46 protein-coding genes and 1 pseudogene are annotated in these 57,671 nt (G+C 36.9%); 29 read left to right on the top strand and 18 right to left on the bottom strand.

Annotated features, from left to right (window positions below; all coding sequences use genetic code 11):
- Positions 1 to 121: 121 nt before the first annotated feature.
- Positions 122 to 1,405, bottom strand: a complete 1,284-nt coding sequence (gene mobB, locus AC07UV_RS20625) for a conjugal transfer protein MobB (protein ID WP_495185109.1) — start codon at positions 1,403 to 1,405, stop codon at positions 122 to 124.
- The gene (mobA, locus tag AC07UV_RS20630) at positions 1,402 to 1,842 is read right to left on the bottom strand and encodes a conjugal transfer protein MobA (protein ID WP_495185110.1); all 441 of its coding nucleotides are present in this window, start codon (positions 1,840 to 1,842) and stop codon (positions 1,402 to 1,404) included. Before mobA ends, mobB begins: the two co-directional genes overlap by 4 nt.
- Positions 1,843 to 2,517: 675 nt before the next feature.
- Here mobA and AC07UV_RS20635 point away from each other — a divergent pair.
- The 19 genes and pseudogenes from AC07UV_RS20635 to AC07UV_RS20725 all read left to right on the top strand — a co-directional run bounded on the left by AC07UV_RS20635 (position 2,518) and on the right by AC07UV_RS20725 (position 18,079).
- On the top strand, positions 2,518 to 3,285 hold the full coding sequence (locus AC07UV_RS20635) for a ParA family protein (protein WP_495185111.1): 768 nt from the start codon (positions 2,518 to 2,520) through the stop codon (positions 3,283 to 3,285).
- Between the two features lies 1 nt (position 3,286).
- Positions 3,287 to 3,694 (top strand): DUF3408 domain-containing protein, encoded by a 408-nt coding sequence (locus AC07UV_RS20640; RefSeq protein WP_495185112.1) that lies wholly within the window; start codon positions 3,287 to 3,289, stop codon positions 3,692 to 3,694.
- Position 3,695: 1 nt separating this feature from the next.
- Positions 3,696 to 3,992 (top strand): DUF3408 domain-containing protein, encoded by a 297-nt coding sequence (locus tag AC07UV_RS20645; RefSeq protein ID WP_495185113.1) that lies wholly within the window; start codon positions 3,696 to 3,698, stop codon positions 3,990 to 3,992.
- A 4-nt stretch (positions 3,993 to 3,996) separates the two neighbouring features.
- Entirely contained in the window at positions 3,997 to 4,602 is a 606-nt protein-coding gene (locus tag AC07UV_RS20650) for a hypothetical protein (RefSeq protein ID WP_495185114.1), read from the top strand.
- Positions 4,603 to 4,663: 61 nt separating this feature from the next.
- Positions 4,664 to 5,065, top strand: coding sequence for a hypothetical protein (locus AC07UV_RS20655; protein WP_495185115.1), 402 nt, complete (start codon positions 4,664 to 4,666; stop codon positions 5,063 to 5,065).
- A gap of 441 nt (positions 5,066 to 5,506) precedes the next feature.
- Positions 5,507 to 5,815, top strand: a complete 309-nt coding sequence (locus AC07UV_RS20660) for a DUF4134 domain-containing protein (protein ID WP_495185116.1) — start codon at positions 5,507 to 5,509, stop codon at positions 5,813 to 5,815.
- A 138-nt stretch (positions 5,816 to 5,953) separates the two neighbouring features.
- Positions 5,954 to 6,310 (top strand): DUF4133 domain-containing protein, encoded by a 357-nt coding sequence (locus tag AC07UV_RS20665; protein ID WP_495185117.1) that lies wholly within the window; start codon positions 5,954 to 5,956, stop codon positions 6,308 to 6,310.
- An 8-nt stretch (positions 6,311 to 6,318) separates the two neighbouring features.
- Positions 6,319 to 8,887 (top strand): annotated as a pseudogene (locus AC07UV_RS20670) (TraG family conjugative transposon ATPase).
- 31 nt (positions 8,888 to 8,918) lie between these two features.
- Positions 8,919 to 9,551, top strand: a complete 633-nt coding sequence (locus tag AC07UV_RS20675; protein WP_495185118.1) for a DUF4141 domain-containing protein — start codon at positions 8,919 to 8,921, stop codon at positions 9,549 to 9,551.
- Positions 9,552 to 9,566: 15 nt separating this feature from the next.
- Entirely contained in the window at positions 9,567 to 10,586 is a 1,020-nt protein-coding gene (gene traJ / locus AC07UV_RS20680; RefSeq protein ID WP_495185119.1) for a conjugative transposon protein TraJ, read from the top strand.
- Positions 10,587 to 10,588: 2 nt separating this feature from the next.
- Positions 10,589 to 11,212: a conjugative transposon protein TraK gene (traK, locus tag AC07UV_RS20685; RefSeq protein ID WP_495185120.1), complete on the top strand. Its 624-nt coding sequence runs from the start codon at positions 10,589 to 10,591 to the stop codon at positions 11,210 to 11,212.
- 272 nt (positions 11,213 to 11,484) lie between these two features.
- Positions 11,485 to 11,766: a nitrogen regulatory IIA protein gene (locus AC07UV_RS20690; RefSeq protein ID WP_495185121.1), complete on the top strand. Its 282-nt coding sequence runs from the start codon at positions 11,485 to 11,487 to the stop codon at positions 11,764 to 11,766.
- Positions 11,747 to 13,081: a conjugative transposon protein TraM gene (gene traM / locus AC07UV_RS20695; protein WP_495185122.1), complete on the top strand. Its 1,335-nt coding sequence runs from the start codon at positions 11,747 to 11,749 to the stop codon at positions 13,079 to 13,081. The genes AC07UV_RS20690 and traM overlap by 20 nt, the downstream gene beginning before the upstream one ends.
- Positions 13,082 to 13,128: 47 nt before the next feature.
- Positions 13,129 to 13,989 carry a conjugative transposon protein TraN gene (gene traN / locus AC07UV_RS20700; protein ID WP_495185123.1) on the top strand — a complete coding sequence of 287 codons (861 nt, stop codon included), beginning with the start codon at positions 13,129 to 13,131 and terminating at the stop codon, positions 13,987 to 13,989.
- Positions 13,990 to 14,000: 11 nt separating this feature from the next.
- Positions 14,001 to 14,558, top strand: a complete 558-nt coding sequence (locus AC07UV_RS20705) for a conjugal transfer protein TraO (protein WP_495185124.1) — start codon at positions 14,001 to 14,003, stop codon at positions 14,556 to 14,558.
- Positions 14,559 to 14,573: 15 nt separating this feature from the next.
- The gene (locus tag AC07UV_RS20710) at positions 14,574 to 15,050 is read left to right on the top strand and encodes a DUF3872 domain-containing protein (protein WP_495185125.1); all 477 of its coding nucleotides are present in this window, start codon (positions 14,574 to 14,576) and stop codon (positions 15,048 to 15,050) included.
- 287 nt (positions 15,051 to 15,337) lie between these two features.
- Complete coding sequence (locus AC07UV_RS20715; protein ID WP_495185126.1) at positions 15,338 to 16,096, top strand: helix-turn-helix domain-containing protein; 759 nt, start codon at positions 15,338 to 15,340, stop codon at positions 16,094 to 16,096.
- Between the two features lie 135 nt (positions 16,097 to 16,231).
- On the top strand, positions 16,232 to 17,710 hold the full coding sequence (locus AC07UV_RS20720) for a DoxX family protein (RefSeq protein WP_495185127.1): 1,479 nt from the start codon (positions 16,232 to 16,234) through the stop codon (positions 17,708 to 17,710).
- Positions 17,711 to 17,821: 111 nt separating this feature from the next.
- Positions 17,822 to 18,079, top strand: coding sequence for a DUF6520 family protein (locus tag AC07UV_RS20725; RefSeq protein ID WP_495185128.1), 258 nt, complete (start codon positions 17,822 to 17,824; stop codon positions 18,077 to 18,079).
- A 16-nt stretch (positions 18,080 to 18,095) separates the two neighbouring features.
- Here AC07UV_RS20725 and AC07UV_RS20730 read toward each other — a convergent pair whose 3' ends face one another.
- The 6 genes from AC07UV_RS20730 to AC07UV_RS20755 all read right to left on the bottom strand — a co-directional run bounded on the left by AC07UV_RS20730 (position 18,096) and on the right by AC07UV_RS20755 (position 27,466).
- The gene (locus AC07UV_RS20730; RefSeq protein WP_495185129.1) at positions 18,096 to 20,597 is read right to left on the bottom strand and encodes an alpha/beta hydrolase family protein; all 2,502 of its coding nucleotides are present in this window, start codon (positions 20,595 to 20,597) and stop codon (positions 18,096 to 18,098) included.
- Entirely contained in the window at positions 20,597 to 21,958 is a 1,362-nt protein-coding gene (locus AC07UV_RS20735; protein WP_495185130.1) for a RagB/SusD family nutrient uptake outer membrane protein, read from the bottom strand. Before AC07UV_RS20735 ends, AC07UV_RS20730 begins: the two co-directional genes overlap by 1 nt.
- Positions 21,959 to 21,968: 10 nt before the next feature.
- Positions 21,969 to 25,052, bottom strand: coding sequence for a SusC/RagA family TonB-linked outer membrane protein (locus tag AC07UV_RS20740; RefSeq protein WP_495185131.1), 3,084 nt, complete (start codon positions 25,050 to 25,052; stop codon positions 21,969 to 21,971).
- Between the two features lie 145 nt (positions 25,053 to 25,197).
- Positions 25,198 to 26,094 carry a FecR family protein gene (locus tag AC07UV_RS20745; protein WP_495185132.1) on the bottom strand — a complete coding sequence of 299 codons (897 nt, stop codon included), beginning with the start codon at positions 26,092 to 26,094 and terminating at the stop codon, positions 25,198 to 25,200.
- A 94-nt stretch (positions 26,095 to 26,188) separates the two neighbouring features.
- On the bottom strand, positions 26,189 to 26,674 hold the full coding sequence (locus tag AC07UV_RS20750; RefSeq protein ID WP_495185133.1) for an RNA polymerase sigma factor: 486 nt from the start codon (positions 26,672 to 26,674) through the stop codon (positions 26,189 to 26,191).
- A 411-nt stretch (positions 26,675 to 27,085) separates the two neighbouring features.
- On the bottom strand, positions 27,086 to 27,466 hold the full coding sequence (locus AC07UV_RS20755) for a helix-turn-helix domain-containing protein (RefSeq protein ID WP_495185134.1): 381 nt from the start codon (positions 27,464 to 27,466) through the stop codon (positions 27,086 to 27,088).
- A 717-nt stretch (positions 27,467 to 28,183) separates the two neighbouring features.
- Here AC07UV_RS20755 and AC07UV_RS20760 point away from each other — a divergent pair.
- The 4 genes from AC07UV_RS20760 (at position 28,184) to AC07UV_RS20775 (ending at position 37,582) form a co-directional block, all read left to right on the top strand.
- Positions 28,184 to 28,720, top strand: coding sequence for a T9SS type A sorting domain-containing protein (locus AC07UV_RS20760; protein ID WP_495185135.1), 537 nt, complete (start codon positions 28,184 to 28,186; stop codon positions 28,718 to 28,720).
- 5 nt (positions 28,721 to 28,725) lie between these two features.
- Complete coding sequence (locus AC07UV_RS20765) at positions 28,726 to 35,334, top strand: RHS repeat-associated core domain-containing protein (protein WP_495185136.1); 6,609 nt, start codon at positions 28,726 to 28,728, stop codon at positions 35,332 to 35,334.
- Between the two features lie 26 nt (positions 35,335 to 35,360).
- Positions 35,361 to 36,341 (top strand): hypothetical protein, encoded by a 981-nt coding sequence (locus AC07UV_RS20770; protein WP_495185137.1) that lies wholly within the window; start codon positions 35,361 to 35,363, stop codon positions 36,339 to 36,341.
- A 323-nt stretch (positions 36,342 to 36,664) separates the two neighbouring features.
- Positions 36,665 to 37,582, top strand: coding sequence for a hypothetical protein (locus tag AC07UV_RS20775; protein ID WP_495185138.1), 918 nt, complete (start codon positions 36,665 to 36,667; stop codon positions 37,580 to 37,582).
- A 50-nt stretch (positions 37,583 to 37,632) separates the two neighbouring features.
- On the opposite strand, the gene AC07UV_RS20780 is transcribed toward AC07UV_RS20775, so the two are convergent.
- From AC07UV_RS20780 to AC07UV_RS20805, 6 genes are all read right to left on the bottom strand, one after another.
- Positions 37,633 to 41,217 (bottom strand): NACHT domain-containing protein, encoded by a 3,585-nt coding sequence (locus AC07UV_RS20780; RefSeq protein ID WP_495185139.1) that lies wholly within the window; start codon positions 41,215 to 41,217, stop codon positions 37,633 to 37,635.
- A complete protein-coding gene (locus AC07UV_RS20785) occupies positions 41,214 to 42,299 on the bottom strand; it encodes a metallophosphoesterase (protein WP_495185140.1) in 1,086 nt (361 codons plus the stop codon). The genes AC07UV_RS20780 and AC07UV_RS20785 overlap by 4 nt, the downstream gene beginning before the upstream one ends.
- 381 nt (positions 42,300 to 42,680) lie before the next feature.
- Positions 42,681 to 43,034: a hypothetical protein gene (locus tag AC07UV_RS20790; protein WP_495185141.1), complete on the bottom strand. Its 354-nt coding sequence runs from the start codon at positions 43,032 to 43,034 to the stop codon at positions 42,681 to 42,683.
- Between the two features lie 188 nt (positions 43,035 to 43,222).
- Positions 43,223 to 43,603: a hypothetical protein gene (locus AC07UV_RS20795; protein ID WP_495185142.1), complete on the bottom strand. Its 381-nt coding sequence runs from the start codon at positions 43,601 to 43,603 to the stop codon at positions 43,223 to 43,225.
- Positions 43,604 to 43,652: 49 nt separating this feature from the next.
- Entirely contained in the window at positions 43,653 to 44,051 is a 399-nt protein-coding gene (locus AC07UV_RS20800; RefSeq protein ID WP_495185143.1) for a hypothetical protein, read from the bottom strand.
- An 11-nt stretch (positions 44,052 to 44,062) separates the two neighbouring features.
- Positions 44,063 to 45,379: a hypothetical protein gene (locus AC07UV_RS20805; RefSeq protein ID WP_495185144.1), complete on the bottom strand. Its 1,317-nt coding sequence runs from the start codon at positions 45,377 to 45,379 to the stop codon at positions 44,063 to 44,065.
- Between the two features lie 201 nt (positions 45,380 to 45,580).
- On the opposite strand from AC07UV_RS20805, the gene AC07UV_RS20810 reads away from it, so the two are divergent.
- The 5 genes from AC07UV_RS20810 (at position 45,581) to AC07UV_RS20830 (ending at position 53,883) form a co-directional block, all read left to right on the top strand.
- Positions 45,581 to 46,162 (top strand): RNA polymerase sigma factor, encoded by a 582-nt coding sequence (locus AC07UV_RS20810; RefSeq protein WP_495185145.1) that lies wholly within the window; start codon positions 45,581 to 45,583, stop codon positions 46,160 to 46,162.
- 61 nt (positions 46,163 to 46,223) lie between these two features.
- On the top strand, positions 46,224 to 47,384 hold the full coding sequence (locus AC07UV_RS20815) for a FecR family protein (protein WP_495185146.1): 1,161 nt from the start codon (positions 46,224 to 46,226) through the stop codon (positions 47,382 to 47,384).
- Between the two features lie 117 nt (positions 47,385 to 47,501).
- The gene (locus AC07UV_RS20820) at positions 47,502 to 51,047 is read left to right on the top strand and encodes a SusC/RagA family TonB-linked outer membrane protein (protein WP_495185147.1); all 3,546 of its coding nucleotides are present in this window, start codon (positions 47,502 to 47,504) and stop codon (positions 51,045 to 51,047) included.
- Between the two features lie 9 nt (positions 51,048 to 51,056).
- The gene (locus AC07UV_RS20825) at positions 51,057 to 52,415 is read left to right on the top strand and encodes a RagB/SusD family nutrient uptake outer membrane protein (protein WP_495185148.1); all 1,359 of its coding nucleotides are present in this window, start codon (positions 51,057 to 51,059) and stop codon (positions 52,413 to 52,415) included.
- Positions 52,416 to 52,434: 19 nt separating this feature from the next.
- On the top strand, positions 52,435 to 53,883 hold the full coding sequence (locus tag AC07UV_RS20830; RefSeq protein ID WP_495185149.1) for a TlpA family protein disulfide reductase: 1,449 nt from the start codon (positions 52,435 to 52,437) through the stop codon (positions 53,881 to 53,883).
- Between the two features lie 59 nt (positions 53,884 to 53,942).
- On the opposite strand, the gene AC07UV_RS20835 is transcribed toward AC07UV_RS20830, so the two are convergent.
- The 4 genes from AC07UV_RS20835 to AC07UV_RS20850 all read right to left on the bottom strand — a co-directional run bounded on the left by AC07UV_RS20835 (position 53,943) and on the right by AC07UV_RS20850 (position 55,349).
- On the bottom strand, positions 53,943 to 54,197 hold the full coding sequence (locus AC07UV_RS20835; protein ID WP_495185150.1) for a hypothetical protein: 255 nt from the start codon (positions 54,195 to 54,197) through the stop codon (positions 53,943 to 53,945).
- A gap of 56 nt (positions 54,198 to 54,253) precedes the next feature.
- The gene (locus AC07UV_RS20840; RefSeq protein WP_495185151.1) at positions 54,254 to 54,517 is read right to left on the bottom strand and encodes a hypothetical protein; all 264 of its coding nucleotides are present in this window, start codon (positions 54,515 to 54,517) and stop codon (positions 54,254 to 54,256) included.
- A 93-nt stretch (positions 54,518 to 54,610) separates the two neighbouring features.
- Positions 54,611 to 55,057, bottom strand: coding sequence for a MauE/DoxX family redox-associated membrane protein (locus tag AC07UV_RS20845; RefSeq protein ID WP_495185152.1), 447 nt, complete (start codon positions 55,055 to 55,057; stop codon positions 54,611 to 54,613).
- A 52-nt stretch (positions 55,058 to 55,109) separates the two neighbouring features.
- Positions 55,110 to 55,349 carry a hypothetical protein gene (locus AC07UV_RS20850; RefSeq protein ID WP_495185153.1) on the bottom strand — a complete coding sequence of 80 codons (240 nt, stop codon included), beginning with the start codon at positions 55,347 to 55,349 and terminating at the stop codon, positions 55,110 to 55,112.
- A gap of 251 nt (positions 55,350 to 55,600) precedes the next feature.
- Between AC07UV_RS20850 and AC07UV_RS20855 the strand changes: the two genes are divergently transcribed.
- Entirely contained in the window at positions 55,601 to 57,337 is a 1,737-nt protein-coding gene (locus AC07UV_RS20855; protein WP_495185154.1) for a helix-turn-helix domain-containing protein, read from the top strand.
- Positions 57,338 to 57,671 lie beyond the last annotated feature (334 nt).

Here is a 57,671-nt window from a genome sequence, read left to right on the forward strand (position 1 = left end):
AAAAGTTTAAATAAAGTTCGTTGTTGTTTATATACATACTATTTAATCTAAAAAAATGTCTTGATTTACAAGCTGTTCACACTCTTTTTTATAGGATAAATACTAACTTCTGGAAGTAAAACTATCTTTTTGTTCTTCTCTTCTTTTTCTTCATGTTAAATTCGAAGATTTGCTCTTCAGGATCTTCCGACAATGTGTCAAGTAATAGCGTATCAAAAAATCCAAATCCTCCCAGTAACTGTCCGGTATCAATCATAAAATCAAAAATGGGATGAATTTCATCTGTAAGTCTGTTGGGCATTGTTTTGATAGAATTCCCAACAGAAATAGGAGTCTTGTTTTCAATGACTTCTTTGAAATCCTGTTTGTTATGAGAGAACCATTCCTGAAAAGTGTTTGCAGAGAATTGCTTTCCGAGCTGGGAACCATTAAACACATTTCTTGTATTATGGTCAATGAAGGTAATACCGTAGATTCTGTCTTGCTCATTTCTTCTTATCACAGAATTAATGCCCTGCTGGATCAAATAGTCTTTAAAGTCCTTTTCGTTGGAATTTAGTTGCATTGCCTGCTGAATAATTTCTGTTATCGGTAATTTAGCTGCTGCACTGGTCGCTTTACTTTTGTCGAAATGCGATTTAAGTTCTTTTAGTCCTGCATGCTTACCAAATAAGGAAGATTTAAATGGATTACTTATTTTCTGTCCATTTTCATCAATCGCAAAATAGACCAAACCTTCTTTAAGTTCTCCTCTATACTCTTTCTTGATATACTCGGAGGTAACATTAAAAAGTGACAACAGTGCGTTATAACTTCCCAAGGTCTGGAATTGATAGTATTGGGGAAGATATCGAACAATAGCAGCAATCTGACTTTTTATATCGCCTTTACTGTGATCTATCGGCAAAAAAGAAAGGTGCTCCTCATTACGAATTTTTTCATTTGCGGGAATTAATCCATATTTTTTTTCAAGTTCCCTGCAAATGTCCATTGATCTTTTCTTTTCAAATGAATCAGATATTTTTATGCCATTTTTATCAACAGAAGTTGATACAATATGAATGTGAGTTCTATCTATATCATTGTGCTTGAAAACGACATATGGCTGCTCGCCATAACCCATTTTTGTCATATATTCATGAGCAATTTTAATAAAGTCTTCATCTGAAACATTGTCATGAGGATCTGGATTAAGTGAAATATGGATTGCGGTTTTTTCTGTTTTCTTGTTAGCTACGAGGTTGGGTAGAAATGAAAATAAGAGTTGTCGGGTTGTGTAATTTCCATCCGGACTTTCCAGCATGTTATTAAGGTGCAAAATTTGACTGGTATTCCGTAGGACTTTTGTATGATTATAGACTAAAGCACCATAAATTTTTGATCCACGTCCGATTTTTGCAATCATATCGTCTCTTTTTTTATCAAATATTCTGTCTCAAATTTTTTGCTGAGAATTAGAATCTCGCGACAGATCTCAGCCAGTTCTATCGTATTTTTTTCAAGTTTTCCAATGTAAAATACTGTTTTTTTATCTCCGAAATTCGTATGCAATATTTTTACGACCTGATTATAGTTTACGCCAATGGCCCTAAACTGCCCAAAAAACTGTGATAACTTTGTACAGTAATCAACAGCTCCCTTGTCAACAACAATTGAATTTATCTTTCTTTCAAATAGTAGAGATACGATAAATTTAGCCCTATTATCGAGTCCGGATTGTTCAAATAATGATAGAAATCTGGCATTTTCTGTGTCTGTAAGACGAAATACATAACGGTGTATAGCCTTATCTATTTTTGGATTTCTTCCTCCTCTACGAATTGCAGTCATAACTTTTTTCAAAATCTAAAATAATTTCGAGAGCAGATGAGTGGATTAGCCATTAAAAACCTGGTTTTTCCTAAAGATTCATATATCATCAATAAAATAGCATAAAGGTAAATCCGACTTCGGAGGATTACCTAGCTCTCCGCAGGAGCAAGTCGTTTTGGGGCACAAAACGAGTTTTGAGGCACTCAAAACACAACTTGCTCTGTTCTTGGGAACAGAATAGTAAGTTCTTTATAAGAAAGAGGAATTCAGAATGAATTCACTAGGATTTTCGGAAACGATAGGAAAAAGAAGGAAAGAATGGAAACGTTCACAAAAAAAGTTTGAAAGGTACTTTCCTTTGTAGGAAGAATGTGGGTAGGAGTTATTGGCTATTTACCCGCTATCAAATCTGGTATTTACAAAAGCATAAAAATTTTAGGTTTTAAAAATGTAAAAGAATAAAACTATAAAAGCATAAAAGCTTAAAAAAGGTAAAGTATATGGGCAAAAATATGAAAAGTTTATTTACCACTGTGTTAAACGGCAGGAAATATTAATGATTTACTAAGAATATGTCAGCCTTGGAGTACTGCTTTTTGCAAACCAGGAAAAGCTGTTAGGCGCACATTTTACAATATGTCTGTGAACTGAGTTAATTGCTCTTACATACATATTCAAAATTCAGAAAGTATAAAATAATATAATATGGAAGAAAAGAACAAAACTTTAAAGGTAAGTATCTATGCACAAAAAGGTGGAGTTGGTAAATCTACAATGACCATTCTTCTTGCCAGCGTATTACACTATCGTCTTGGATATAATGTCCTGGTACTTGACTGTGATTTTCCGCAGCATAGTTTGATCGGTATGCGTGAAAGAGATAAGGGAACCATTATGGAAAGCGATTTTCATAAACGACTGGCCGTTAAACAATTCCATACGATCAATAAGAAAGCTTATCCGATCATAAAGTGTAAGGCGGAGAACGCACTCGAAAAGGCCTTTGACTACTGTGAGAGTAGCTCCGTTGCGCCGGATATTATTTTTTTCGATCTCCCCGGGACCGCCAATACACAGGGAGTAATCGGTGCTTTAAAGGGTATGAACTACATTTTTTCGCCAATCACCGCAGACCGACTGGTTGTTGAGAGTACATTGGCGTTTAGTGAGGTTTTCATGAGACTTCCTGCACAGAACAAAAATGCCATTGAGCAATCTTTATACCTATTCTGGAATCAGGTTGATGGCAGGGAAAAGACAGGTCTTTACGAAGTTTATCAAAGTGTTATAGAGGAGCTGTCACTAAGTATCATGCAGACGCGGATCATGGACAGTAAACGGTTCCGTAAAGAAATTGATGACACAGGAAGCTATGTTTTCAAATCTACGCTGCTGCCTGCCGACTTACAGATTTTAAAAGCTACGCGTGTGGATCAGTTTGTTAAAGAGTTTTTAAAAATAATTCATATCTGAGATGGCAATAAAGAAAGATCGCAAAGAATTTGAGAAACCCATCATAGATGAGGAGTACCTGATGAACATCATGAGCGGCGATGAACCTTTGCCAGCGGCAAATCCAGAGCAAAGCGCCGATAAAGTTATAGATCCCACGGCTAAAGTTGAGAAATCCAGGGCAAGATCCGGTAAAAAAATGGATTACGAAGAGTTGTTTTTAGTAAACCGATTTCCGACGGGGCGGAGTGGAAAGGTTGTATATATAAGGTCTGAATATCACGAACGGCTCCTGCGCATAGTTCAGTTGACACGTGAGGACAAAGTAACACTGTATTCCTATTTAGACAATATACTAGAAAATCATTTCCGTGAATTTGGCGATGAGATTACAGCATATTTTAATAAAAAATTTAAACCCATTTTATAAGATGAAAAAGCAAAAAAATCAAGTTGAAGTTACCGTAAAACTGCATCGGCAGGTAACTTATGGAAATGTGAATTATGAATCGCTGTTCCTGTCAGATACCGTATTGGATAAGCGTGGTGACAAAAGTATCTATGTTAGCAACGAACATCATACTAGATTATCAAGAATTGCAAATGTAGTAGGTGAGGATAGAATACCCCTATACGCATTGCTGGACAATATATTGCGACATCATTTTACACTATTTGAAGAAATGCTGGTGAAAGAGTTCAACGAGAAATCAAGGCCCCTTTTTTAAGATTATGGACGGTTTAATACAGGTTGTAATATTGATCTGCCTCATCGTAGTGATTATACTATTGCTGGTTGATAAAATAAAAATTATAGGAGCTTATCATAAGTTAGAGGAGGTGAAAGAGAAGACTTTGCCCGATGTCATAGGAAAGGTTTCAGTTCCTCAAGAGGAAAATACACCTGTCTGGTTAGCCAACAGAAAAAAGTTTGTAGAACAATTGGTTGCCAATAATGCGGAACGAAAATCTATTGATTATATTGAGAATAATCGGAAGGAAGAATTAGAAGCTGAAGATGCTAGCATGCAACATGATGACAATGTCCCTCCTGATGATAATCGCTTTGGGCAGGCAGTTTCTTTAAATGAGTTGACAAAGGTTGGGAACTTATTGCAACAGGACGTTTTGGATATAGCTCAGGAAAAAGAAACCGCTGACATCATTCAAAAAATTGAAGGAACTGAATTTTTTAGTATGATGCAACAGTCTATCGAAGGGGCCTCACAGAAGATCGCAAGACTTATGGATAAATCATTATTGGAAAAGCATAATATCATTATAAAAGAGGACCAGAATAATGTCTTGGACAATTTCGATATCAGTGATTTTACCTAATTATGAATTTGTTCAATATTATCTTGATGTACTGATTATGGATAATTATTAAAAAAAAACTATGATATCAACGAATGATCCTGATTATATAATAGAAGAGTACAAAGGGCGGATTATAGCCAGTCATATAAATAATGTGACAGAAAAATCAATTGAAAATGTCATCATAGTTTATGATAAGTTGGATTTTCCTGATTATGGATTTTATATTGGACTTGATGATTCAAAAAGTTCAGGCTATAGGAGCATGGAACCTGTCAATATGGAAGATGCGAGAAGCTACATTGATTGGCTTTCGGAAGTAACGAAGGAAAAAAAATTACAGCATGATCATTCAAGTTCTATTCCAGTGACTATAAAAGAAGTGGTAAGAACGATCCTTTCTGCGGTCAAGTCTAAGAGGCTGGAAAATAAGGAGGTACAATTCCCAATAACAGCCAAGAAAAAGAGGAGAGGGATTTGAAAAGATTATAATATTAAAAAAACAGATCATGTAAGGAAAGTTACCTGGAATCAAAATATGTGAAACAGTATTTCAATTTGATATTGATAAATTAGTATTAATCGAAAAAAATGATCCTAATAATCTGCTCTTTTTTAATGATTTTGAAATAATAGTTGACCAGGAAATGCTTCGCCAAGGAATTGTCGGAGAATCCGTAGCATAAAATTGAGCAAAATATTAAGAAAAGGAAAAGACCAGAGATATAACATAATAATTAAGAAAAAAGCCAGACATAGAAAGTCTGGCTTTTTTTTGTGTCTTTTTCCAAACTGCAATTAGGACAATAACGGCAAACTTAGTACCTCTGATACAACACTCCCCAAAATCTATATCTATCTGCAACACCTTTGTTTCCAAGCCCGTAGCTACGGGTATTACGAATTTAAAATGTAATGAAACATGAAAAAATCAAAACAAAAATTTCTGCTAGGGTTGCTGTTGATTTCCTTTATCAGTAATGAGGCATTCGCGCAGGGTAATGGTGCTGCAGGTATTCAGGAAGCTACACAAATGGTCACAAGTTACTTTGATCCAGCAACCAAGCTGATCTATGCGATAGGTGCTGTGGTTGGGCTCATTGGAGGGGTAAAAGTGTACAACAAATTTAGTTCAGGTGATCCCGATACCTCAAAGACAGCCGCGAGCTGGTTTGGCGCTTGTATATTCCTAATCGTCGCTGCGACCATCTTACGATCATTTTTCCTTTAGTCTAATCCTATTAAATCTTTTCAATTATGGCAAAAAGTAAAATGGTTACTCCGCTCACATACAATGGTGGAAACCAACAGCTAGCCAAGATTGGCCTTGCTGTGATGCAGGGAACTCTAAACTTCAAATCCTACTGAAATGAAAACCTGGAACATAAATAAAGGTATCGGTTGTACGGTTGAATTTAAGGGCTTGAAAGCCCAATATCTTTTCGGATTTGCTGGAGGGTTATTAGTGGTGCTTATCCTGGTAATGGTTCTGTACATGGCTGATGTAAATATGTATATCTGCCTTTCGGTAGGCTGCATATCGGCATCTCTGATCGTATGGAAAACTTTCAGCCTGAACAACAAATACGGTGAACATGGCCTAATGAAATTAGGTGCAAAAAGAAAGCATCCGCGGTACATCATCACCCGTAAACCTGTCCAATCTTATCTTAATTATTCATCAGTGAGAGGCGGGAAAAGCCAAAATTTTAACTCCAAATCTTAGACGCTATTATGAGAAATATCTCTAAAACTACAACCTTAGAAAGCCGCTTTCCACTTCTTGCTATCGAGAACGATTGCATCATATCGAAAGAAGGGGACCTTACGGTGTGTTTTCGTGTGATGCTACCGGAAATTTTTACGGTAGGCACGGATGTGTACGAATCTATTCATTCTTCATGGTGTAAAGCGATCAAGACTTTACCCGATTATAGCATCGTGCATAAGCAGGACTGGTATTTAAAGGAGCAATACCAGCCGGATCTTGAAAGAAGTGAACATAGCTTCTTATCACGTTCTTTCCAGCTTCACTTTAATGAGCGACCGTTTTTGAACCACTACTGTTATGTTTTCCTGACGAAAACGACAAAGGCACGGATGCAGTCCCAAAGTAATTTTAGCAGCTTATGCAAGGGTAATCTTGTTCCCAAAGAAATAAAGGACAAGGAAGGAATGCGACGTTTTCTGGAATCGGTCAGCCAGTTCCAGCGGATCATCAACGACAGTGGTCATATAACTATGAATCAGCTTGACGAATCCGAAATATTGGGAAGCGAAAAGAATACCGGAATCCTTGAACAATATTTTACACTGTCCCGTGAGACCAATCCCGTTCTGCAGGATATGTCTCTGGGCGCAGAGGAACTTAGGATCGGGAGCAAAAGGATGGTACTTCATACCTTATCCAGTACAGATGATCTACCCGGGACTGTTTCTGACTGTGATCGCTACGACAGGCTTTCAACAGATCGCAGTGACTGCATGCTATCTTTTGCCAGTCCTGTGGGACTGATGCTCAGCTGTGACCATATTTATAACCAGTATCTGTTCATTGATAATAGTTCTGAAAACCTCAAAAAGTTTGAGAAGTCGGCCAGAAATATGCATTCGCTGGCACGTTATAGCCGGGCAAACCAGATCAATAAGGAATGGATCGAGCGTTATCTGAATGAAGCACACTCGCACGGTTCATCATCTATCAGGGCGCATTATAATGTCTTCGCATGGAGTGAAGACCGCCAGGAGCTACGCAACCTGAAAAATGATGTCGGAAGTGCGCTTGCCCTGATGGAATGTAAACCCCGTCATAATACAGTGGACGCCGCTACTTTATACTGGGCAGGAATTCCAGGCAATGCCGGAGATTTTCCTGCCGAAGAATCCTTTTACACTTTTATAGAACCGGCACTGTGTTTTTTTACACAGGAAACCAACTATCAGGATTCACTATCTCCGTTTGGGATCAAACTAGCCGATAGATTGACTGGGAAGCCTATACACTTAGATATTAGTGATCTTCCGATGAAAAAAGGGATCATAAGCAACAGAAACCGTTTCATATTAGGTCCTTCTGGGGGTTGGCGGGCTATTCTTAACTGAATGGCCCGCCAACCCACCCAAAATCAAAGGAAGTGGAAAATCATTTTTTACGAACCATATGGTCCGGCAATATTACGAGCAGGGTACCCATGTACTTCTGGTCGATACAGGTAACTCTTATCAGGGATTATGTGAACTGATAAAAGGAAAGACAAAAGGAAAAGATGGGGTTTATTTCACCTATACCGAGGAGAACCCGATATCATTTAATCCTTTCTACACTGACGATGGTGTCTTTGATATAGAGAAAAGGGAAAGCATTAAGACATTGATTCTCACTTTATGGAAGCGCGATGACGAAGCTCCAAAACGAAGTGAGGAAGTTGCATTGTCTAATGCGGTCGCCGGATACATCGAAAGGATTAAAAACAGTAATGAAACACCTTCCTTTAATGGATTTTATGAGTATGTCAAAGGAGATTATAAAAAGGTGCTACAGGATAAGGAAGTACGCGAAAAGGATTTTGATCTTGCCAATTTCTTAAATGTTCTGGAACCATATTATAAGGGTGGTGAATATGATTACCTATTGAACTCAGAGAAAGAGCTCGATTTGCTTAATAAGAGATTTATTGTTTTTGAAATTGATGCAATAAAGGATCACAAAATTCTTTTTCCTGTGGTTACAATCATCATCATGGAGGTCTTTATCAATAAGATGCGGCGGTTGAAAGGTATCCGTAAGATGATCCTCATAGAGGAGGCTTGGAAGGCCATTGCCAAGGAAGGAATGGCCGAATACATACGCTATTTATTTAAAACCGTCAGAAAATTCTTTGGCGAAGCAATTGTGGTAACGCAGGAAGTGGATGATATAATACAATCTCCCATAGTTAAAGAAACTATCATCAATAACAGTGACTGCAAGATCCTGCTGGACCAAAGAAAATATGCCAACAAATTTGACGATATCCAAAATATGTTGGGACTTACAGAGCGGGAGAAATCACAGATCCTTTCTATCAATCAGGACAATGATTCAAACCGTAGATATAAGGAGGTATGGATCGGTTTGGGAGGAACGCATTCAGCTGTTTACGCTACAGAAGTTAGTGAACAGGAGTATTTAGCCTACACCACTGAGGAATCCGAGAAAATGGAGGTGATGGAACTAGCTCGGGAGATGGGAGGAGATGTGGAAGGCGCCATCCGGAAAATATCACTAAAAAAGATTAAAGGGTTACCAGCCGGAGACCATTAAAATATTTAGACAATCTTAAAAATTTTGAAAAATGAAAAATCTATTAATGACTGTGTTCATGGTATTGTCGATTGCCATATCACAAAAAGCAAATGCGCAATGGGTAGTAACAGATCCTACCAACCTGGCTTCAGGGATTCTGAACTCTGCAAATGAGATTGTGCAGACTTCTTCAACCGTCAGCAATGTTGTGAAGAACTTTAACGAAGTTAAAAAAGTGTACGAGCAAGGAAAGGAGTATTACGATAAGTTGAAGGCCATTAATAATCTGGTCAAAGATGCAAGAAAGGTGCAGCAGACCGTATTGTTAGTCGGTGATGTAAGCAACCTGTATGTGAATAATTTCGGTAGGATGCTTAATGACAAGAATTTTTCTGCCGCAGAGCTTGTTGCCATTGGAAATGGTTACGCGGCACTTCTGAATGAGAGCACGGAACTCCTAAAGGAATTAAAGCAGATCGTTACATCTACCAGCTTGTCACTTAACGATAAAGAGCGAATGGAGATCATTGATCGAGTCTATAAAGAGGTGAAAGAATACCACAGTCTTGTACGGTATTATACCAATAAAAATATTTCGGTCAGTATCCTCCGTGCTAAAAAGCAGAATGACACCAAGCGTGTCATGGACCTTTATGGTTCAGCAAATCAAAAATATTGGTAACCAATTATCAAAGTTATGGAATTCAATAATTTACATGAGATCTTACGGGGTCTCTACGATGAAATGATGCCTTTGTCGGAAACAATGGCGGTGGTAGCCAAAGGAGTTGCGGGATTGGGAGCATTATTTTATGTCGCTTTAAAAGTTTGGCAAGCCTTAAGCCGTGCGGAGCCTATTGACGTTTTTCCTTTGCTACGTCCTTTTGCCATAGGCATGTGTATCATGTTCTTCCCGACCATTGTATTGGGGACGATCAATGGGGTATTGAGCCCAATCGTTAAAGGAACCCATTCGATGTTGGAAGGTCAGGTCTTGGATCTGAATACATTGCAGCAGCAAAAAGATGTTCTGGAAAAAGAGGCAATGCTGAGAAATCCCGCCACTGCCTATCTGGTATCAGACGACGAATTTGACAAAAAGCTCGATGATCTCGGCTGGTCATTTGAAGATATTGCCACAATGGTCAGTATGTACCGTGATCAGGCCGTTTACAATATCAAACAGGAAATAAAAAAAGAACTAAGGGAAATATTGGAACTTCTTTTTCAGGCTGCGGCGCTGGTCGTGGATACCATTCGGACATTCTTTTTGATTGTACTTTCCATATTGGGGCCTATTGCATTTGCGATATCCGTATGGGATGGGTTCCAGAGTACGCTCACCCAGTGGCTCAGCAGGTATATCAGTGTTTATCTGTGGCTTCCGGTGGCTGATCTGTTTAGCGCAATGCTTGCTAAAATCAATGCCATGAGTGTTCAGCGGGATATTGAACTTTTAAGTGATCCCTCATTTGTTCCTGATCCGGAAAACAGCGTTTATCTGATTTTTATGATTATTGGAATCGTGGGCTATTTTACGATTCCAACCGTAACAAGTTGGATTATTCAGGCCGGTGGAGCTGGAAACTTTACACGTAATGTGAGCCAGGCTGCGATGCGAACAGGAAATGTTGGCGCTGCTGCTGCTGGCGCGGCAGTGGGCAATATCGGTGGTGAACTTTTGGACAATAAAAGCGGTGGACAAAAAAGCAATTGATTATGGAATTCAAAACGTTAAGAAACATTGAAAATAGCTTCAAGCAGATCAGGCTATATGCAATTGTCTTTGCAATACTGTGTTTTGGGGTGGTGGCTTTTGCGGTGTGGAAATCCTATTCCTTTGCCACTCTACAACGGGAGAAGATCTATGTGTTGGATAACGGGAAATCACTTATGTTAGCTTTATCTCAAGATGCGCAAATTAATCGTCCTGTCGAAGCACGGGAGCATGTCAGGAGATTTCATGAGCTTTTTTTTACGCTTGCCCCCGATAAATCTGCCATCGAAAGCAATATGAAACGTGCATTTGACCTAGCTGACAAAAGTGCATTTGATTACTATCGGGATCTGTCGGAAAAAGGATATTACAATCGGATTATATCAGGAAATGTGCAACAGCGTGTTGAGGTTGACAGCGTTATCTGTGATTTTAATTCGTATCCATATTCTGTAACGACGTACGCTAAACAATTTATCATCAGATCGAGCAACCTTACCCGAAGAAGTCTTGTCACCTCGTGCAATCTACTTAACAGCGTGCGATCAGACACTAATCCACAGGGTTTTCAGATTTTGAAGTTCTCAGTTCTGTCCAATAAAGATGAGGAAATCGTTGAACGTTAAAATTATATAAAATGAAAGAAAGTTATGAGGTCGAAACCTTCAAAAATATTTTGATTGGTAAGTGATATGTGTGTGGATTATAACAATGGAAAATTTGATGTTCATCGCATAATTATTTATGAGGAGGGACGAAATAAGTCACTAAAACCAATTGTGATGGATGTTTCAATGGATACTCTTCCTACGGCAATGGAAGCTATAGCTATGGTGACCAATCCTGAATTAAAAGACATCCACATAAAGAAAGGAATTCGCTTTAAATAGGAAATATTATGAAAAATATTAGAACAAAAATTGATAAAGAGCTTGAGAAGCTCGATCTGCGCTGGCGGAATTTACCTGTTAGGACACAGATCACATACGTACTTTACCTCTTTGCGTTTTATCTGCTGATGGGTGTAGGAGTACTTGTGAAAGTCTTTTATGACCTGGGTAGAGGAGACAAGATGACCATAAGCCACATCGAGGTTCCTGCAGCTATACATAATGGGGTGTCAGTACAAGATTCTGTTACAAATCCTAAACATATCGAAAATGGAAGAGAAAGAGAATAAACGGATCAGCCTTATTGTGGATGATGACTCTGTAGAAAATACGGATAGTAGTTCCTTAAAAAAGGACAGGTTTAAGAAACCGGTTATTTTAAGCCTTATGGCAATAGTTTTTATCGCCTGTCTATATTTAATATTTAAACCTAAAAGTGGTGGCGAAGAAGATAAAGATAAGGGTTTGAAAAATGCCGTTCCCGAAGCAACGGATAAGGGATTGCAGGCGGACAAACAAAAAGCGTATGAGAAGGAAATGGTGGATGAAAAGGAGGCTGCTAATCAGAATTCGCTCATGTCACTGGCTGATTATTGGAGTAATAATGATACCTCGGTAAATGCTGAGCTTTCACCAAAAAAAGTTATAGTGCCTAGTTCCGGGGGTCTCCAAATGAACGGACAACAGAATAGTTCTTTGAGCAGTTATCAGAATGCGCAGCAAACTCTGGGTTCTTTTTATCGGGACGATGACCGGGAAAAACTGGCACTTCGTAAACAGGTTGACGAACTTAAAGATCGGCTTTCGGAAAAGGACGTGCCGCAGACACCATCAATTAATGACCAATTGGCACTAATGGAAAAATCCTATGAAATGGCTTCCAGATATCTGCCATCAGGAAATGCAGTACGGGAAGTAACACCTCTGAATGTTGGTCAGCCTAAGGATTCAACCGATGCAAAAGCAGCAGCTTCGCCAGGTAAGAACGCGAAAACTGAAAGTTTGAAAGGTGTCAAAAAGAGTATTGTATCAGCCTTGTACCGAGAAGAGGATGCCTCGGAGATTTTAAATGGGATCGGAGAGCGTAACATGGGCTTTATCACGTCCGGAGAAGTTGCCCAAGGCGATATTGTCAGGAACAGTATCCGTGCAATGGTGATGGAAACAAAAACATTATCCGGCGACGGGTCACTGAAGCTGAGGTTATCAGAAAATGCGACCATTGGCGGTTATCATGTTTCCAAAGGAACGGAACTGGTTGCCGATACCAAATTTCAGGGGAACAGGTTGCAACTAAAGATCAGCGCAGTTGAAGTATCAGGAAATATAGTTCCAGTTGAAATTCTAGTTTATGGCACGGACGGTCAGCTTGGGTTATTTGTCCCGCGTTCAGACGAGATCAATGCCGCAGGAGAAATAGCCGCTAACATGAGCCAAAGTTCAGGAATGAATATTTCGATGTCACGTTCTGCAGGACAACAGGTGGCAAGTGACCTGAGTAGGGGTTTGATACAGGGAGTTTCTGGCTTTTTTTCAAAGAAGTTGAGAGCCGTTAAGGTGACAGTGAGATCAGGGCATCCGGTACTGCTGCTGACAAAAAAATAAAATAATAACAATAATATCATGCTATGATTTCGATTAAAAATATACTTATGATCCTGCTTTTTGTGGGACTGTTTATCAAGACCTTTGGACAGCAGTCTCTTGAAGCTGGAAGGGTCGAACCATATAGGCTGGACGTTACCTATAATAAAACCTGCCACCTAATATTTCCGGTCGCTATCAGGTACACAGATCTGGGATCGAATTACCTGATTGCGGAGAAAGCTGAGGATGCACAAAACGTGCTGCGTATAAAAGCCGCTGTCAAGGATTTTACCGAGGAAACCAACTTTAGCGTAATTACAGAGGATGGGCAATTTTATAGCTTTAATGTTATTTATAATGCTGATCCATTTACCTTAAGCTACGATCTAAAGAAAATGAAAAATGATGTTGAGCGCGGGGATGGAAGAAACGTTCAGTTTGAAGAGCTTGGTTTTAATCCACCCTCTTTAACAGAAGTTGTTCTGAAAACCATCTATCAGCGGAATAAAAGATATGTGAGGCACATCGCTGCCAGATCTTATGGGATTCAGTCAATTCTAAAAGGAATTTATGTCCACAATGGAAAGTTTTATTTTCACTTTGAAGCAAAGAACAGATCGAATGTGCCATTTGTCGTTGACTTTTGTACATACAAAATCGTTGATAAGCAGATTGCGAAAAGAACGGCTTCTCAGGAAAAGCAATTGGTTCCGATAAGACAGTATCCCGGCCTTGAAGTAATCTCGGATAATTCAATGGCCGGCAACGTCATACTTCTGGATCAATTCACAATCACCGATGAACAGGTGCTCAGAATTGAAATTTTTGAAAGAAATGGAGCAAGAAACCAGGTTATGGAAATTGAAAATTCGGATCTGGTTGCCGCAAAGCCTGTATCTGAAATGAAGATTAAGGTTAATCAATAAAGCAGCGAATTATGAAAAAATATATCATCTTTTTGGTACTGGCCATTATGAGCCTCAAATTGCATGCTCAGAGAATGGTGTATAAACAGAAATCTTTGGAAATTAATACGGGATTTCTAAATACAGATAGGGTAGGCAAAAATTTCTATGTAAATCTATCACTGAACAGTTTTGCAAAACATGGCAACTACTGGATCTGGGGACTGGAATATCAGAGAAAGACCGTAGACTATAAAAATTGGGAAATCCCTTTAGAAGATTTCATCGGAGAGGTTGGTTATAGTGTTAAGCTTCTCTCTGATTCAAGGAAATTTATTACGCTGAACGGAGGTGTAACTGGAGTTGTGGGCTATGAATCTGTCAATAGGGGAGACAGCCTCCTTTTGGATGGGGGGCTACTAAAAAGCAATAATGGATTTGTTTTCGGGACTGGAGGCCGATTGTCGGTAGAAACATATCTTACAGACCGGATTGTTTTTATGCTGCAAGGTCGAATCAGGATGTTATGGGGAACCGACCTTGAGCGGTTTAGACCATCAACGGGCATAGGCTTGCGTTTTAACTTTTGAAAATCAGAAACTAATATGAAAAATACATTTAATAAATGGAAAATGTCGATAGGATCGATTTTTCTGGGCTTTTTTGCCATCCTGGGAATTATATTACTTTCCGGCTGTGATAAAGAGGTCCTGGATGTGCAGGAGATTTTTCCTTTTGAAGTTAAGGTGATGCCGGTACCGAAGGAAATTGGAATAGGTGAAACGGTTGAGATGCGATTTTCAATAATTTCAAAAGGTAATTATTCCGGTAATACTTATTCCATCCGTTACTTTCAAAATGATGGTCAGGGTAGCCTAAATTATTATGGCAATAAACCTTATTTACCGAATGACCTATATACCTTACCAGATAAAGAATTTCGTCTGTACTATACGTTGGAATCTTTAGTTTCACAACAATTTGATGTGTGGATCGTTGACAGTTTTGGTAATGAAAAGCAAATTGCCTTCCAGTTCAATAACAAAAAGAAAGTCCCCATTATTATCGGTCCGGTTAGATAATCTTTAGACTGAGATAGTTTTGTAGATTTATTGTATGACCTATCCTACACTACCAGAAAAGGCGTAAGGCCATTGAACAGCCGATTGGCTGTTCTTTTTTGTTACAATTAAAAGTTAGAAGCAATGTAATGAAGGTATTTAATGTAATTTATTGATTATTATTTCTTTATTAGGGTAAAAATGTTAGTTTTATATAAGCTATAGACCGAAAATTACACTATACAGAAACTATATTTTTTGCCACCCCTCAGATCGGTCTCATTTTGATAATTAATATTTGGATAGAAATGAACTTTTACATTGTTTCATTATTAGATGCTATGGCTGAGCAAAATATCGCTGTTTTTTGCAATTTGAACTTTGTAAAGTCAGCCGTTTTCTTTTCTGATTTTCAGGAGCTTTCAACCCGTTTAAAGAGAGTGACTGATTTTTATTACGGATTTTTAAATAAACTTGACTTTCTCCCTTATGGTTCCGTTAAGTATGACTACTATGATCATTATGATTTTATTGACTTATCTGGCAGTGAAAATGCTGTGAATAGGGCTTTAAACCAAATTAATGAGAAGAGGGTTTCTTACAATGAGATGATACCCGTTCATCTGCGCTACACCGATCCAAAGTATATGCATCTCGTAGTTGGCATAGCACGTGCCCAAGACAAGAGAAACGCGTATTTGCACGTGGTTGATTTATGTTTACCAAAGAACTTAATAAGGAATGTTCCTTCAAATGTAATGTATGTAAAAGATATATTGGATGCTTATCCATATGGAGGAAAACAAACGGTTAAAGAGTTCGTTGAAAGCCACGGATATAATTACAGTCATTTCCAGCGAGACTGCAAAATATGCTTTGGTGATGCATTCTATCGCTTTAGATTAAAAAAGAATATGATAAATGCCATTGGGGATATAATTTTTACTAATCTAAGTCTTAAGGAAGTAGCATTTAAGAATAATTTTCTTGACTATGCGAATATGTATAAAGCTTTTGTAAGGCACAAGTTAAGCCTTACGAATATTCCCCGTCTAGCTATTTATTAGAATTATTTGTAATATTTGGTATACCATTATTAATTATTGGTATACATTGGTTGAATATTGGAATATAATTGATGATATTGTCAATACTTTAATTTCCAGCAATTGCGAAATTTGTTATAATCAATGCCAGTGATTATGATAGGTTTTGTAAAAAAATACTTTGTAAAGACAGTCAGTATACTTCTTGCGTTGCTATTTATTTATGCGGCTGCCAGTAAGTTACTTGACTTTGAAGCATTCCAGGTTCAATTGGCGCAATCTCCATTACTGAGTGCTTATGCAGGTATTATTTCTTATTCAATTTTGATCATCGAGTTTGCTGTGGCTATATTGTTACTAATCCCCAACACAAATAAGTTAGGTCTGCATGCTTCCATTGGTCTTATGGCATCATTCACACTCTACATATATCTTATACTGAACTACAGTGATTTCGTCCCTTGCTCATGTGGAGGTATCCTGGAAAAACTAGGATGGGCAGAACATTTAATTTTTAATATTTTCTTCTTAGTGTTATCACTTATTGCGCTGTTTGTTTTGGTGAAAAAAAGGGGAAGGTCTGGACTTAAAGAACTTGGAGTTGGAGCACTAATTATTTTTATCAGCGGTCTTGTGGTCGTTGCACTTTTCCGAAGTTCAGAACATATCATTAAAAATGAAAATAACTTTACCAGGAGGTTCTTGCCGCATCCGTTACTTATTGAGAAAACCAAAGACTTAAAAGTGAACTCTTTCTATCTGGCAGGAATCGAAGAGGGGCTGATCTATCTTGGAAATATCAGTGCACCATTAATTGTTACGACAATTGACACATCATTCAATGTGTTTATGCAAAATCGTACAATAATCGATAGGAAGGATTTTAATTTTCGGAATGTCAAGCTTCAAATCCGAAAACCTTACTTCTATCTGTATGACGGAACAGTTCCTATAATTTACAGAGGGTCTCTTGGGGACTCAGTAGCACGGACATTAAGTTATAATGATGCTTTTTTTAATCAGATGGTTATTCTTGATTCCATGAGGTTTGCCATTAGAACTCAGCGCGGATCAGACCGTCGTTATTCTTTAGCGTTGTTAGATCTTAATCAAAGTCCGAAAGTAAAGCTAAAATCGGATGTACTTCAAGGGCAGATTGATGGAGTATTTGATGTCGATGGGTCACTAATTTCCAATGATGGTGCGACAAAGTTGGTGTACACCTACGTCTATCGAAATCAGTTTATTGTGATGGATAGTACAATGAAAATTGAGAACCGTTTTCAGACAATAGATACAACCACACATGCCAAAATAATAATTACAAAATTATCGGACGGGAGCAAAAAAATGGGGGCACCTCCATTTACTGTAAATAAAAGATCTGTTATTGCTGGTAAATTCTTGTTTAATGAGTCTAATTTGAAGGGGCAATATGAGACCTCCGAGTCTTGGCGAACTTCGTCTATTATTGACGTCTATAATATCGAGCGACAGCAATATATAGGTAGTTTTTATATTAACCATAAAAAAGATGAAGCGCTATCTTCCTGGTTAGTCAGTGGAAATTATCTGTATGCAATTGTTGGGAACGAGTTGCGCAGCTATAAAATTCGGAAAGACGCTTTTAAGTAGAATTATTTGAGAAATCGACAGTTCTGGGAACCATCGGTGGATAGGGATATATAGGGAATTAGCCGAAAACCCTGTAACAGAGTAGGCAATAACCAATTAAATTATGATAGCATGAAAAAATTACTTATTCCTGTTCTTACTGTAGCAGTAGGTATAGGGGCGGCTTTTGCGGGCAATCAGGTAAGCAAATCATCTAAAATTAATCCTACTTTCCGTATTGATGGAAATCAATGCGTAAAGGTAGAGCAAGACTGTGATAATGCAGGTACTTTTCTCTGTACTTTAGATGGATCAAGCTCGGTGCAGTTGTATCAATTCAAATTGAACGAAACCACCTGTTCTACTGAAATGCACAGAAGCCAGCAATAAAAAAATGAAAGGATGCCTAATCGGCATCCTTTTTCAATTTATTGATCCATTCTATATTTTTTTCATTTTTCAAATAATAATCCCACCATTGGATTATTCTTGTACTAAGATCCTGTTCAGCTGCTGTACCGTTGAAGAAAGCATGGCTCTGATTTGGATAAAATAAAGCGATGACATCTTTTTTATAGCGTTTTAAACCGATAAAAAATTCCATTACCTGATCCCATTGAATATTTTCATCTTTTTTGCCTGCCCACAAGAGTATTGGGGCATTCACTTTTTCTACATTTAAAATCGGACTGTTTTTCAGATATAAGGACTTGTCTTCTGCAACGGACTTACCTAATTCATATTGTTCATTCTCAAACTGCCAGTAAAAGGGACTGATAAAGTTGTAATTATAGGAATAGTAAGATCGAATAATATCACTGTTACCGGCTCCGGAAACATAGGTGGCGAATCGTTTTGAATGCGTGGCGATAAAATTTGTCTCATATCCACCGTGGGAATGGCCCCCGAGCCCAATTTTTGCCGCGTTAATATTGGGGTTTTGCAGCACGCGGTCTAAACCTCGCTCTACACATTCTAAAGCTGATAACCCGGTACCTGAATCATCGTACAAAATATCTGGCAAGAAGACAAAGTAACCTCTTTCAATTAATGTTCTTATCTGGAATCCAACTGGAAACTCATTATTGGGTGAAAGATATTCATTTGACTCCTGTCGTTGCCTTTGGTAGATATGAACAACCATTGGATATATCCGTGTGGGGTTAAAATTAGTCGGATAGTATAAAATGCCAGTTAGTTTTTGTCCGACGGCATCAAAAGAGATGATTTCCTGTTTGATCTTTTTAGCATTTTTATCACCTCCATCGCATTCCATGATTATTTTTGCTGTCTTTCCTTTCCCATAATGCCGTAAAAATGGTGGTTTATTGAAATTTTCCTCTATGGTATAGAAGTCCCTAAACTTTTGATCAAATACGATGTGGTTGATCCGGTTATCAGTGGAAGGAATAACTGTATTTGATTTTCCATTTTCGATAACGAAGTAGGAGGTCGTATTGTTCTGCAAACTGTAACCTTCTACCAATAGTGGTTCTTGGACTGATAGAGTGGGAGCACGGTTATCATTTTTATAGATGTTGTTTTTTATCCTAGTTATTTGACCATGTGCAATATTCATTGGGCTAAGCTGTTCTTTCTTGAGGTTATAAATCCAGAGGTCATCCGAACTTTCAAAAAAGATTGTTTCACCTTTTTCCGAAAAAACAGGAAGCTCTAATCCTTCCTTGTCTATTTCACTTTTTACTTTTCCTGAAACACTAAATAAAGTCCATTTAATTCCGTCAATGCTCGCAAGAAACTTGGTGCCATCAGGCGAAGATATAATTTGCTCGAAAATTGTTTTATGTACTTTTCTGCGGTTTAACCTTCTCACGGCCTTAAAACTGCCTATAGGGATGAAGGTATCTGAAAAACTATCATAAATCTGCGCATCATTGAGATCCTCTGGACTGAGGTTAGATGTCAGGTAATTGAAGTCTTTACGGGGAATATAGGTTAAGAAAAATCTTTCATTATTTAGCGCTTTAACTTCGAGTCCTTTGGGCAATGCTAGCTCTTTAACAATGGATTTAACCGGATTATAAAACCAGAATTTTTGTGATTTGGCTTTAAAATATTTCTTATCCTGTCCTAAATATGTATCATTAGCGTACCACATTTCTACATCTTTCTCTTGATTCTCGTCCAATTTAACCCTTGCCGCCAGTAGGAACGCCTTACCCTTCTGAATTTCTGTAAAATTTATTTCAGCCATTTTGGGAATTGGGATTTTAATATTAGTTCCAGTTGTTCCAACAATTACAAGCTGGTCATCTGGATCACCTTTAATCGCTTCGGTTATGAACAGTTTCTCTCCAGAAATACTAATATCAGTTTTCCTTATTTCATGAGGTGTACTATAGACGCAACGGATATGTTTTGTGGAAAGATCCCAGATTTCATGGCTGTTCTCAACTTGGCGTACTACATACAATCTATTTTGTTTATTGATTCCAAATCCCTCAATATTGTTTAATTGTTCCTGTTTGCCGGTCGTATCATATATTTCGATCGTCTTTGCCTTTGTCAGAAGAGCGTAGCGGTTTACAGCAGTTAAGACATAAACATTGCTGATATTTTCGTGTGAGGATCTATTTGCATTTTGAAGGTTGATAACTTCAACCCTATCCCTATTTTTTCCTATGACGATCTGGTCATTTAAAAAGGTGGCACTGCCCACTAGTTTGTAGATATTTTTTCCAGACCGGCTTTCAGTAATATAAGTAGTGTCTGTAGCATTCCTGGAAAATTTATTGATAGATATCCATTTACCTGCGGGAGAAAGTTTTGGTGCTCCTCCGAATTTGGTGAACTTCGTTTTCCAGGCCGTTATTGTGTCTGGGTAGCTTTGTCCTGAAACACAAATGCTGCCTACAAACAGCAGTATTATTTTTATTATAGTTAACATTAATATCCGGGGTTTTGAGGTTTTAGATTAGCATTTAAAAGAATTTCTTTTTGAGGTATGGGCCATAATTGATGGAAATCTTTCCAGTTTTGTTTTGTCGCTTGCAGTGTATTCAATTTTCCTGTTCTTTTTAAATCCAAAAATCGATGTCCCATTTCGACAAAAAATTCTCTCTTGTCTTCCAATAGGATCTCCTGCAGAAGTAGTTCCTTAGAGATTGGCATTGTAAGAGGAGCAAGTTGCGCGCGCAGTTTTATTGCATTGACGTAGGGCAGTGCCTCATCAACCTTATTCTCCTGAGCAAGTGTTTCTGCCAGTAGGAGATAGGCTTCTTCAAGTCTGAATACAATCGAATATTCGTTGGTATTGGTGTTATTACGGTTTTTATATTTTTCCACTCGATAGTAGGAAACACCACCAAAATCAACACGTCCTATCCAGTTCTGTTTACGGAGATCGTTATCCTGAAATGTGTTGATCAATGATTCCGAAATTGTGTAAATATTTGGTAATGAATTCGTGAAATAAAATAAGGTGGCCTGTTGTAAAGAAGCATTGTTGTTAGGTTTTAGTTGCCATAATACTTCTCTTCCAGATTTTGTGAAAACCTTTGTAATGTCAGGTTCGATCTGGTACATGGGGCTCTGTATAATTTCTTTTAATAAAATTTCAGCTTTACTCCAGTTCTGCCCAACGATGTATACTTTGGCCAGTAGCAGTTTGGCTACAAATCTGTTCGGGTATATCCTTTCGGGATCTTTATATTCATTTTGAAGAAGCGAAGACACTTCCAGAAGATCACGTTCCAAATTTGTCAGCACGGTGATTGATTTTGTTTTTTCAATGACATTATTGATTTTATAATCTGTGGATTGTGGATACGGAATATCTCCATAAAGCTGGTTTAAATAGAAGAACATAATACTTCTGGTCAAAAGTGCTTGCCCCCGGAACCAATTTTTATCAGTGGCTGAAATTCCATGTGAACCTGAAATTCCCTCTATAATAGCATTTGCAGTATAGATATGCTTGTATGCGGTTGCCCATGTGTTCAACATGATACTGTTTGTTTCTGTGTGCAGGTTTAAAAATAGATCTCTGCTATCAGAGGCAGTTGTCGTATAATTACGGAGTTCATCTGTATATGAGCTTAAATAAGTCTCAAGATCGCCACCAGCAATTGGGGAACTCTTCAGCAGGTCCGCATAGTGTGCAGCAAGCGCGGCATTTGCTGTCTGAGTATCCTCAAAAACTTTACTCTGATCGATCTGGTTGTCTGGGGTATTTACATCAAGTAATCTATTGCATGATGTAATTGTTAAAATGAATATCAACAGTATGATAAAATTTATCTTTTTCATTTTCTTTGTTTTAAAGGTTAAATTGAATGCCGAATGAGTAGGTTCGCAGTGGTGGTAAATAGCCCGGCGTTAGTGCTTCTGGATCGATACCAAAATATTTTGTCCAAGTCAAAAGGTTCTGGCCCTGAAAATAAATTTTTACATCTTTAAAAATCCCCTCGGTCAAACGTAGGGTATAACCGACTTGAATATTTTTTAAACGAATGAAGGAGGCATCTGAAACGGCGGCAGTGCTTGTACGGAACAGGGTATGGGTATTGGTATTTAAGGTGCTATAGGGCATATAGTAGCCGGCAGGGTTTTCTGGTGACCAAACATCAAGTACCTGTGTTGGTTGATTGCTCATTAAGCCCGGAAGAGACATGATGGAGTTATAATTCCATCCTTTCTTTTTAACAAATTGAATGAGAATGGATAGATCCCAATTCTTGTAACGGAAACTATTGCTCCAACCTCCAAAGAACTTAATGCCAACATTTTCTACAACCTGTCGGTCTTCGGGACTGGAAATCTTACCGTCGCCATTAAAGTCTTGGAATTTATATTGGCCGGTTGATGGGTCGATTCCCTCGAACTGATATAATTTTACAATATTTGTGGGCTGGCCAATAAGATATTGATTTGCATAGGATGAGCCTGCCAGTCCGGGAAATGACAGCAGCTCGTTACTGGGGAAACTTATGTTAAAACTTGACTCCCATTGCAGGTCTTTCTTTGCTAGGGGGCGACCAGTAATTTCTATTTCTAGTCCCTTATTTTCGATAGTTGCGTTCAGATTTGCCATAACACTTGAAAAACCTGTTACAGCGGAAAGCTGATATCCTACTAACTGGCTTGAAGATCGGTTTCGATACAAGGCTGTACTAAGATTTAATCTATTTTTAAAGAAGCCTAATTCAAGGGCGGCTTCCATTTTTCTTGTGATTTCCCAGCTGTAATCAGGATTGTAAAGACGGGAAGGAGATAGGCCAGTAATATTGTTGTAGATTAATGATGATGAAACAATGTAATTGTTCAGATATTGAAAATCACCAATATTATCACTTCCGGCAGATCCGTAACTAGTACGCAGCTTACCTGAACTTAGCCAGCTCAGATTTTTTAAAAGGTTTTCTTTCGAAAAAATCCAGGCTGCCCCTATAGCACCAAAATTTGCAAATCTATTATTGGGGCCGAAGCGACTGCTGCCATCGCGTCTGCCTGTTAAATTCAGAATGTATTTATTTTTAAATTGATAATTAAGCCTACCATAGATTGCAGCGTATTTATATGCAATGTTGGAGTTTTCCAGCTTCATTATAGTTTTTGCAGCTGCTATATTACTGATGAACTGATTGCTCTCGAAACCAAAACCCAGCTCTTCTTCGGTATCTCTGACCATACTCTGAAAAGTTCCTCCAAAAAGAATCTGTAGATTATGTTTGCCCCAGCTTCTTGCCCAGTTCACCTGTGGTTCTATAATAAAGGAGAAAATGTCCTGTTTCTTCTGCCGCGCCTGTGAATTGGCGCTCGAAAGGCCACTTCCAATGTTTGGATTATAGATAGTATTTGGCTGTAGGGCCAACTCATCGATTGTCGTATAATTTAGTCCGGCGTTAACTTTAAATGTAAAGTCTTTAAAAAGCTTATATTCCGAGTTTAAATTTGTTTGGAATAGTTTCGTATCATTGTTATAGGATGCATTATAAGCCGCCAGGGGATTTGTAAACGTATTGTTGGCCCAGTTCAAACTACCATCAGCGTTGTAAAGCTGAGGGGATATAGGAGGTAGTGTAAATGCTCTTGTCGTCAGATCACTATAAACAACATTGTTTTTTTGTTGTGTGAACAAGTTTGAAACAGTGATCTGAAATCGGTTATCTTCTGAGCGATGTGACAGATTTGAGCTAAAATTATTAGAAGTATATTTAAAATCCTGTCCATATACCGTTGTCTGTTCGTTATGCCCTATACTCACCAAAAAGCTTGTGGTTTTGCTTCCTCCATTTGCCGATAGCTGGGTATTGCTAGTTGTAGCTTTTTTACCTATCAAAATTTTTTGCCAATCAATTCCGTTCTGCTGATCCCAAGCTCCATTTACATCATAGGCATTTGATGGGTAAGTGCCAATGCCATCATTTTTATAGGCGGTACGGCGCATGTTTAGATATTCATCTTTATTGAGTAGGGTAAGATTGGAGATAGCTTCGCTTATTCCATAATTGGTCGAGAAATTCAGGTTTACTTTGCCGGATTTCCCTTTTTTTGTGGTGATCAGTATGACACCATTTGCCCCTCTTGAACCATAGATTGCAGTGGCATCAGCATCTTTCAGTACTTCGATGCTTTCAATATCATTTGGATTGATTGTACTTAACGGGTTGATATTTCCTCCAGGTATGATTGTCGATGAAATCTGAGATTTTTGAGGACTTATTTCACTGAAGGGAACGCCATCTACCACATATAGGGGGACGTTACCGTTTTGTTCAGTAAAAGATCCTGTTCTTAAACTGTTTTGTCCTCTGATCTGAATTTCAAATCCTGCACCGGGCACACCGCTGTTCTGAATAATGTTGACCCCTGTCATGCGTCCCTGTATCGCGGAAAGAACATTTGTCACGGGCTGATTTTGTATGTCTTTCGCTAAGACACTTGAGATACTGCCAGTTCGCTCCTTTTGTTTTACATTGTAATAGCCCGCATTAACAATAATTTCGTCAATTTTGTTCACATTGGTTGAAGACACTGTATCCGTTTTTGTGAGGGGAAAACTCAATGTTTCTTGTTCGGAAAATGATATCCTATTCTTGATTTGCCGAATAACGACAGCATCTTCATGGAGAAGAACTTCTACAGGAACGTCTTTGAGGACTTTCTTTAGACAGTCCAACACAAGTTCATTTTTGCATTTCACTGGCTGAACCGTATAATTTTTTAGGTCGTCACTGGAATAAGCGTATTCTTTAACATTTTCGTCAATGAATTTCTTTACTGCTGCAAGAGCGGAAGTCTTGCCTATTTCAAAATTAACTCTTTTAGCTGCGAGTTTTTGAGCAGCGACAGTTTGCCAGCCGATAAATAGAAATACGGCTGCGGTGCATAAAATTTTCATATTTTTGCATTGTATTTAAAATTAGTAACTCTTCTGATTTTGTTATTAGTTGAATACATGGCCGACGGGTGCCACCGTCGGCCATGTATTCAACTGTGAAGGTTATGTGTCAGGGATCATGGCAGGAGTAAGTAGGCACCATAGCTTATTTCTCCAATTCAAATGTTTTCGCATTAACTTTATTAGTATTTAGGTTTAATTGTATTGCAATAAACTCCAGCAAGTTCTCTGGAGTTGGATTTTTCTTAGTGACCGAAATGGTCGTACTGGCTTGCTCTGCGGGGTAGTTGATCTTTACACTGTACATCTTTTCAATGATTTGAACGGCGTTTGACAATGGAAGATCAGTAAACACCAGGTTAGAATTTGGTTCGTTTGTATCCGGTTTGTCTTTTTTAGTAGGTAAAACAGTTGCAACTTTTAATGAACCCATGTTAGAAAATGTTTCTAGCGGATGGAGTAAAAAGACCTCCTTTGGTTTTTCACTTTTTGCAACCTCAACTTTCCCCTCGTATAGATCAACATTAAAGCTAGAATTATGCTGTGAGATTTTAAAAATTGTTCCCAAAACTTTAGTTTGGTAAGGTCCAGCATGTACAATAAAAGGATGATTTTTTGATTTGGTCACATTAAAAATCGCATCGCCTTCCAGAAAAACATCCCTCGTTGCGGCTGGAAATGATTTTTCAACAGTCAATTTAGCACCTTTGGACAAAATTGCTTTTGAACCATCTTTTAAAAGGATTGTCAAGCCATATTGATCTGCCTGATACACATCTGGTAGATAAAGAGATCTGTATGCAACTATACTACCGATTAGAAGCAATGTAGCAGCAACCATAAGAGAAGAGTATCGTAGAATTTTTCTTGTCCTTTTTTTTGCTTCGTAAGCTTCTATTCTGGCGTATAGTTCTTGTCGGAATTCTTTTTTTTCCTGTTCAGTCGGTGGTGTAACCTCATCATCTCCGCCATTGGAAAGGCTATCCCATAACTCTTTTGCTTCATCACATGGAAGTGTTTCGGGTTGGTTTCTCTTTTCCATAATAAAGGGGCTTTATTATATATACCTGAGAAACCTAAAGACAGCCCCCCTTTAAATTTAAATTTTAACCTATTTTAAGATAGATTAACTTAATTTAAGAATTTTCTTGACTTTGTCGCAGGAAAGCGATGGCTTTTGAAATTTGTTTTTTTACTGCTTTTGTGGATAAATTGAGTGTATCAGCAATTTTTTCCTGCGTAATACCCTCAATTTTGTTCATCGTCAAAATTTTCTTCCTCGTCGTGGGAAGCAGCTCCATGTTGTTCCATAGATGATCCAGTTGGACCTCTTCTTCAAGAATCGCCTGAAGTCGTTCGTTTGAATCATCTGCTAATTGTACATTTTCAACTTCGGTGATAAATGGTTGTTTTTTTTGCTGGGAAAAGTAGTTGGAGATTTCCTGAACACAGGTTTTTATAATAACACTTTCAATGTTTTCGTCTGACAGGGATTCCCTATAAATCCATAAATGAAAAAAGATGTTCTGCATGACATCAAATACATCATCACGATCCTTTACCTTTCGCGATACCATGGCGAACATACGGTTCCAATATGTATCATAAATTTTCTGAAACATCGTATTGGAATTGTTCGTATGACGAGAAAATAAAGGCATTTTGGTTTATTTGGGGAAATTTCGCAGTAATACAAATTTAAGAATTATATATTAAAACTGGCTATCTAGTTATTTGTCTGTATTGATATGGTCGAAAAATTAGTTATAAACAAGTTGACAGGTATAAATTAAAAGTATAATTTAATGTTCGTACAATTGGTAACATCATGATAAAAGGCTTGTATATAGAATTTGAGAATACCCCCTATACTAAAGAATAGAATATTTTAACCTAGCAATGAAAGGTTATTGGGAACGAAACTGAGCTATAGTAAATAACTCAATTATAGAACATGGATAATTTCAGAATTATAGCGTAAAAAAGATCTATTTTGAATTGTACGCCGTATTCTAGTTAAGAATTCTGCTACGTTATCTATTAATCTTATCAATTAAAGTCTCAATTAGTTTGTTTTGAGCATTCAGAAGACCGGTGATTGCGTCCTGATTTTTTAATATTCCATTAATAAGTTCAGGTGATTCTGAATAGAAGTTTGAATTTGGGTTACCAATGTTCTGGATGCTGCAATCATTATTTATTATATTGAAAGTGGGAGTTTCCTCAAGCAGATCATTCAGATCAATCTCATAAACTTTCGATATTTTTAGTAAATTTTCGACGGATGGTTTTGCCAGATCTGTTTCCCATTTATGGTAAGCTGGTTGTGATATATTCAATATGTCAGCAACCTCCTGTTGCGTAAGACCTTTCTTTTTACGAAGTCTGGTCAATTTAGTGCCGAGAGAAACCATAATCAGTATTTAATTCCACAAATTTAGCAAATTTTAGTATAGAAAAACTATATAAATTTATAACCAATGGTTATTAAATATATAACCATTCCACTGGTATCTCAATAGGTATTACATTACCTTGGCAACGTAATCATAAATATTTTGTAATGAAATATAATACGACGTGTATTGTCGTTAGTTCGCAATACATTTGCTTTATTAACCAAATAGCCTAAAGATTTAGCTTCATCTATCAGGGAAATCACGGATAGTGAAAATAGGGAAATCCCCATTTTTAAATTAAATAAGCTAAGCTACCTTTGGCGAAGCCAAAAAAAGAGTAATTATGAAAAAAACATTCTAAGTATATTCCTATTATGTGATTTACTATTCTCATATCTAGAAAATGCCCAATAGGTACTTACGGGTAAAATTCCCAAAGAATTAATTCAGTAAAAGAAGAGAAGAGAAATTATGCAACTCAATACGTGATTTCTCTGCATACACGTGAAGATGTTTGATCGCACGTCTTTTGTGTAGGGCTTTAATGCCTTCAGGTCTTTAGGACTAGCAGTACAAATACTGATTTTAAAATCAGATTAATAACCATTTCTAAAATTAAGCAATATGAAAGCCTTCTATTTCTCAGGGTAAGCCGTGTCCTGTCGAAAAAATATCGGTCTTTCCCTTAGCGGGAAACAAAAATCTAATTTCAACTCACAACAAAAAAACACAATGAAAAATCTTTTTTGGGGTACACCTTTCGGGTGTACTACCGCGGGCATGTCGGCTCGGAAAATTTTTTTGCAAAGGAAAGTTCTTCCTTTGCTTTGCATAATGATCGGATTTTTGGGATACTCCCAAACCGAGGTATACTTCAAATATGATGAAGCCGGAAACCAACGCTATAGAGGACCAGAAGAAGATCCTAAAGAAACGACTTCAATTCTGTCAAAAGAGGTTTCAAAAACTGCTTCGCTTGCGCCGAATTCTGCCATGGATGAAAAAACATTCTGGAAACAGATCCGTTTGTACCCAGTTCCAGTAAATGATTTACTTACTATCGACTGGACTGAAGAAGTAGATCACCTTATTGAATCTGTATCACTCTATCAGCATAGTACGGTACACTGGAAATTTCAGCAGCAAAATATGCCCGGCCTCAACAGGCAGCTGAAAATTAATATGACGGGTTACGATTGGGGGGTATACGTACTGCGTTTTACCCTGAAAGATGGAAGACTTTTCAGTAAAAACATCACAAAAAGGTAATGGCCATGAGAAAGTACAATAATAAAAAAATACAGCTATTTTCATCGCTGGTATTATCCTTTATATCCGTATTCTGTTTTGCGCAGACAACTCCTAAATTTCATGACACCAAAGGAAATATAGATGTTACGGGAGCAGGACAGCTTCAGTATACGCTTCCCATTGATCTTCCTCCAGGAGTTAAAAATGTGACTCCCAGTATAAGTCTTGTCTACGTAAGTGGCGGTGGTAACGGTTTGGCAGGCTATGGCTGGAATATAACGGGACTTAGCTCGATATCAAGGGTTGGGAAAAACCTTGAAAAAGACGGCATTACTAAAGGCGTACAGCTGGATTATTCGGATTATTACAGCTTTAACGGGCAGAGATTAATTTTAAAGTCTGGAGAATATGGAAAAGACGGTGCTGAATATGTAACGGAGAAGTATTCTAACCTAAGAATAAAATCTATAGGAAGCATTGCCGGACAGAGCTGGCAGGGACCTGAATACTGGGAAGTTACTTCTCCGGACGGCTCTATGTCATGGTATGGAGCTGCGGCATCAGGAAACAGCTCAGCCAGAACTCCCATTGATTATAATATTGTAAAGTCAATGGATACAGATGGTAATTATATTACTTACAATTATACCCTGACTGATAATGTCTCGGTGATCACAAAAATAAGCTGGGGCGGAAATGAAGTACAGGGCACCCAGCATGTAAATGCCATAGACTTTAATTTTATGGCAAGACCGTCCGATGAAATAGCTTATATCAAAGGAGTTCAATTTAAGCCGTCAAAGCTTCTTGAGTCCGTGGTAGTCTCTACCGGAAACAAACAATATAAAAAGTATACAATTTCCTATAAAAAAGATCTGCAGCAAACAGCTTACAGATACCTGGAGAAGATAACCACTTTAAATGGAAATAACGAAGAAGCAAATCCCGTGACCTTCACTTATGAAAAATCGATGGACCTTCCCAATCCTAATATTAAAACATGGAAGCTTGATGCGTCGGTAAAACCCAAAGAGGGTGAGGATTTGGTGGGTGATTTTGATGGTGACGGTAACCTCGACTTATTAAGGTATCATACGACAACCACCCCTAAAACACCACAAGCAGGTTTGTATCTTTATAGTAATTTCTACAGGATTAAATATCAGGATGCAACGGAGAATCCACTATACATAGGGAATACCATTACTCAATTAGGTTTTGTGGGAGCTACAGTTGTTAATTTAAAAAAGAATAATCTTATTCGAAACCGCCAAGGATTTGTAGCCAAAAGATTTGTTCTTAATGCTTCTACATCAAAAAATGATCTTGAGCTTTCTTTTTATGGTATTACAGACGATAACCAATTGGTTCTCGATTTTAAAAAGGTGATCCCAAATGCGGATTATGATTATTCCATAGGAACTACTCAGCAAGGGATTAGAACAACGGTTACAGGAATAAAAAGTGTAGATTTCAATGGTGACGGATTAAGTGAACTGGTCTTGGTGTTCAACGACAAAACATGCCAACTCGATCCGATTGATAAGCTGCCTCACACCTGTAAAGATACAAAGAGATATTTTGTTGTTGATCCTGATGAATCCATTCAGGGGTCTCAATGGTTCTATTCACTTGAGTTGTATCCTGTCTTGGATAATCAGGATAAAGACCTGTTTACGGTTTATAAAGCAGGAGACTTCAACGGAGATGGCGTGTTTGATTTTATGAAAACGGACCCGCTTAAAAAACCCCTGCTCATTACTTTTTCAAAAAATGTACAAGGTAAGTATGTCTCTGCTATAGCGCCATTTAGCCAGATTACTAGTGAAATAGTGAATGGACTCTGGGACGATGGTGTTGTGGGAGATTATAATGGTGACGGACTGAGTGATATCATGATCCCCCAGTCAAATGATTCTGTGAATTGGTATTTTTATACTTCTAAGGGGAATGGTTTTGCAGAAAGTGTTATCAGCTTTGAACAACCTCAAAAAGACAGGAAAGTGATTGGGTTTGTTGATCAGGATATCTGGATATTAAATCCTAAAACTTTTGCAGCGTATGATATTAATAATGACGGGAAAGCAGAACTGATTCGTCTTTCTTCAGACAGGCATTATTTGAAATCTTATCCACAGGATAGTAACGTTGGAACGAAGTATCAGAGGTCTATAGGCTCATCGGTTAGTGCTTATTCAACAACGGGAGGTGGTGGAATGCCCCTTAGCAGCGATCAAGAGGCTTATCCTGACCTTACCTATCTTTATCTAAATGCTGGCAATATCAACAATGAGCTCGCGCTTAATGCCTATGATAAAGTAGGTTTGTCTGTAGACCAATGGACAGGATCTATGCTGAGAAGATTTATGTTGGTTTCTATGGTTCCTACAGTTGGGTATACCACTAATTTCGAGCAATTTGTATCATTTCACGATTTCTATGACATTTCTAAGGAGGCACGTATCAAAAGTATCGCACAGGGAGGTATTACAACAGATATTACTTACAAGCAGTTGGATAAGAGTGTAAATCCCGGGTTATATGATGGAACACAGACCGTTAATTATCCTTATGTTGAAATCAACCAGTCAACAGGAATGTTTGTGGTGTCTCAACTGACGCAAAGTACTATCTCTGACAAGAAATTAAAACAGGATTTCAGATACAGGGGGCTTACTTCTAACATTCTTGGAAGAGGGCTGATAGGCTTCAGAAAAACGGCCCGCTCATCCTGGTATGCTGACGGATTTGAAAATACAAAGATCTGGACAGGGGTAGAAACCGATCCATTAAGTGATGGAATTCCGGTAAAAGAATGGGCAATAAGAACCAATACCGAGGCAAGTATTTTCCCGGCGGATCTTTCTGAAAATAACACTCAGCTTCTTAGCTTAAAATCGACAGTTTACCAGACCATTAAACACCTGGATGGACAGCAGGTAACTTCTGTTCCCGATGCTGATAAGGCAAAGGTGGTGACAGCCATTTTACCTGCAAGAACCAGAGTAAAAGATTTCTTAACAGGAACTGTTAAAGAAGACAATATTATTTACGAACAGTATTATTTTCCACTGCAAATTGTTTCGAAGGTTAATGACACCTATGGGGTTACCACTTCAGTATTTGCGTATGACCATAACCCTTCCGGAATTGCATCAGCATATTATATAGGGCGCCTTAAATCCAAAACAGAAACCCAGCAGGCCTACGGGGACAGTCAGTCCGGCAAAGAGGAATATACCTATGAGAATAACCGTGTGAAAACGCTCAAAAAGTGGAATAGAAATAATACAGGCAACATCCTTGAAACCTATAGCTATGACGGTTTTGGAAACATCACCGGAAAAACGCTTTCTAACAGCATAGATTCACAGTTGCGTACATCCACATCACAGTACGACCCTACCGGAAGATTTGTTGTTAAGAAAACAGACCACTTAGGATTAGAAACGGAGTTTTTGTATAATTCCTGGGGACAGGTGACCAGCCAGACCGATCCGTTAGGAAATACCCTTAAAAACACTTATGATAACTGGGGAAAACTTCAGACCTCTGAGAACAGTCTTCAAGGAATTACCAGCTATATCTACGAAAGAGATTCCAATGACAATGTGACTGTCACAAAGAATGATCCGGATGGGAATATCTCAAAAACATTTACCAACAAGCTGGGACAGGTGTATAAGGCAACGACTAAGGCTTCTGAACAGGGACAATTTGTCTCCAGGGAAACCCAGTATGATATCCTGGGTAGAAAACTAGGGGAATCCGAACCTTATTTTGACGGAGAAAGCGCCAGCCAGTGGAATACCATTTCCTATAACGATTCGGTATTTCCTGCTAAGGTAAAGGCCACAGCATTTACAGGTAAACAGACAGAGACCAGCGTATCAGGTTTTACCACCACGGTGAAAGAAACTAATACTGCAGATTATGGAAGAACCACTAGCAAAACGGCTGATGCTTTAGGGAACGCTACCTCTTCAACCGATAAGGGAGGAACTATAAAGTTTTCTTACAACGCAGCCGGAGAGCAGGTAAAAGCGCAGTATGCTGAAAATACGGTTACTACAACATATGATGTGTGGGGTAGAAAATCTGAATTTAATGATCCTTCAAACGGATTGTATAAATATGAGTATGACGGATTTGGTCAACCTAAGAAAACGATCAGCCCGAAAGGAACTAAAGAATATACCTACAATAATTTGGGGCAATTGGTTTCGCAGAAAGATGTTTCTACTAATGACGGTGGAGCAGCTACGAACAAGAATATTACTTTCACCTATAATACTAAAGGGTTGCTTATCAAAAAGTCTGGCACAGCAAACGGCAATCCATTCAGTACCGAATTTAACTATGATCCTCAGGGAAGGGTAGCATCTGCTATAGAGAACAGCAACGGGAAAACTTATGCCAATAAGGATATTAGTTATGATGATAAAGGAAGGGAGGTTTCTTATTTAAAGCAACTGTCTTCCTCCGGCATGCTTACCGAAATACGAATAGAAAATATCTATGATGAATGGAGTGGGGCGCTTTATCAGATCAAAGACGCGCAGTCAGACAAAGTTCTTTGGCAGCTTTTGAAAACTAATGCAAAGGGGCAGGTTCTGGAAGCAAGATTAGGTTCTTCTAATATCAACAACTCTTATAATGATGCTACGGGAATGCTTTCGGAAATCAAACATGTATCTCCTGCGCAGACCGTGTTGAATATACAGTATGGCTTCAATGCCATCAAAAATGAACTGAAATCCAGAAAAACTTTGGGGGACTTTAATATCATAGAATCATTTGATTATGATGACAATAACAGGCTTCTGAAATGGACAAATCCTGTAACAGGCCAGCTTTCAGAAAATACGTATGATGAAAAAGGCAGGATAAGACAGAATGACCAGGTAGGTGAGATCAAATTTGATAATTCAGCGAAAATATATCAGGCAACCGGGATGACCCTTAATAGCATTGGTGTACAGAATTATAATGGTGATCTTATCCAGACTGTTGTTTATAATGAGAATAATGACCCCGTACAGATCAATGGTGAGAAATCCCGTATTGGCTTTGAATATGGATTGGGAAGTATGAGACAGAAGGTGAATATCTCTTCACTGTCCCAGGGAACCCAAAATCCTACTTGGGAAAATACTTACACCAAGTTTTACAGTGAGGACGGTAGCTTTGAAGTGGTAAAGAACTTGGTTACAGCAAAGGAGAAGCATATTTTATACATTGGAGGTAACCCATATGAATCTGATATTGTATATTTGAAAAACTTTGAAGAGAGCAGCGGTTCTTATAAATTTTTGCATAAAGATTATTTAGGAAGCATCCTTGCGGTTTGTGACCAGTCGGGAAAAAGGCTGGAACAAAGACATTATGATGCATGGGGCAACCTCACTCACCTAAAAATTGGTACTTCGCCAATTACTACAAATAAATCATCAATAGCAGCAACTTCGTTACTAATTGATCGCGGTTACACTGGCCATGAGCATTTTTTTGGAGTAGGCATCATCCATATGAATGGAAGGTTGTATGATCCACTGCTCAGAAGGTTCTTAAATGCTGATGAGAATATCCAGGATCCTACAAATACTCAAAATTATAATAAGTATGGGTATGTGATGAATAATCCGCTGATGTATAATGACCCAAGCGGAGAGTTTTTAACATGGTTTTTAGGAGCTTTAGTAGGTGGATATTTAAATGGTGTAGCTGCCAATAACGGCAACTGGAATCCCACAAAATGGGACTGGGAAAAGTCATGGAGTGCAGTATTGGGTGGAGCTATTGGCGGAGCAGCTATTTCGGGAACCTTTGTTTCTATTACAAGCAACCCTGGAGCTATTAAATTTGTACTGCCTGGTATTGTTTCAGGAGGATTGAATTCTGCTTTTACAGGAGGAAATTTCTTAGGTGGTGCTGTTGGGGGATTATCCTATTCAGGGAATTTATATGGTAATAGTGTAACTTCCACAGATGGGATTAGTAATGCTTATAAATATATTATCTCACCAGATTATAATCTAGGAGGTGAAGGTGTATTCGATGTGACACCCCAAGCAATGGGTGTGTATGCACATAGGGCAATGGCTGATTATTTTAAAAACGGACGAGGGTTACAAGAAAACTGGTTTCCAGAAACTCCACAAAAAATCTGGAAATGGGATCTTAAGTTACGTCCTGATTTATATTACATGAAAAATGGGATTAATGCCGTATGGGAACTCAAACCGATGAGTAATTTTGTAGAGTCGTCTCTGTCGTTAAAAGGGCAGTATCAAAACCAGGTTTACGCGGATGCGCTTACAATGCTATTGCATGAAAAATTTTATGTAGGATCATCCCAAGGAGCCCCACGACCATTTGCAAATGGAACCATTATAACTGATGCTGTTACTAGATATCAATTTAGTTATACTATTCCTGTTGGAACCGATGGAATGATCTATTATAATTGCTTGAACTGTAAGTCGCAGGAAAGACAAAGACAACCCGTGGTGGATGCGAAAGATGTCCGTAATGCGGCTGTTATTACTGCAGCGGCTTACATTATGTACAAAGTCGTTATGGGAGTTGCAACATGGGAATGCGCAGGATGTGGAGCCTGGGCTTTACCTTAGTATTTTTATTAATTTAACTTTTGTTTATGAACAAATTTGCTCATATAGAACTTGACGAAAAAAAATTTGCAGACCAAACTCTGCAATACATTCTAAAAAACCAAAATACGGCTTTGGGGAGTAGTATGTTTTTAGGAATTCTAGATCCCAGAATTACATATGGTGATTTGAGTAGTCACATTGAATTTTTAAAAGAGCGATTATCTCATCTTGAATTTTTTGTAGATTATGATAGAGTTCAATTTAAAAATAAGATGAGTAATTATCAGGTTTTAGGAATAGATAATTTAGGTCATACTTTTGACAATTCCAGAATATTAACCCCATTAATTTCAGAGAAAGAGAATTTTTCAAAGGAAATATTTTGGGAAAATCCCAAAGAAGAGGAGGCATATCAGCAAATAAGCCAATTTAGTGGTTTTGAAGACAAAATCGTAAACGAGGCAAAACTCTATAATATCTTGGTGAATAGTCCTTTCTTCAATGTAAAGGGGTGGATTTTATATTATCAAACATTATTAGATTTAAAGTTTGCAGAATTCTCTGAGAAAATTGTTTTCGGAAAAACTATTATTAAATATAGAGCCTTTAAAGGAAAATATTTTATAGGAATTGAAACAGATTACCAGTTATGTAAAATTAACTTTAGAAAAGGCTGGTGGGAAGAGCCAAAATACAAACTTATTATCTTTGAGAAGAGTGCTAATAAAAAGATAGACAGATTTATTACCTTTGATAAGTTTGTTCATCCACATTTTGATCCGCCCACGTTTAATTTCGCTGCTTTTTTTGGTACCAAAACAATGTATAATGTCAGTGAGCTAGAGATTGTCATGGATAATGGAACAAAGAAAGAATTTCTAGGTGATGGTACTGTAAAGTTATATAATACTAACGAGTTTGAAGATGACTATAAACGCCATGCTTATTTCTACTATGACATGTTGTATCACACAACAAAGGAATACATACGGTTTATAGAAGAATCTTTCAATCTTGAAGAGTAGTTTTTATTCAATCACTTTAAAAAGCAAAAGTAGGATTATTCCTACTTTTGTTTCTTAAAGAGAAAAGCCTGTAAAAAGAGACCTGTGGAAATCTTGGATTGCTGTTTTTAGAATGTTTACATAGGCTATATTAAAAAGGATAACAGAAAAAACAACAGTAAAATTTTTTGACTGAACGCCTTCACCTTCTCACAGAGAAGCATTTGAAGCAGAATATAGAGGAATGCAAACAGATGCGAAGCTCCCAGATTATCCGCAAGGATATATGAACCCAATAAATTATAATAGAATGCAATCACGTGAAAAAAAGTACATACAGCAAGATGGATACTAATATTTATTATGATAATGAGGGACAAGGCTTGCTAGTCACAAGTAATTTCGCTGAAGAGAAAAAATGGATGGATTTGGGAGTGAATCCCAAGATTGAATATAGAAAGATAGAAATTTCAGAAGTAGATAGTTATAAAATAGTAGATGTTGGTTTCACTAAAGTAGAAGATGATTATTTCCAAAAAATGAAGGGAGTATTTTCTAAACTAAAATTAGAGGCAGTTGCTTTTAATGATTCCTCAGTAGATTTATCTAATGTTACAATAGATGTCCGGGAGCTATTTATAGGTGAGAAATCAAATTTAAATATATCTGCAAATAATTTCAAGAACCTTGAAGAGATTACCTTTTTTTCTGTAAAAAGCTTTAAAGGAAAAGTACTTGACCGATTTGATACCGTTAAAAAAGCAATATTTTGGAATAGCACCAAAACATCTTCTTTTCCAGAAATGTTTCCCAATCTTACGGAGTTAACCATTAATAAAGGTGGGTTAACAGAACTGGATTTAAGGAATAATAAAGAGCTAGAGAAATTAGGTGTACATTATTGTAGTAAATTGGAAAAGATTTTATTACCCAATCATCATAAGCTTAATGATGTATTCATAGAAAATTGTAAAAATTTGGATATTAGTAATCTTCCTTCCCTTGCAAGAATCTGGCCTCAAAGGAAAGTGAATGCAGAAAAGAAATCTTCTGATATTGTTCCAAAATCTACGGGAAATAAACAATTAGATAGTTTAATTCTTGATCTTAAAAAGAATATGGAAGATTATATGCATGAAAACGATCCGTCATATACGCATGAAGCGCAGAAGAGGATCAAGGAAGATGTCAGCATGACTTTTAGAGCACCTTATCCTCAGGAACATGAAATTGGTCTTCCGAGGAGAAGACCAATTAGTTGATTATTCCTATTAAATTTAGTTATCTGATCTCCGCAGTTGGAAAGTAAACATTATTTTCCTAAGAATCTGCAAACATCTTCAAATGAAAAAGCAGTTGATCTGGATTTAAGAAAACTATTGTACGCAGTATCATTTAAGCTGTTAATATAAAATGTTTTATGTTCGACATCCTCTGGAATGCCTCTGTGCACTAAATTATTTCTGATCTCCAATAAAATACCCTTAATTTGATCATACCCATCTTGGTTTGAGCTTAAATTTGCTGTTATCACATTCATGAAGTTTCGTGATTGGTAGAGATAGAAACCTTTAAATATTGATTGCTCGTAAATCAAATGAAAGAGATCCTCAAATAAATAAAGTTCCTCCATTTGAGTATAGTTGATTGTATTTTTTGGGAAAAGACCGCTTGTGTCTGGCTTATTCGATATTAATCGACGTAATGCTTTGTCATAATTGGAAAGTGCATTTGGTTGATTTAGGTAAAATAAAATATTTAATGCATCATCCATAAAATTAAAATCATCCCGCTCCAAGTACTGTATAGCAGCATCTAAAATAAATTGATCATCCATTTTCCTTTCCATAATCTGCTTAATGGCAAACCAGTAAAAGTACGTATCAGGCTCCATACAACAGGATTTTAAGAATGTTAGGCGATCCCCGTCCGGGATTTTGTCAATAAAATTAACAACAATGTTATTCTGAAGAGAAAGTGCCTTATCGGATAAAATTTCTGCTTTAATTTTAGCAAAGCTCTCGCTTAAATTATTATCAATGGCAAAGGATATATGTTCCTCTTTTGAAAAGAAGTTTAATCTACCATTATTGATATTATTTATAACTCTGTTATTGATTGCCAAATAGTCATTGATCCTTTTGCTTGCATGATTAATGAAAGAGCCCTCTGCTTTTTTTGATGGTTGTCCTGCATATCCAAATTCTAATGCATTTAAATAAAATTCTTTGTCTTGAGTGATATTATATTCGATATCGAAAAAAAGTAAAAGTTTGAGGTAGGAAAAATTAACAGTTGTTCCAAATCTATTGCTGTCAATAGGATTTATTTTTAACACATCATTGAAGTCTATTATCTCAGCCACCTTTTTAGTTAGCGCTGAGATTTGATTAATATGTTCTTCTTCTAGAATGTGAGCATTTGAGGATGAATGACTCAGGCCAGCTCTAATTACAGAAAGAAAAATATATGGATCTTTCAAAAAGTCTGTAATTTTATATAAATCAACACTCATAGATGGATATAGTCGAAAAATAGTCTCCAATACTGTATGTACCACATATTGAATTCCATGGAAGTTGGTGTCCTCATACCACTTAAAAAATAGTGGCTGAAACTCACTTTTCGTAAGACTTGTAATATTATTATCCTTAAAATATTTGTCTATTTCACCAATTAATCCTTCTTTATCAAATAACAGACTGAAATTTCGTAAGCTAAAATCAGCATACTGCATTCTTTTCTCGTTGATTTGCTGTTCAGTCACAAGCGATTTCGGGAATTTAAATTCAGTATCTTCAAATTTTTGCTCTAGATATAATGCTAATTGTAGATCATGATTTGATAACCAATTTCTAAAAGATACGATATCATCTGGAGATTTAAATAGCAAAGAACCATTTTTATAACTTTCAACAATTGCGTCAATGGATTCGAGATTTAGATAGCCAGAAACGTTGTAGAGGGCATCTCTTGACATGTTCTGTTTTTTAAGAACATGTAGCGTTAATTCTGGTGTCAGTCCGATTTCAGCGATCGTATTAGCCAATAGAGGATTGCTCATTAACCGATGCTGACCGCCAAACGCAATCTCAGCGAATTTCAATAAATAATCCGGATCCGCGCTTAATACTTTTATTCTTTCCTTAAGTTTGCTCTCAAAATTATCAAAGAAAATAGTTTTAGCACGAAGGAAGTATTTTTCTCCAAAAAGTAATTCCAGTAATTCTAAATTCAGATTTAAATTATCGGTATTTAAGATTGTGTGGGCAATTAGGTACTCAGTTCCTCTGATGACATTGTCCTCGCTACTATAATATCTTTTTAATAAAGCAATTAATAGTTCTGAATCCCGATCTCTGTCTTCGAGATCGGTTAATATTGAAATAAGCTGATGGCAGATGTCTTTATTTTCCGAGTCTTTAACAATTTTAAGTACCTCATTTAGAAATGAAGAATCGGTATGAAACTTATGAAACTTGATAACCCGTAAGATTTCAGCAGTAAAACCGTCATTATTTTCTTGGATAAGTGAAAGTAAAATTTTCTTCACTATACTCTTTTGCTCATCTAAAAGGTTTTTTTGCCCGAGGACCTCTAAGGCAGATCCTCGACCTCTAAAGTGAAGATTTCTATCTTGAAGTTGCAACAGCAGAAAATCTAAATTGGCAAAGTTTGCCAAAATTTCTAATGATATTTTTCCGTTACTAATCCAATAGGTTTTATCGACACAGTTCTCAATAAAATATCTTTTAAATATCTCATTCTTTAGCTTTTCTCCTAAAATGTGATCATCAGCAAAGAATAGGACTTCAATATCATTTCGATAAACCCATTCTTTCAGCGTATCTAATTTTTCTCCTTTTAGAATATTAAGCAAATAGGTCGTGGTATTAAAAAGGTTTGGCCGTATTTTATCGAGTTCTTCAGCTTTGATAAATTGAATTATTTCGGCAGCATCTAACAAGGAAATATACTTAGCCGCATAATATTCCTGATAGTTTTTATGAATATAACTATAGCTATTTGTTGTACTTTGTTCAATTATGAAAGGTAAGTGATGAAAAGAGGCTAGATAATAACGACCGATGAGTCTTTCTAATTGATCTTTATTAACAGAATTTTGTTGCATCAATTCATTAGAAATTGCAACCTCTCCAAGAAGTTTTTTCATTGCTATCCTATCATCCTCTTCATTAAACGTACTATTGATTCCTTCATTGAAAAGCAGCTCAAAAGATTCCTCAATTGTCGTAGGAAAAAAGCCATTTTTCAGGTGATAGTTAGCAAATAAATCCAAATTAAAAGGAGTCTGTAATAATGCGGTAAAGTCGTTAATTTTTGCTTCAGAAGCTGGTATTGCATATTTTTGCTTTAGAATATTCTCAATCTGAAAAGCGGACAAATTCTTGAGATATACCGTAGAAAAATCAGGAATTTCAATAACATTCTTTTGATAAATATTTGTTCTGCAACTGATGATGAACTTTAATTGCATATCAGCATAATGAGTCATGAAATTTCTCAGTTCAGCAATAAACTCGTCTATATTGTTAATTTCATCTAGCCCATCAAAAATAAACAGAACAGCAGGTACCTGTTTCCATTCATCAAAATCGATTAAGCTTTCGAAGGGTGAATTAAATTTAAAGTTTTTAATGTTTATAAATACCGGCACCAGTTGGTTGGATTGTCTGTCCTCCCATAACTTTTTAAATACAGCTTTTAGCTCTGTCGTTTTTCCGATACCTGGATTTCCCAGAAGGAAAATACGATCATGATCCTTTATAAAATCCAAAAGGGTTAGCCTGTCTTCATCATCATTAAAAAGAGAAAATGTAACACTCTCTTTAGGAGATGTTTCTATATATCTTAATTCGTGGTATTGTTCAATCATTCGTTTATATATTTTTTCTCTTCCAAATTTGTTAAATCTTGGGCGGGAGCTACTTGCGTAAACCCTAAAGGACGTGGTGTATCATCTATTCCAAAACGTGGTTTGGCGGAGCTATCCGCAGTAAAATACGTACTACTATAATCATATTTATAATATGTGATACACTCAATAATAGCTTTCTCGAAGTTTATATCTATAATGTGAAACCCTGGTTGCCACTTTTCTTCGCCTTCCTTCGGTTTGTTTAAACCTGCGCGAGCCATTAGGGCAAGACATTGGCCGCTATTAGTAATATGAAGGGAAATATCTCTATGATGCTGATCACCATAAAGATGCAAGTGGTAGGGTTTACTGGTTAATGCTCTTTTTACTTCATCTTTTTCATCATAACTATCAATAGGGTGATGGGTTAAAATGACATTCATGGTGGTATCCGCTAAATTTTCCAATGCGTTATAAACTTGATCAAATCCAAAGAATAGCTTTTTATCCTTATAAGTTGCTAGTTTACATGTACTGCACCGCCAGCTATCATTAATTAAGGCAAATCCTACTTTTATAGTATCATTAAATGTGTAAACGTAAGTCGACTGATTAAGGGAAAAAGTATAATTACGGGTGTTTTCGTGAAATCTTTTTTCAAAATCTTTAAATTTCTGTATCCGTGCCCGATATCGAATTGCATCGTCACCAGTAAGCTCTAACAGAGCTTTAATATTTCCTTCGACTTCAAATTTTTGCATTTTTTTTTCATCAACCCACATGATGGTGCTTTCATCTATGTCATGGTTTCCAGCAATAAAAAGAAATCGGTCATTATCAAAGCCTAAAGCTTCTTTAATTGGCCCTATAAATTCACTTTCAAAAATTTTATAAGGATCGTCAATGCCTTCAAATTTTGACATTTGACTGAGTGAGCATCCCCCCTGATCGACAAGATCTCCAGTGATTACAATAAGATCAATATTTCTTTTTTCATTTTCTTCGCTAAGAATTTTGGGTAGATCAACAATGTAATGTCTTTTAAACTCATCATAATTATCGCTTGACAAATGAATGTCCGAAATATGTATTATTCTCATTTAAGGTTAATTCGTTTTATTTGGCAACTCAATAATTAGGTTCTAACCATGAATTTTAGGTAAATATAGTAAAAACAGAAGTATTTGTTAACTTTTATTAATAATTTAATTGATAGTGGGTTTATAAATATACTAGCGAAAGAAAATAGTTGAGAATTTTTAGAATTCAGTAGTTCTCCAACTGTCACACCTTATAGAACAAGATAATATAAAGATTCACGAAGAATAGCAGACAAAAATACTGAGATGCCTAGGTCTATAAGTTTTATATTATTGTTATTATTAAAACTATAAGAATAAAAAGAAGTTGGATTATTTAAATAATCCAACTTTTACTACATTATTTTTGTGATAACCGTCTTTTTTTTTCTGCATATTTTTTTAAATGACATCCGGGTCCATATAGTCAAAATGTACACTTTGCCGAATATAATTACTCCATCGCCAGAAGCATAGTGGATTAATCTTGTATAACCTGTAGAGCTTCCGGTTTTCTACGGCGGGAGCTGTTTCTTTTATCCATTGTTCAAAACCAAAAGTTGAGAATCCAGGACTTTTAAAATGAAAACTTTGAGTCATCGTATACGATCCATCTAGATTGGAATATCTGAAATATCCCTCATCTAACCAGTGCTGAATATCCTTACCTAGAAAAGGTAGGTTGGGGATTACGATCATAGCGGCAAGCGCTATAAGAATTATTTTCCTTACCATTGAAATTGTTTTCTTCTTCATATCTTTTTGTTTAGTTGCAGACTATCAGCATTATTTGAGGCATGAAAGACCGTTGCACTTATTTGTATGATAATATTTGATCGATTTTATTAGAAAAACTCCCATCAAATGAGAGTTTTTCTAAGTGTAGAGGATGCTAATTATAGAAAAATCCATCGTTCCTTCTATTTGATTTTTTTTAGAAAAAATCAGAACTTCTGCCATCTATTAGTTGGTTTGAAGGGAACTCTGTTTGGCTTTATTTTTTCCCAATCCCGATACTCGAAATGTCTGCTAACAGTTAAATAATAGCGCCAACGCCAAAAACACAGCGGGTTAATCCTATAAAGCCTAAAAATTTCCATATTGGCCATTTGGGGTCGCGTAGCCTCGATAAATCCATATGTTACCCACTTGCTCATCCAAGGGGAAAAAACATCCATGTACTCAATGCCGGTAAAAGCGGCGTTTGCATTAGAATATCGAAAATGGTCACCATCAATGGCCTTCAATATCTCCGTACCTATAATCGGTGTATTGGGTATCACCAGAACAGATAGTACAATTCCTATAATAAATTTTCTTTTCATATCCATTATTGAACATTTGTGCTTGCTGGAGGATTAATCCGGCCTAATACTACATTACTTTCGTAGTATCTAACTTTTTCTTCAACATATTCTTTTGGATGATAACGGGGTCCATATAGTCAAAATGCACACCATGCCTAAGATAATTGCTCCAGCGCCAAAAACACAATGGGTTCATTTTGTACAACCTGTATAGTTTCCTGTTTTCTTCGGGGGGAGATGTCTTTTTTATCCACTGTTCAAAACCAAAGGTCTCAAAACCGGGGCTTTTAAAATGAAAATCCTGAGTTATCTTATATGAACCATCTACATTGGAATATCTGAAATATCCCTCATCTAACCGATGAGAAATATCCTTACCTATAAAAGGTAGATTGGGAATTACGATCATGGCAGTAAGCACTAAAATAATTGTTTTACTCATCATCATTATTGTTTTCTTCTTCATATCTTTTTTGTTTAGTTACAAGGTGGTGTACTGGTAGGAGCCAAAGTTGTAGTAGTTGAGATACCAGCGGTTCCAGCGGTTTTCATATCACTTAACCTGAGATATAAACTTGAGGGGGTTTTATATCCAACCGAGCTATTGGGTACTTGCAATCCGGTTCCGCCGCCCATTGCAGCCTCAAAAACCTGTATGGCATAATTTGTACAGTTAAAATTGTTAAGATCATATTTTTGAAGACTTCCAGATAATGCAACATTACGTGCATTATTAAAGGCTGTTGAAGTTACATTTAGCGTATAGCTGGCATCGCTTCTACGTTTTTCGTCGTCTTCCTTTCCAATTGATGAGTCTTCTGCATTTTTCAGTACACTCATCCAGGAATCCGCAGTCGGATAAAATCCAAAAGTCAGCGAACGGGTTGCTGCTCCGTTGGTTTTCTGCATAGTAATATAAGCATGCCCCGGAGTTTTATCTGTAGCATTGTATACCTGATAGGGTTTTCCTGGTTCAGCAAGTGCCGTATGAAGGGTTATTTTGTATGTAGTCTGAGCAGTGGAAGGAATAGTGTTAAAGCAGTCGATGAGCTGCTGAAGGTTGATCGGTTCTGTTGGAGATTCAACGAAATAGGAGGCTGCTCCACCACTTCCGCCGCCACCTCCGCCGCCGCCAGAAGAGCTACCGCTACAGGTTGTGTATAGATACATCCAATATGTGCTTCCGTCATCAAAGTACTCTACTAGATACCAATCGCTACACACAACAGGGACATTTTTACCAGTAGCAGGCTTGCCGTTCCCAGCTTTAACCTTGGTGTCATTATCTTTATTTTTCAGCTGAAGGTTTACCTGTTTCAGACCATCGGCATCTAGTAGTTGGCTGTAAAGCAATGTATCATTAAGATCATAGACCATAAAATACACCTTTCCCAGTTCCTTACTTCTGTATCCTTGATTTTTCACGAAATTAGAGATCGCTTCTCCGGAGAATTGAGCCATCGTTCGTGTATCGGAGAAGAGCTTCACTTTATTAGCTTTGACTACCTTATTATTGACAATAGTGAATATAAGATTTTGCTGTAAGGAGTTATCCGGTCCAAGGTTTGTTCCATTTTCCAAGGGTACGACAAGTGTTGAATTCTCATTATTCCCTTTTAATAACTGTGCTTTTGACCAATCCAAGGGAAAAGGTTTCCCATTATCGTCATACCATTTTTTGGTCAACGAGGTTTCATCGGTTTGCGGATAGGTTTGAATATCCCTTTCGCAAGACTGTAGCAGTATAATTGCAAATACTGCATAAACTAAGTTTTTGAAAATTTGTTTTAGCATTTTATGAGGTTTATGGTTAGTGCAGTTTATGTTTCTTCGTTTAAACAGATCTTTAGCACTAAATTAAATCTATAAATCCCAATAACTTTTGACAAAAGGCAAAAAATTGAATTATAAAAAAGAAAGAACTTGGGTTTCGCTTAAAATTTCTTTTTAAAACTATTAATATCTAACTTTACATATCTTTTACCAATTGGCCCTATGACATCCCGCAATGTGATCGACGAAAGGGCACTGCTTGTCAAGTTTCAAAGCGGTGATAAACTGGCTTTTGACCAGATTTTCACGATGTTTCACTCTTCCTTGGTATTTTTTGCGGATAAGCTTCTTTTGAATATCGGGATGGAGATTTCTAAGGATATTGTACTGGATATATTTCTAAAGTTGCATGATCGCAGGGAAAATTTTGAAACACTTTCGAATATCAAAGCATTTCTCTATATATCTGTTAGAAATAGTTGTTTGAAGGTCATAGAGAAAGAGAAAGTCAACCAACAGCGTTTTGATCTTTATAGCATGAACGTTGATGAGTTTGATAATAATGTTCTTGACATTATTCTGCAAACTGAGGTATATCAGGAACTTTACCATGCTATCGAGCTTTTACCAGAACAATACAAGCTCATTATGCAAAAGATTGTCAATGGTGATACTCCGAGAGAGATTTCCGAGGAGCTTGGTATTCCAGTTAGCACGATCAATACGCAAAAATCAAGAGCAATTTCTCTCTTAAGAAAATCACTCTCAGGAGCTGGAATCGCAGTTTTACTGATTTATTCTTAATTTTTTTAATTTTTTTGAGACAAGCCCTATTCTTTTCCGGTTTCTATGTAAAATGAACCCAATGGAAGAGCACAGCATCCACGAAGAATTAAAGATTGTCCCCCTTTTGACAAAGTTTGTAAGAGGTGAGGAGCTTACTGTCCTGGAAGAAAAAACTGTGGAGATCTGGCTCAATAAGAGCAGTTCCAATAGGGCTTTTTTTGAGCAGCTGAAAGACAGGGAGCATGTGGCAAATGAGCTCTTGCATTTTGATGCTGCGGATTCCACAAGTTTAGAAGAACTTCAGAAATTACATAGCTTGTTGAAGAAACGTCAATCGCATTATAAGCGTGTTATTATGTGGACCTCTGCTGCTGCGGTACTAGTGTTTTTTTCGATTACTATACTTCTTTACAGATATTATCAGTCCAGAACTGTTTTTGATGAAGCGCAGAAGACGGCGGCGGCCGACATCGATCCTGGGAAGGAGCAGGCAACCTTGACTTTCGGTAATGGCAAAGTTCTAACTCTGGAAGGTAAAACTGTAATGACGGATGCCAATGGTATTACCTATGTAGATGGAAAAAAGGTTTCAACGTCCATGATGCAATATGCTACACTTTCCACTCCGCGAAAGGGGCAGTACAAAACCATACTACCCGATGGAACCCATGTCTGGTTAAATGCCGAATCAAAATTATTTTATCCTACTCAATTCAATGGTCCTGAGCGGCTTGTTAAACTGCAGGGAGAGGGGTATTTTGAAGTTGCACGCAATGCTTCGAAACCTTTTATTGTTGTTTCAGGCGATCAACGCGTAAAAGTACTGGGTACGAAGTTTAATATTAATGCTTACGGAAATGAGCCTTCTATCTTGACCACTTTAGTCAGCGGGAGTGTTGAACTTAGCAATACCCATAGTAAGACCTCTATAAAATTAAAACCAGGCCAGCAGGGCAGATTAGTACTGGGTGTTATTGATGTCAAAAAAGTTGACACAGAGCCTTTTATTGCGTGGACTGCAAATGAATTTCAATTTAAGGGCGCTCAGTTATCTGAGGTTTTAAGACAGCTTGAACGCTGGTATGATATAGATGTAGATTATAAGAATGTCCCTGAAACAAAGGTTCATGGAACTATAAGCCGGGATAAAAAATTGAAAAGCGTCTTATATGCGCTTGGAGAGATCACAGATTTAAAATTTAAAGCCACAGGAAGGAGGATTGAGATAGAAAATAAATAAGTACAGTTTCATATGTTGGCCTGAATAAATGCCGGAGTGTTAGCGCACTCCGGCGATCGGGTCATACATTAAAGGTTTCCAGCAACGAAAACTAAATTTTTAACCCTACACAAATCTATGAAAAAACATGATTTTTCCAACAAGGAAATTATCCCTCCACGGATGGATATGATTTCCAACAGGAGAAAACTTCTGCGTGGTGGCATAAAGAGCACTTTGTTCTTTATGCTCCTTGCCAGCAGTACTACGATAGAGGCACAGCAGATCAGCCTTACTTTGCAGAAAGCCCCACTCTCTACTGCAATCTCCGAAATTCGGAAATCGACGAAGTATGATTTTGTCTATAGTGAGGAACTTCTTCGCAAGATCGGACCAATTACGGTCAATTTAAAAGGAGCCTCAATAGAGGAGATCTTACATGCTCTTTTCGCCAATCAGCCTATCTCTTATAAGGTCGCTGACGGCATCATCATTTTAAGTGAAAGAAAGACTGCGAGTCCACAGGTTACTCCCAGTTCAAAAAAAAAGGAAACGATAAAGGGAAGGGTGGTCGATGAAAAGGGGAATCCATTGGCAGGTGCAACGATCCAAGTTAAAGGAACGAACTTTATAACGACTTCTAACAATACAGGATTATTTGAGGTTCCAGATGAATTTTCTGATTCTGAATTACAGGTTTCCTATATGGGTTATGGGCAGATCGAAGTAGCTGCAAGCAATGCTGACCGGATTGTACTCACTTCAAATGATAATCGGATTGAAGAGGTAAATGTCGTTGCCAGCGGTTACCAGAGCATACCTAAAGAAAGAGCTACAGGTTCTTTTTCAAAGGTAGACAATGCGACTTTTAACCGTCAGGTTTCTACTGATGTTATCAGTAGACTGAAAGGGATAGCACCGTCTATTTTATTTGACGAACGTTCAGGAAGCCCGAAGCTGACAATACGAGGACAGGCTACGATCTTCGGCAATGACCAACCATTGATTGTTGTAGACAACTTTCCGTATGAAGGCGACATCAACAATATCAATCCGAACGATATTGAAGATATTGATATTTTGAAAGATGCTGCGGCAGCTTCGATCTGGGGAGTCAGAGCAGGTAATGGTGTGATCGTCATAAAGACTAAAAAAGGACGAGCAGACCAGCCTATTAACATAGGTTTTACAACCAATGTTACGATAGGGCAGAAGCCAGACCTGAATTATATTCCACAGATTAAACCGTCTGATTTTATAGATATTGAAAAAATGCTTTTTGATAAGGGTTTCTACAATACAATTATCAGCAATACTGCTGATAATCGTCCTTATTCTCCTGTCGTAAGTATTCTGAATGATCAAAAAAATGGACTTCTCACAGAACAGCAGGCCAATGCACAAATTGATGCTCTACGGGGTGGAGATCTGCGAAGAGATATGGGGAAATACTTGTACCAACAAAGTATTAAACAGCAATATGCATTAAATCTAAATGGAGGAACTAACAAGTATACATATTACTTTTCAGCAGGATTTGATAAAAATCTTGATTCAGAAAAAGGAAATGGCTTTAGCCGAGTGAGTTTAAACAGCAATCAGGTTTTCCGTCCAATTGAAAAATTAGAACTTTCAGCAGGAATTTCCTATAACCAAAATAACCAGGATATATCCAATGTAGTTTCGATGCTGAGTACTATGGGACAGGAAATGATGTATCCTTATGCTAGTTTGGTCAATGGGGATGGATCATCTGCCACTGTAACAAAGGATTATAGTAATTTCCTTAAAAGTTCAGCATTTGATAGTGGTTTGCTGGACTGGAATTTTAGGCCATTAGATGAATTAAAATATCAAGATAATCATGTTAAGCAAAGGGAATTACGATTAAATACGGCATTAAAATACTTTTTTTTGCCCCAATTGTCAGCTGAGGCAAGATTCCAGTGGGAAAATCAAATAGGCAGGCGTAGGAATTTAATTAACCAAGATAGTTATATTGCACGTGACCAAATTAACCGTTATACCTCAAAAAATAACGGTGTTTTGACAAGAAACATTCCGTTAGGCGGAATACTTGATAATACTAATTCAGAGTTAACCTCGCTAAACGGGCGGTTTCAATTAAATTATGATCAAAAGTGGGGAAAGCATCAGACGAATGCGATTGCGGGCTTCGAAGTTCGTGAAGTAAAATCTACTGCAAATTCCAATAGGTTATATGGTTTTGATCCCAATGTAGGATCTAGTACAGTGGTTGATTATTTGAGCAACTTTGTAATTTATGGAAAGGGGGCTTCCGTTAAGATTCCAAATGCTGACGATTATAATGAAACCTTGGACAGGATTCGTTCGTATTATTTTAATGGGGCCTATAATTATGATCTTCGGTATATCCTATCCTTAAGTGCCAGAATAGATCAATCAAACCTTTTTGGAGTGAATACGAATCAAAAATCTGTGCCATTGTGGTCTACTGGTTTAAAGTGGAACATCCATAGAGAGATATTTTATAATACTGATTGGCTATCGGAATTGAGTATACGTTCAACTTTTGGCTATAGTGGAAATACAGATAAGTCAGTTACTGCTTATACGACTGCTAAACTTTCAACCAATAGTATCAACAAGTTACCGAGTGCGTACCTTTTAAATCCTCCAAATAAAGACTTAAGATGGGAGAAAAATCGAATGTTGAACATTGGCCTTGATTTCAGTGTAAAGAATAGACGATTCGCAGGAAGTATTGAATATTATAATAGGAAAGGAACGGACCTTATTGGCAACGGTGAAATTGATCCTACTTCGGGATTTGCAAGTTACCGCGGAAATGTTGCAGATATGAAAGGTCAAGGAGTCGACATTGAGCTTAATTCAAAAAATGTTGCAATTAATAGTTTTGAATGGAATACTACGGCCTTTTTTTCTTTTGCAACGAACGAAATATTGAAATATCAAAGACAAACTAATCTTACAAATTTTGTGCAAGATGCTTTAACAAGTGCTTATAGACAATCAGCAACTTACACACCAGTTGTTGGAAAATCTCTTTTCAGCATTTATTCTTATCCTTGGGCAGGTTTAGATCCGGTCAACGGTCAACCTCAAGGCTATCTAAATGGAATGCCATCGACATCTTATGCAGAAATGGTACAGATTTTAGCAAGTGACCCCGAAAAGAATCTAATTTACCACGGAACTGCTTTGCCAAAGTATTTTGGAGCATTACGCAATAGCATTACCTATAAAGGAATTGCACTCTCTTTCAATATTACCTACCGTTTCGATTATTATTTCAGGCGCAATTCAATTATGTATTCAGGTTTATATTCATCATATGATGGTCATGGCGATTATTATAATCGTTGGCAGAAACCTGGAGATGAAAAGTATACGAGTGTTCCCGCTTTGCTGTACCCCGCCAACAATTTGGCTGACAATTATTACAAAAAATCAGCTGCTTTAATAGATAAAGGGGATAATATTAGATTGCAGGATATACGCTTAGGGTATACATTCAAACCGGAAATACTTCGTACTCTGCATATATCGACGCTTAATCTTTTTGCCTATATGAATAATATAGCATTAATATGGAGAGCAAATAAGGATCATATTGATCCAGATTTTCCATTTACCAAACCTATAAGAACAATAGCGTTGGGACTTAATTGTACTTTATAAAAACCTGAGATGAAATTTAAATCGAAATTGATCTACATTATAGCAATTGCGGTACTATTTTCAGCCTGTAATAAACAATGGCTTGAAGAGAAACAAAATATCAAACTTATCGTACCAGCAACCTTGAATGATATGGACTTACTGCTGAATAATGGTTTATTGGGATTAGATGGAAGAGGAGCATGTGAAACTGCATGCGATGACTATGAGTTTACACCTTCACAATTCAGCTCTTTCTACTATGATTATAGCCGCAATCTAATAACCTGGAAATCAATGGAAATTCCAAAATTTGGTGATACACAAGCTGATGAGTGGGATTTAGCATATGCTGAAATACAAATTTCAAATATTGTCTTAGAAGGTCTCGAAAAGATTGGAAGAACGAACAACAATAAGGAACAGTATGACAGAATTAAAGGAACAGCATTATTCCACAGGGCAAAAGAAATGCTTAACCTTGCCATGACCTTTTGTAAATATTACGATAAAAATACTTCTGCAACAGACTTAGGAATACCACTTAAAGTAACATCAGACATAAATGAAAAAATAATAAGAGCTACTCTCGAAGATACATATACACATATTATTTCGGATCTTAAGCAAGCCGCTCAATTACTGCCAAGTTCACAAGCTGGTCAAACTTTCGTTGCAAAAGGAGGTGCATATGGATTGCTAGCAAGAACATATTTATTCATGGATAACTATGCTGATGCTCTAAATTCTTCTGATTCCAGTTTTAAATATCACAGTTTTTTAGAAAATTACAACAATGTAAATGGATCTCCAGCCAGACCATTTTTAAATGTATCCACCAAAGAGATGCATATTATAGGAGTTATGCGTCAGCAATCTGACAATTTCCGTATAGGACGAGTAAGTTCTGAATTATTTGAATTATATGATACAAACGACCTCCGTAAAAACCTATTTTTCAAAATCAATACTGATGATGGCAAACCAACCTTTCGTGGGAGTTATCAAGGCGGTCAGCTTTTTACCGCTACTGCAACTGATGAGGTGATTTTGATCAAGGCTGAATGTAGTGCAAGATTAAATAAACCAGCGGAATCAAAATCTGCATTGAATTTATTACTCCAAAATCGGTTTAAAAGCGGAACATATGTAGCAATTTCAACAAACGATAATAATGAACTTTTGGATATTGTCATTAAGGAAAGAAGAAAGGAATTAATAGGGCGAGGTCTTCGCTGGCAAGACCTAAAACGTCTGAATAGAGATCCCAAATTCATGAAAACACTTGTGCGAAAAATAGGTGATGATATATTTACATTACCTCCAAATGATCCAAAATATATTTTTGCGATCCCTCAATATATAAGAAGTTTTACTGGAATTGAATAATAATAAATAAGTAGATATCATGAAAAAGGTAATATTATTCTTTACAGGATTATTGTTCTCAATTTGTTCATTCTCTCAAGGGAACACCAATATAACTATTAGCATTCCACAATTAGATTCAACTAAGCTTTTGGCACAAATATTTGTATTAGATCCATCACTGAAAATTGATTCAGATTATTTTAAGGATACCCTGGAAATAAAAAATGGGAAATGTCATTTTAATTTTAATATCCAAAATCCAGCTCTTGTTACACTTTTAATTAACAACAAGTATCTAACTTTTCCAGGAATATATGAAGTATTAGTAGAGCCATCGGACAACTTAAATTTTGACTTACCTCGATTTAAAGATTCTGGTTTTCATGGTTTTGGTATTGAAAATATTAAAATTAGTGGTAAGGGTAGCAACAAAGTGAATCTATCGAAAAGAAGTGTTGTTCAATATTTCGAGGTATATAAATCTGATCCCAGCGAAAAAGATCAAAGCTTAACTTACAGATTTGAAACGACTGATAAAAAGCTAAAGGTTGTAGATTCTGTTTTAAATAGTAATACTGAAGTTCCAAAAGCAATAAAGAATCTAATTAAAGCACAATTATACAGTGATATTCTGACTCCATTATACCGAGTTTGTATGGTCAGCAAAAATGATTCTTTACAAATGCTATTTCGTACCTATATATTAGGCAAAAGTCATTTAGAAGTTTTCAAAAAGAAGGATGTAATAAATTATTTTGGAGCAGGAATTGTTCCATCTTCATTGATTTTATCGGAGTTTAAAAATCCTGTCAATATAGCTGGTAATAATTATCAGAATACACGCAGAATAGAATTTGCTAAGCTTATCTTTACCAAGCTTAGGGAATATCCGGTCGTCAGAGATTATCTCTTATCAAATCATCTAATTAGGGCCATGCGGCGAGGGTTAGATTCAACGACTGTCGAACTTCTTGGCTATTATCGCGATCATGTAATTCCGAACAATCCAAATTTTTCAAATGTTTTGAAAATTTACGAGGAACTTGAACGGAAATTCGCCATCGGTAAACCATTTTATGACTTCTCCTTACCGGATTCTATGGGTAAAATATATTCATTAAATGATTTTAAGGGAAAGGTTCTAGTAATTGATTTTTGGTTTAATGGCTGCGTGGGCTGTAAACAAATGGTTCCTGTGCTTGAGCAGTTAGAAAAAGAGATAGATAATAAAAGTGTTCAATTTATTTCCATCGGAATTGATAAAAGAGAATCATGGCTCAAAGGAATTGGAAGGTATTCTAGTCCTAATTCTTTGCAATTATTTACGGAAGGAAGAAGTAGCGATCATCCAATGATGAAGTATTTAAATATATATTCTTATCCAAGACTGATCGTAGTTGATAGAGACGGGAAAATTCTGTCCGCACCACCAGATCCACGATTTAATAAAGTTGATTTTATGACCTATTTAAAGTCAGTAATTTAAAGAAAATACCTGCAATCATATCATTGCAGGTATTTTCTTTGTTAAGAGATTTCTTTAAATTATGGCCTTTCTCCATATAAAATATTTCCTGTAGGCAAATTTGTTGATGTATCGTATTCCGCAACACAGATTTGTTGTCGCGGGCCTTCACATTCAGGAGGACCTAAAAGTATGTCTCCTCTTGATCCGTCTGGATTTACATAGTAATATTGAAATGAAGCTTTTATATTATTGTCTTTAACGGTAAATGAAAATATGATCAACAAAAGGACACCAATATTAAAAACCCCTAAAGTTAATTTGAAATTTTTCATACAATTAAACGCTTTTAAAAAATGCAGTCATATGGTAAAATATGACTGCATAGATTTTAAGGACGGTCGCCTTTATGAATATATGCCGGGTCGTTTGTAGGAAGATTTGTTGAAGTGTCATATTGTTGTGAACAAATTCTAGGATTTGACCCTTCACAATCGCTAGATCCTACTACGGCATCTCCTCGCGAACCATTTGGATTCACGTAAAATTCTTGTAAAGCCTCTTTTGCATTGCTACTTGCCGGAGCAAAAGAGAAAGCTGCGAAACTTCCGAGTGCAATTGCTGCAACTCCTAATGTAATTCTTAGTGATTTCATGATGTTTGGTGCTTTTTTGATCAAAAAGCTAAACTTTAGTTTTTTGCCTACTCTAGGTATCAGGTTTTCGGCTTCCCCTGTTTGGTTATTAGTTTAATTATAAGTGGTCTGAACACTGTGTGGGGCTCGCTTTAGCGAAAAAAAAGTGATCAGACCAATAATGTTAATTGCCAGTGCAAAGAAATTAAAATACAGCTGGTCGTTCCAGTTCATACCTCTGAAAACTGCAATACATGAGCATGGAATGCTCGGAGCAAATTTTAAAATGTAAATGAGGTAAGCTGTATAGATGATCATAATTGTTAGAGATGTAAGCAGTCCCAATCTTCTCCAGTTCTTGTTTATCAGCAGTATAACAATGCCGAGGTGGAAAGCCTGTAAAATATACGGCAGAGCAGATCCTCCTGCAGATAATAAGTAAGCACCTTTGATCTGTCTGTTAAATGTGTCGAAGTCAAATACTTTACTGGCGAAGGTATACGCCCACATAAGTAGAAGTAAGGAGATAATTATTTCGGCTATCAAGTTTTTAGTTCGCATGGCATTAGTTCTTTTGATTTAAGATGAAAGGTTTACATACAGTCTAAGAGTATTATTTCGAGATTTTCCATTGGCCACCATGTCTGATCGGTGGATCTTTTATGGATTCGTCAGTTTCAGGATCGTAAACAACTCCCGCCTGAATTGTATCGTTATTTTTTGACGTTTCTGTTTTTGAGTTGACAATTTTCTGTTTTTCTAGTTCTAACGGTTCCTCTATTTCGGATTCTCTACAGGAGTGCAAAAGGACAGTTCCTGTGATGATTAATATTGTTGAGATAATGGTCTTCATTTTCTTTAAAAATTTTAAGAATTATCCCGGCCGGTTATTTCGAATTCATGAGCGAAGTTAGAGGGCATTGGAGCACGAAAAAACTGTTTGGTGCGCCCGTTGAACAATTTGAATGCTCAAATTGTTCAATTTGAGCATGATTAATATGTTTTAAATCAGTACTTTAAATGGTTTTTGTGGTAGGTTGGATATTTTCGTTTTTGATAATTCATGATTTGGCGAATTTTCCTAATTTTATATAAACTTGACCTATGAAATTCTCCTCTTTTCATATCATTATTGTTTTATGTTTATTCTACGGTGAATTGGTCTGTGCCCAAAAAGAAGAGTACAGTAAATATTACTATATCCGGAGAAATTATGAAGTGTTTTCAGAGAACGATGTCAGGGCACTACCGTTTATTCGTCAGTACATAGCTGAGGCAAAAAAGGATAAGGATTATGGAAAATTATATCAGGGATATGCAGACGGCGTCGAATTCTCTTCCGATCGTAACATAAAACTCAAGTTTGCAGATAGTACAATAATTGCCGCCAAATTATCACGTAAAGATTCATTAGTAAGTTCTGCCTATCTTGAAAAAGGTGTTGTCTATTATTTCCACTTTAAAAAATACCAATTGGCATTGCAGGAGTTTCTCGTAGCGGTTCAGTATGCGGATAAAGGAACAGATCCTTATTATAAAAACAGGTTAAATTATCTCATCGGTGTTGTTAAAAGCTATATTGGTTTTTACGATGAAGCATTGCCGATTTTTATGAAGACACAGAATTATTTTGCGTTAGAACTAAGCAAGAAACAACATCCGAATATTCTATATGATTCTCGAAGAGGCTACTATAATAGTCTTCACCAAATGGCAATTTGCTATCGAAACATGGGCAAGTATACCCTTGCAGATTCAATTGTTAGCGTCGGACTGATTGAAATCGGTGCAAACAAAGAACATCGGCAAGAATCCGGATATTTTTTGAAAGAAAAAGGTATTTCCGAGTTCCATAAAAAAGAATATTCCACCGCGATTGCATCCTTTTCCGCTTCTTCCGCAGCACTTTCAAAAATTAATGATTTTGCGTGGTTAGCGGTAAATTATTCTTATTTAGGAAAATCCTATCTTGGTCTTGGTGATAAATCCCATGCTTTGAGAAATTTTGAAAAGGTCGATTCTATATTTCAGAAGCATGCCTTTATTGTTCCCGAAGTACGGGATACCTATGAGCTTTTAATTGACCACTACAAAGCTAATAATGATGTTGAGCAACAATTATATTATACAAATCAGCTTTTAAAGGTAGATAGCGTTCTATTCAGGGATTTTAACTATTTACTCCGTAGGATGAGTAAGGAGTATGATACACGTGTGCTAAAAGAAGATAAGAAGCGGCTCGAAAAGAAATCTGCCAAGGATAATTTAGCCAAATGGGGCCTAGGTACTGTCGCTTTCAGCTTCGCTGCTACCATGTTATTTTATAAAAGAAGGGCGCAAAGAGTCCGTCGGAAATATTACATTTTAGAAGAAAAGATAAAAGCCAGAGAAGTCCATGTAGGGGACAAGACACAAGAAAAAGAGGATGGGAGCAAACTTGAAATTGATCCTAAGATTGTAGAAGAAATCCTGAATAAATTGAAGGATTTTGAGAGTAAGGGAGGGTTTAGAGAAAACGGTCTTACTCAGCATAAGCTGGCTGATAAATTTGATACGAATCACTACTATCTATCTCAGATCGTAAATGAGTACAAAGGGATGAATTTTACGAAGTATCTGATAGAACTGCGAATTAGGTACATAACCGACAAGCTATACAATGACCCCGAATACCGCAAATACAAGATCGTAACCCTTGCAGAAGAATGTGGCATGTCATCAAGGAACAATTTTTCGAAACTTTTTCGTGAAATCAATGGAATCGGTCCGGCAGATTTTATCAAGAGACGTGCTAAAGATAACAGTATGGAGGAGAATCTCGCCATTGGGCCAGTTATTTAAAAAATTGGATAGAAGTTTCAAAACCATTTTTTTCAGCTCTGCCTTAATACAGTAACGTGAACATTATGTAGCGATGCTATTATATTTTCTAATTACAGCATATTGTCTTGCAGGCTATCGATACTCACTTTTTCCCAAAATAATTAAGTAAAATGCTGAATAGTAGTATTACTACAATTTTTAAAATAATACCTAATTCATTTTGTCGTGAATTTCTAAGGTACTATATTGCAAAACCAAAATCACTAAAGAGCTTATGAAAAAAAATGAAAAACAACCCCGAAATAGTTAGCGTATCTTAATGCTAAAGAGGAATTTCACTCCATAGAAATTC

The organism is Sphingobacterium sp. GW821-FHT03E03, from assembly GCF_059420745.1.

Excerpts from the sequence above, each read along its gene's own strand:
- AC07UV_RS20705 (WP_495185124.1), top strand. The coding sequence starts at position 14,001 with ATGAAAAAATATATCATCTTTTTGGTACTGGCCATTATGAGCCTCAAA.
- AC07UV_RS20665 (WP_495185117.1), top strand. The coding sequence starts at position 5,954 with ATGAAAACCTGGAACATAAATAAAGGTATCGGTTGTACGGTTGAATTT.
- AC07UV_RS20770 (WP_495185137.1), top strand. The coding sequence starts at position 35,361 with ATGAACAAATTTGCTCATATAGAACTTGACGAAAAAAAATTTGCAGAC.
- AC07UV_RS20640 (WP_495185112.1), top strand. The coding sequence starts at position 3,287 with ATGGCAATAAAGAAAGATCGCAAAGAATTTGAGAAACCCATCATAGAT.
- AC07UV_RS20635 (WP_495185111.1), top strand. The coding sequence starts at position 2,518 with ATGGAAGAAAAGAACAAAACTTTAAAGGTAAGTATCTATGCACAAAAA.
- AC07UV_RS20840 (WP_495185151.1), bottom strand. The coding sequence starts at position 54,517 with ATGAAATCACTAAGAATTACATTAGGAGTTGCAGCAATTGCACTCGGA.
- AC07UV_RS20810 (WP_495185145.1), top strand. The coding sequence starts at position 45,581 with ATGACATCCCGCAATGTGATCGACGAAAGGGCACTGCTTGTCAAGTTT.
- AC07UV_RS20750 (WP_495185133.1), bottom strand. The coding sequence starts at position 26,674 with ATGTTTCAGAAAATTTATGATACATATTGGAACCGTATGTTCGCCATG.
- AC07UV_RS20690 (WP_495185121.1), top strand. The coding sequence starts at position 11,485 with ATGAAAAATATTAGAACAAAAATTGATAAAGAGCTTGAGAAGCTCGAT.
- AC07UV_RS20755 (WP_495185134.1), bottom strand. The coding sequence starts at position 27,466 with ATGGTTTCTCTCGGCACTAAATTGACCAGACTTCGTAAAAAGAAAGGT.
- AC07UV_RS20645 (WP_495185113.1), top strand. The coding sequence starts at position 3,696 with ATGAAAAAGCAAAAAAATCAAGTTGAAGTTACCGTAAAACTGCATCGG.
- AC07UV_RS20725 (WP_495185128.1), top strand. The coding sequence starts at position 17,822 with ATGAAAAAATTACTTATTCCTGTTCTTACTGTAGCAGTAGGTATAGGG.
- AC07UV_RS20805 (WP_495185144.1), bottom strand. The coding sequence starts at position 45,379 with ATGCTAAAACAAATTTTCAAAAACTTAGTTTATGCAGTATTTGCAATT.
- AC07UV_RS20720 (WP_495185127.1), top strand. The coding sequence starts at position 16,232 with ATGATAGGTTTTGTAAAAAAATACTTTGTAAAGACAGTCAGTATACTT.
- AC07UV_RS20730 (WP_495185129.1), bottom strand. The coding sequence starts at position 20,597 with ATGTTAACTATAATAAAAATAATACTGCTGTTTGTAGGCAGCATTTGT.
- AC07UV_RS20830 (WP_495185149.1), top strand. The coding sequence starts at position 52,435 with ATGAAAAAGGTAATATTATTCTTTACAGGATTATTGTTCTCAATTTGT.
- AC07UV_RS20780 (WP_495185139.1), bottom strand. The coding sequence starts at position 41,217 with ATGATTGAACAATACCACGAATTAAGATATATAGAAACATCTCCTAAA.
- AC07UV_RS20850 (WP_495185153.1), bottom strand. The coding sequence starts at position 55,349 with ATGAAGACCATTATCTCAACAATATTAATCATCACAGGAACTGTCCTT.
- AC07UV_RS20775 (WP_495185138.1), top strand. The coding sequence starts at position 36,665 with ATGGATACTAATATTTATTATGATAATGAGGGACAAGGCTTGCTAGTC.
- AC07UV_RS20740 (WP_495185131.1), bottom strand. The coding sequence starts at position 25,052 with ATGAAAATTTTATGCACCGCAGCCGTATTTCTATTTATCGGCTGGCAA.
- traJ (WP_495185119.1), top strand. The coding sequence starts at position 9,567 with ATGGAATTCAATAATTTACATGAGATCTTACGGGGTCTCTACGATGAA.
- AC07UV_RS20835 (WP_495185150.1), bottom strand. The coding sequence starts at position 54,197 with ATGAAAAATTTCAAATTAACTTTAGGGGTTTTTAATATTGGTGTCCTT.
- traM (WP_495185122.1), top strand. The coding sequence starts at position 11,747 with ATGGAAGAGAAAGAGAATAAACGGATCAGCCTTATTGTGGATGATGAC.
- AC07UV_RS20745 (WP_495185132.1), bottom strand. The coding sequence starts at position 26,094 with ATGGAAAAGAGAAACCAACCCGAAACACTTCCATGTGATGAAGCAAAA.
- AC07UV_RS20855 (WP_495185154.1), top strand. The coding sequence starts at position 55,601 with ATGAAATTCTCCTCTTTTCATATCATTATTGTTTTATGTTTATTCTAC.
- AC07UV_RS20820 (WP_495185147.1), top strand. The coding sequence starts at position 47,502 with ATGAAAAAACATGATTTTTCCAACAAGGAAATTATCCCTCCACGGATG.
- AC07UV_RS20825 (WP_495185148.1), top strand. The coding sequence starts at position 51,057 with ATGAAATTTAAATCGAAATTGATCTACATTATAGCAATTGCGGTACTA.
- AC07UV_RS20845 (WP_495185152.1), bottom strand. The coding sequence starts at position 55,057 with ATGCGAACTAAAAACTTGATAGCCGAAATAATTATCTCCTTACTTCTA.
- AC07UV_RS20735 (WP_495185130.1), bottom strand. The coding sequence starts at position 21,958 with ATGAAAAAGATAAATTTTATCATACTGTTGATATTCATTTTAACAATT.
- AC07UV_RS20765 (WP_495185136.1), top strand. The coding sequence starts at position 28,726 with ATGAGAAAGTACAATAATAAAAAAATACAGCTATTTTCATCGCTGGTA.
- AC07UV_RS20710 (WP_495185125.1), top strand. The coding sequence starts at position 14,574 with ATGAAAAATACATTTAATAAATGGAAAATGTCGATAGGATCGATTTTT.
- AC07UV_RS20660 (WP_495185116.1), top strand. The coding sequence starts at position 5,507 with ATGAAAAAATCAAAACAAAAATTTCTGCTAGGGTTGCTGTTGATTTCC.
- AC07UV_RS20760 (WP_495185135.1), top strand. The coding sequence starts at position 28,184 with ATGAAAAATCTTTTTTGGGGTACACCTTTCGGGTGTACTACCGCGGGC.
- AC07UV_RS20655 (WP_495185115.1), top strand. The coding sequence starts at position 4,664 with ATGATATCAACGAATGATCCTGATTATATAATAGAAGAGTACAAAGGG.
- mobB (WP_495185109.1), bottom strand. The coding sequence starts at position 1,405 with ATGATTGCAAAAATCGGACGTGGATCAAAAATTTATGGTGCTTTAGTC.
- traN (WP_495185123.1), top strand. The coding sequence starts at position 13,129 with ATGATCCTGCTTTTTGTGGGACTGTTTATCAAGACCTTTGGACAGCAG.
- AC07UV_RS20795 (WP_495185142.1), bottom strand. The coding sequence starts at position 43,603 with ATGAAAAGAAAATTTATTATAGGAATTGTACTATCTGTTCTGGTGATA.
- AC07UV_RS20675 (WP_495185118.1), top strand. The coding sequence starts at position 8,919 with ATGAAAAATCTATTAATGACTGTGTTCATGGTATTGTCGATTGCCATA.
- AC07UV_RS20815 (WP_495185146.1), top strand. The coding sequence starts at position 46,224 with ATGGAAGAGCACAGCATCCACGAAGAATTAAAGATTGTCCCCCTTTTG.
- traK (WP_495185120.1), top strand. The coding sequence starts at position 10,589 with ATGGAATTCAAAACGTTAAGAAACATTGAAAATAGCTTCAAGCAGATC.
- AC07UV_RS20790 (WP_495185141.1), bottom strand. The coding sequence starts at position 43,034 with ATGAAGAAGAAAACAATTTCAATGGTAAGGAAAATAATTCTTATAGCG.
- AC07UV_RS20800 (WP_495185143.1), bottom strand. The coding sequence starts at position 44,051 with ATGAAGAAGAAAACAATAATGATGATGAGTAAAACAATTATTTTAGTG.
- AC07UV_RS20715 (WP_495185126.1), top strand. The coding sequence starts at position 15,338 with ATGAACTTTTACATTGTTTCATTATTAGATGCTATGGCTGAGCAAAAT.
- AC07UV_RS20650 (WP_495185114.1), top strand. The coding sequence starts at position 3,997 with ATGGACGGTTTAATACAGGTTGTAATATTGATCTGCCTCATCGTAGTG.
- AC07UV_RS20785 (WP_495185140.1), bottom strand. The coding sequence starts at position 42,299 with ATGAGAATAATACATATTTCGGACATTCATTTGTCAAGCGATAATTAT.